At 62.9% G+C, this 56,163-nt stretch carries 55 protein-coding genes and 2 pseudogenes (1 of these 57 only partly in view); 26 read left to right on the top strand and 31 right to left on the bottom strand.

Annotated elements, in window-relative coordinates; genetic code table 11:
* From ACU0DV_RS15530 to ACU0DV_RS15520, 3 genes are all read right to left on the bottom strand, one after another.
* Window positions 1-352, bottom strand: the 5' end (the start) of a protein-coding gene (locus tag ACU0DV_RS15530) for an MSMEG_0568 family radical SAM protein (RefSeq protein ID WP_446269961.1). 752 nt of this gene lie to the left of the window's left edge; only the first 352 of its 1,104 coding nucleotides appear in the window; it begins with the start codon at window positions 350-352; its stop codon lies off the left edge, out of view.
* Window positions 345-1,340, bottom strand: coding sequence for a Nit6803 family nitrilase (locus ACU0DV_RS15525; RefSeq protein ID WP_446269960.1), 996 nt, complete (start codon window positions 1,338-1,340; stop codon window positions 345-347). Before ACU0DV_RS15525 ends, ACU0DV_RS15530 begins: the two co-directional genes overlap by 8 nt.
* A gap of 72 nt (window positions 1,341-1,412) precedes the next feature.
* On the bottom strand, window positions 1,413-1,895 hold the full coding sequence (locus ACU0DV_RS15520; protein WP_100931097.1) for an MSMEG_0572/Sll0783 family nitrogen starvation response protein: 483 nt from the start codon (window positions 1,893-1,895) through the stop codon (window positions 1,413-1,415).
* Between the two features lie 275 nt (window positions 1,896-2,170).
* Between ACU0DV_RS15520 and ACU0DV_RS15515 the strand changes: the two genes are divergently transcribed.
* Window positions 2,171-3,541, top strand: a complete 1,371-nt coding sequence (locus tag ACU0DV_RS15515; RefSeq protein ID WP_446269959.1) for an aminotransferase-like domain-containing protein — start codon at window positions 2,171-2,173, stop codon at window positions 3,539-3,541.
* Here ACU0DV_RS15515 and ACU0DV_RS15510 read toward each other — a convergent pair.
* The 8 genes and pseudogenes from ACU0DV_RS15510 to ACU0DV_RS15475 all read right to left on the bottom strand — a co-directional run bounded on the left by ACU0DV_RS15510 (window position 3,507) and on the right by ACU0DV_RS15475 (window position 10,509).
* Window positions 3,507-3,944, bottom strand: coding sequence for a DUF983 domain-containing protein (locus ACU0DV_RS15510; RefSeq protein ID WP_446269958.1), 438 nt, complete (start codon window positions 3,942-3,944; stop codon window positions 3,507-3,509). The two genes, ACU0DV_RS15515 and ACU0DV_RS15510, sit on opposite strands and share 35 nt — an antisense overlap.
* A gap of 453 nt (window positions 3,945-4,397) precedes the next feature.
* A complete protein-coding gene (locus ACU0DV_RS15505; protein ID WP_446269982.1) occupies window positions 4,398-5,507 on the bottom strand; it encodes a helix-turn-helix domain-containing protein in 1,110 nt (369 codons plus the stop codon).
* A 181-nt stretch (window positions 5,508-5,688) separates the two neighbouring features.
* The gene (repB, locus tag ACU0DV_RS15500; protein ID WP_446269957.1) at window positions 5,689-6,654 is read right to left on the bottom strand and encodes a plasmid partitioning protein RepB; all 966 of its coding nucleotides are present in this window, start codon (window positions 6,652-6,654) and stop codon (window positions 5,689-5,691) included.
* Window positions 6,654-7,838 carry a plasmid partitioning protein RepA gene (gene repA, locus ACU0DV_RS15495; protein WP_446269956.1) on the bottom strand — a complete coding sequence of 395 codons (1,185 nt, stop codon included), beginning with the start codon at window positions 7,836-7,838 and terminating at the stop codon, window positions 6,654-6,656. Before repA ends, repB begins: the two co-directional genes overlap by 1 nt.
* A gap of 510 nt (window positions 7,839-8,348) precedes the next feature.
* Window positions 8,349-8,555, bottom strand: coding sequence for a MarR family transcriptional regulator (locus ACU0DV_RS15490; protein ID WP_446269955.1), 207 nt, complete (start codon window positions 8,553-8,555; stop codon window positions 8,349-8,351).
* The gene (locus ACU0DV_RS15485; RefSeq protein ID WP_446269981.1) at window positions 8,539-9,354 is read right to left on the bottom strand and encodes an AraC family transcriptional regulator ligand-binding domain-containing protein; all 816 of its coding nucleotides are present in this window, start codon (window positions 9,352-9,354) and stop codon (window positions 8,539-8,541) included. The genes ACU0DV_RS15490 and ACU0DV_RS15485 overlap by 17 nt, the downstream gene beginning before the upstream one ends.
* A pseudogene (locus ACU0DV_RS15480) lies at window positions 9,337-9,579 on the bottom strand (transposase); the annotation flags it as partial. The gene ACU0DV_RS15485 and the pseudogene ACU0DV_RS15480, both read right to left, overlap by 18 nt.
* Window positions 9,580-9,669: 90 nt before the next feature.
* A complete protein-coding gene (locus ACU0DV_RS15475; protein WP_446269954.1) occupies window positions 9,670-10,509 on the bottom strand; it encodes a DUF305 domain-containing protein in 840 nt (279 codons plus the stop codon).
* 198 nt (window positions 10,510-10,707) lie between these two features.
* Here ACU0DV_RS15475 and ACU0DV_RS15470 point away from each other — a divergent pair, with 198 nt between their 5' ends.
* The 9 genes from ACU0DV_RS15470 (at window position 10,708) to ACU0DV_RS15430 (ending at window position 21,745) form a co-directional block, all read left to right on the top strand.
* Window positions 10,708-11,289, top strand: coding sequence for a L,D-transpeptidase (locus ACU0DV_RS15470; protein ID WP_446269953.1), 582 nt, complete (start codon window positions 10,708-10,710; stop codon window positions 11,287-11,289).
* Between the two features lie 506 nt (window positions 11,290-11,795).
* Complete coding sequence (locus tag ACU0DV_RS15465) at window positions 11,796-12,839, top strand: substrate-binding domain-containing protein (RefSeq protein WP_446269952.1); 1,044 nt, start codon at window positions 11,796-11,798, stop codon at window positions 12,837-12,839.
* Between the two features lie 111 nt (window positions 12,840-12,950).
* Window positions 12,951-14,447 (top strand): sugar ABC transporter ATP-binding protein, encoded by a 1,497-nt coding sequence (locus ACU0DV_RS15460; RefSeq protein WP_446269951.1) that lies wholly within the window; start codon window positions 12,951-12,953, stop codon window positions 14,445-14,447.
* Window positions 14,444-15,445: an ABC transporter permease gene (locus tag ACU0DV_RS15455; RefSeq protein WP_446269950.1), complete on the top strand. Its 1,002-nt coding sequence runs from the start codon at window positions 14,444-14,446 to the stop codon at window positions 15,443-15,445. The genes ACU0DV_RS15460 and ACU0DV_RS15455 overlap by 4 nt, the downstream gene beginning before the upstream one ends.
* Window positions 15,446-15,447: 2 nt before the next feature.
* Window positions 15,448-16,419: a sugar-binding transcriptional regulator gene (locus tag ACU0DV_RS15450; RefSeq protein ID WP_370312728.1), complete on the top strand. Its 972-nt coding sequence runs from the start codon at window positions 15,448-15,450 to the stop codon at window positions 16,417-16,419.
* Complete coding sequence (locus ACU0DV_RS15445) at window positions 16,416-18,134, top strand: glycerol-3-phosphate dehydrogenase/oxidase (RefSeq protein WP_446269949.1); 1,719 nt, start codon at window positions 16,416-16,418, stop codon at window positions 18,132-18,134. Before ACU0DV_RS15450 ends, ACU0DV_RS15445 begins: the two co-directional genes overlap by 4 nt.
* Window positions 18,131-19,672, top strand: a complete 1,542-nt coding sequence (locus ACU0DV_RS15440) for an FGGY-family carbohydrate kinase (protein WP_446269948.1) — start codon at window positions 18,131-18,133, stop codon at window positions 19,670-19,672. The genes ACU0DV_RS15445 and ACU0DV_RS15440 overlap by 4 nt, the downstream gene beginning before the upstream one ends.
* The gene (gene lsrF, locus ACU0DV_RS15435) at window positions 19,665-20,555 is read left to right on the top strand and encodes a 3-hydroxy-5-phosphonooxypentane-2,4-dione thiolase (protein WP_370312725.1); all 891 of its coding nucleotides are present in this window, start codon (window positions 19,665-19,667) and stop codon (window positions 20,553-20,555) included. The genes ACU0DV_RS15440 and lsrF overlap by 8 nt, the downstream gene beginning before the upstream one ends.
* Window positions 20,552-21,745 (top strand): class II aldolase/adducin family protein, encoded by a 1,194-nt coding sequence (locus tag ACU0DV_RS15430; protein WP_446269947.1) that lies wholly within the window; start codon window positions 20,552-20,554, stop codon window positions 21,743-21,745. The genes lsrF and ACU0DV_RS15430 overlap by 4 nt, the downstream gene beginning before the upstream one ends.
* A 208-nt stretch (window positions 21,746-21,953) precedes the next feature.
* Here ACU0DV_RS15430 and hisN read toward each other — a convergent pair whose 3' ends face one another.
* Window positions 21,954-22,760 (bottom strand): histidinol-phosphatase, encoded by an 807-nt coding sequence (gene hisN / locus ACU0DV_RS15425; protein ID WP_446269946.1) that lies wholly within the window; start codon window positions 22,758-22,760, stop codon window positions 21,954-21,956.
* A 204-nt stretch (window positions 22,761-22,964) separates the two neighbouring features.
* On the opposite strand from hisN, the gene ACU0DV_RS15420 reads away from it, so the two are divergent.
* From ACU0DV_RS15420 to ACU0DV_RS15395, 6 genes are all read left to right on the top strand, one after another.
* The gene (locus ACU0DV_RS15420; protein ID WP_446269945.1) at window positions 22,965-23,972 is read left to right on the top strand and encodes an ABC transporter substrate-binding protein; all 1,008 of its coding nucleotides are present in this window, start codon (window positions 22,965-22,967) and stop codon (window positions 23,970-23,972) included.
* Window positions 23,973-24,057: 85 nt separating this feature from the next.
* Complete coding sequence (locus ACU0DV_RS15415; protein ID WP_446269944.1) at window positions 24,058-25,092, top strand: ABC transporter ATP-binding protein; 1,035 nt, start codon at window positions 24,058-24,060, stop codon at window positions 25,090-25,092.
* Window positions 25,089-26,759 (top strand): ABC transporter permease subunit, encoded by a 1,671-nt coding sequence (locus tag ACU0DV_RS15410; RefSeq protein WP_446269943.1) that lies wholly within the window; start codon window positions 25,089-25,091, stop codon window positions 26,757-26,759. The genes ACU0DV_RS15415 and ACU0DV_RS15410 overlap by 4 nt, the downstream gene beginning before the upstream one ends.
* A 3-nt stretch (window positions 26,760-26,762) precedes the next feature.
* Window positions 26,763-27,512: a DeoR/GlpR family DNA-binding transcription regulator gene (locus ACU0DV_RS15405; RefSeq protein ID WP_446269942.1), complete on the top strand. Its 750-nt coding sequence runs from the start codon at window positions 26,763-26,765 to the stop codon at window positions 27,510-27,512.
* A 798-nt stretch (window positions 27,513-28,310) separates the two neighbouring features.
* Window positions 28,311-29,357, top strand: coding sequence for a TRAP transporter substrate-binding protein (locus ACU0DV_RS15400; protein WP_446269941.1), 1,047 nt, complete (start codon window positions 28,311-28,313; stop codon window positions 29,355-29,357).
* Window positions 29,358-29,399: 42 nt separating this feature from the next.
* The gene (locus ACU0DV_RS15395; RefSeq protein ID WP_446269940.1) at window positions 29,400-30,005 is read left to right on the top strand and encodes a MarR family winged helix-turn-helix transcriptional regulator; all 606 of its coding nucleotides are present in this window, start codon (window positions 29,400-29,402) and stop codon (window positions 30,003-30,005) included.
* A 14-nt stretch (window positions 30,006-30,019) separates the two neighbouring features.
* On the opposite strand, the gene rraA is transcribed toward ACU0DV_RS15395, so the two are convergent.
* The 4 genes from rraA to ACU0DV_RS15375 form a co-directional block, all read right to left on the bottom strand.
* Window positions 30,020-30,547 (bottom strand): ribonuclease E activity regulator RraA, encoded by a 528-nt coding sequence (rraA, locus tag ACU0DV_RS15390; protein ID WP_446269939.1) that lies wholly within the window; start codon window positions 30,545-30,547, stop codon window positions 30,020-30,022.
* Window positions 30,544-32,196: an FAD-dependent monooxygenase gene (locus tag ACU0DV_RS15385; protein ID WP_446269938.1), complete on the bottom strand. Its 1,653-nt coding sequence runs from the start codon at window positions 32,194-32,196 to the stop codon at window positions 30,544-30,546. Before ACU0DV_RS15385 ends, rraA begins: the two co-directional genes overlap by 4 nt.
* An 11-nt stretch (window positions 32,197-32,207) precedes the next feature.
* The gene (locus tag ACU0DV_RS15380; RefSeq protein ID WP_446269937.1) at window positions 32,208-33,284 is read right to left on the bottom strand and encodes a cupin domain-containing protein; all 1,077 of its coding nucleotides are present in this window, start codon (window positions 33,282-33,284) and stop codon (window positions 32,208-32,210) included.
* Window positions 33,285-33,463: 179 nt separating this feature from the next.
* Window positions 33,464-33,937: an Lrp/AsnC family transcriptional regulator gene (locus ACU0DV_RS15375; RefSeq protein ID WP_446269936.1), complete on the bottom strand. Its 474-nt coding sequence runs from the start codon at window positions 33,935-33,937 to the stop codon at window positions 33,464-33,466.
* Window positions 33,938-34,062: 125 nt separating this feature from the next.
* Here ACU0DV_RS15375 and mdeB point away from each other — a divergent pair, with 125 nt between their 5' ends.
* From mdeB to ACU0DV_RS15350, 5 genes are all read left to right on the top strand, one after another.
* Window positions 34,063-36,735 (top strand): alpha-ketoglutarate dehydrogenase, encoded by a 2,673-nt coding sequence (mdeB, locus tag ACU0DV_RS15370; RefSeq protein ID WP_446269935.1) that lies wholly within the window; start codon window positions 34,063-34,065, stop codon window positions 36,733-36,735.
* Window positions 36,736-36,743: 8 nt separating this feature from the next.
* On the top strand, window positions 36,744-38,015 hold the full coding sequence (locus ACU0DV_RS15365) for a 2-oxo acid dehydrogenase subunit E2 (protein ID WP_446269934.1): 1,272 nt from the start codon (window positions 36,744-36,746) through the stop codon (window positions 38,013-38,015).
* Complete coding sequence (locus tag ACU0DV_RS15360) at window positions 37,942-38,226, top strand: biotin/lipoyl-containing protein (protein WP_370312713.1); 285 nt, start codon at window positions 37,942-37,944, stop codon at window positions 38,224-38,226. Before ACU0DV_RS15365 ends, ACU0DV_RS15360 begins: the two co-directional genes overlap by 74 nt.
* Before the next feature lie 63 nt (window positions 38,227-38,289).
* Entirely contained in the window at window positions 38,290-38,718 is a 429-nt protein-coding gene (locus ACU0DV_RS15355; RefSeq protein ID WP_446269933.1) for an FAD-dependent oxidoreductase, read from the top strand.
* Window positions 38,719-38,853: 135 nt separating this feature from the next.
* Window positions 38,854-39,090: a hypothetical protein gene (locus ACU0DV_RS15350; protein ID WP_446269980.1), complete on the top strand. Its 237-nt coding sequence runs from the start codon at window positions 38,854-38,856 to the stop codon at window positions 39,088-39,090.
* An 18-nt stretch (window positions 39,091-39,108) separates the two neighbouring features.
* Here the strand turns inward: ACU0DV_RS15350 and ACU0DV_RS15345 are convergent, their stop codons facing one another.
* The 6 genes from ACU0DV_RS15345 to ACU0DV_RS15320 form a co-directional block, all read right to left on the bottom strand.
* On the bottom strand, window positions 39,109-39,600 hold the full coding sequence (locus ACU0DV_RS15345; RefSeq protein ID WP_446269979.1) for a TRAP transporter large permease subunit: 492 nt from the start codon (window positions 39,598-39,600) through the stop codon (window positions 39,109-39,111).
* Window positions 39,601-40,106: 506 nt separating this feature from the next.
* Window positions 40,107-40,313: a hypothetical protein gene (locus tag ACU0DV_RS15340; RefSeq protein WP_446269932.1), complete on the bottom strand. Its 207-nt coding sequence runs from the start codon at window positions 40,311-40,313 to the stop codon at window positions 40,107-40,109.
* A gap of 110 nt (window positions 40,314-40,423) precedes the next feature.
* Window positions 40,424-40,891, bottom strand: coding sequence for a hypothetical protein (locus ACU0DV_RS15335; RefSeq protein WP_446269931.1), 468 nt, complete (start codon window positions 40,889-40,891; stop codon window positions 40,424-40,426).
* 31 nt (window positions 40,892-40,922) lie between these two features.
* Entirely contained in the window at window positions 40,923-41,165 is a 243-nt protein-coding gene (locus ACU0DV_RS15330) for a hypothetical protein (RefSeq protein WP_446269930.1), read from the bottom strand.
* Window positions 41,166-41,183: 18 nt separating this feature from the next.
* On the bottom strand, window positions 41,184-41,330 hold the full coding sequence (locus ACU0DV_RS15325; protein WP_446269929.1) for a hypothetical protein: 147 nt from the start codon (window positions 41,328-41,330) through the stop codon (window positions 41,184-41,186).
* A gap of 144 nt (window positions 41,331-41,474) precedes the next feature.
* Window positions 41,475-42,122, bottom strand: coding sequence for a sulfatase-like hydrolase/transferase (locus ACU0DV_RS15320; RefSeq protein ID WP_446269978.1), 648 nt, complete (start codon window positions 42,120-42,122; stop codon window positions 41,475-41,477).
* Here ACU0DV_RS15320 and ACU0DV_RS15315 point away from each other — a divergent pair.
* Window positions 42,059-42,514: a hypothetical protein gene (locus tag ACU0DV_RS15315; RefSeq protein ID WP_446269928.1), complete on the top strand. Its 456-nt coding sequence runs from the start codon at window positions 42,059-42,061 to the stop codon at window positions 42,512-42,514. The genes ACU0DV_RS15320 and ACU0DV_RS15315 overlap by 64 nt on opposite strands.
* Before the next feature lie 454 nt (window positions 42,515-42,968).
* Here ACU0DV_RS15315 and ACU0DV_RS15310 read toward each other — a convergent pair whose 3' ends face one another.
* The 6 genes from ACU0DV_RS15310 to ACU0DV_RS15285 all read right to left on the bottom strand — a co-directional run bounded on the left by ACU0DV_RS15310 (window position 42,969) and on the right by ACU0DV_RS15285 (window position 48,454).
* The gene (locus ACU0DV_RS15310; RefSeq protein WP_446269926.1) at window positions 42,969-43,130 is read right to left on the bottom strand and encodes a helix-turn-helix domain-containing protein; all 162 of its coding nucleotides are present in this window, start codon (window positions 43,128-43,130) and stop codon (window positions 42,969-42,971) included.
* Between the two features lie 71 nt (window positions 43,131-43,201).
* Window positions 43,202-43,822 (bottom strand): glutathione S-transferase family protein, encoded by a 621-nt coding sequence (locus tag ACU0DV_RS15305; protein WP_446269925.1) that lies wholly within the window; start codon window positions 43,820-43,822, stop codon window positions 43,202-43,204.
* Window positions 43,823-43,843: 21 nt separating this feature from the next.
* The gene (locus tag ACU0DV_RS15300; protein ID WP_446269924.1) at window positions 43,844-44,839 is read right to left on the bottom strand and encodes an NAD(P)H-quinone oxidoreductase; all 996 of its coding nucleotides are present in this window, start codon (window positions 44,837-44,839) and stop codon (window positions 43,844-43,846) included.
* A 23-nt stretch (window positions 44,840-44,862) separates the two neighbouring features.
* Window positions 44,863-46,557 carry an FAD-dependent monooxygenase gene (locus ACU0DV_RS15295; protein ID WP_446269923.1) on the bottom strand — a complete coding sequence of 565 codons (1,695 nt, stop codon included), beginning with the start codon at window positions 46,555-46,557 and terminating at the stop codon, window positions 44,863-44,865.
* 25 nt (window positions 46,558-46,582) lie between these two features.
* Entirely contained in the window at window positions 46,583-47,428 is an 846-nt protein-coding gene (locus tag ACU0DV_RS15290) for a fumarylacetoacetate hydrolase family protein (protein ID WP_446269922.1), read from the bottom strand.
* Window positions 47,429-47,476: 48 nt separating this feature from the next.
* Window positions 47,477-48,454, bottom strand: coding sequence for a VOC family protein (locus tag ACU0DV_RS15285; RefSeq protein WP_446273555.1), 978 nt, complete (start codon window positions 48,452-48,454; stop codon window positions 47,477-47,479).
* 313 nt (window positions 48,455-48,767) lie between these two features.
* Between ACU0DV_RS15285 and ACU0DV_RS15280 the strand changes: the two genes are divergently transcribed.
* The 4 genes and pseudogenes from ACU0DV_RS15280 to ACU0DV_RS15265 all read left to right on the top strand — a co-directional run bounded on the left by ACU0DV_RS15280 (window position 48,768) and on the right by ACU0DV_RS15265 (window position 52,492).
* On the top strand, window positions 48,768-49,628 hold the full coding sequence (locus ACU0DV_RS15280) for a helix-turn-helix domain-containing protein (protein WP_446269920.1): 861 nt from the start codon (window positions 48,768-48,770) through the stop codon (window positions 49,626-49,628).
* Between the two features lie 60 nt (window positions 49,629-49,688).
* Window positions 49,689-50,276, top strand: coding sequence for a TRAP transporter small permease (locus ACU0DV_RS15275; RefSeq protein WP_446269919.1), 588 nt, complete (start codon window positions 49,689-49,691; stop codon window positions 50,274-50,276).
* Complete coding sequence (locus tag ACU0DV_RS15270) at window positions 50,276-51,574, top strand: TRAP transporter large permease (protein WP_446269918.1); 1,299 nt, start codon at window positions 50,276-50,278, stop codon at window positions 51,572-51,574. Before ACU0DV_RS15275 ends, ACU0DV_RS15270 begins: the two co-directional genes overlap by 1 nt.
* A 36-nt stretch (window positions 51,575-51,610) precedes the next feature.
* Window positions 51,611-52,492: pseudogene (locus ACU0DV_RS15265) on the top strand (3-keto-5-aminohexanoate cleavage protein).
* 193 nt (window positions 52,493-52,685) lie between these two features.
* Here ACU0DV_RS15265 and ACU0DV_RS15260 read toward each other — a convergent pair.
* The 3 genes from ACU0DV_RS15260 to ACU0DV_RS15250 all read right to left on the bottom strand — a co-directional run bounded on the left by ACU0DV_RS15260 (window position 52,686) and on the right by ACU0DV_RS15250 (window position 55,726).
* Complete coding sequence (locus ACU0DV_RS15260; protein WP_446273554.1) at window positions 52,686-53,822, bottom strand: sugar-binding domain-containing protein; 1,137 nt, start codon at window positions 53,820-53,822, stop codon at window positions 52,686-52,688.
* A gap of 531 nt (window positions 53,823-54,353) precedes the next feature.
* The gene (locus ACU0DV_RS15255; protein WP_100931347.1) at window positions 54,354-54,866 is read right to left on the bottom strand and encodes an Lrp/AsnC family transcriptional regulator; all 513 of its coding nucleotides are present in this window, start codon (window positions 54,864-54,866) and stop codon (window positions 54,354-54,356) included.
* Window positions 54,863-55,726, bottom strand: a complete 864-nt coding sequence (locus tag ACU0DV_RS15250) for a VOC family protein (protein WP_446269916.1) — start codon at window positions 55,724-55,726, stop codon at window positions 54,863-54,865. The genes ACU0DV_RS15255 and ACU0DV_RS15250 overlap by 4 nt, the downstream gene beginning before the upstream one ends.
* Window positions 55,727-56,163 lie beyond the last annotated feature (437 nt).

The raw sequence follows: 56,163 nt of genomic DNA, 5'->3' as shown, positions 1-56,163 counted from the left end.
CGGTCGTCGCCAGAACGTCACGCGAATGCAGGACGGCGATCTGGCTGTAGGGAATGCCGTCTGCGGTCTTCAGGTCGTAGAACCTCGGCCGCGTGGGAAAGCGCACCTTTGCAATCTCGACTCCGTCGCGGGTGACGCGGGCCTGTCCGCCCGCATCCGGCGGCTCGACCAGAAACGGAGACTCGAAGGCGGGCGCGGTGTGCACCGGGACCATCACCGTCGTCTCGCCGATGGTGATGGCCTTGTGGTCCGAGGGCCCTGCCCCGCCCCGCCGCGCCTCGTGGCCGGCGCGCGGGTCAACCAGCCGCATGCCGTGGGATTGCAGGTCGTTGATCAGGTCGGCATCAGACATGGCTCGGTTCCTTTTCCTCGAGATCGGCTTGGGCCGGAGGGTGCGGCACGGCGGCGGCCTCAAAGGCCACGCGTGTCTCGGCGGGGCGCGTGTCATGCACGAGGTGCAGCAACTCGGGCCGGGCATAGTGGCCGACGCTGTCCATCATGCGCTTGCGCTTGGTGATGAGCTTCATGTCCAGATCGGCGATCAGGATGCCCTCGCCCTCGGTCATCGGCTCAGCCAGGTGGCGGCCCTCGGGCGAGATGATGCAGGTCATGCAGCCGTCGCGCATGGCCTTCTGCAGTTTCGGATCGGGATGCAGCGACTGGATCTGCTCTTCGGTCAGCCAGCCGGTGGCGTTGACCACAAAGCATCCCGCCTCGAGCGCGTGGTGGCGCATCGTGACCTCGATCTGTTCGCCAAAGATCGGACCGACCAGAGAGCCAGGGAAATGGGCCGCGTGAATTTCCTCGTGCTGGGTCATCAGCGCGTATCGGGCGAGCGGGTTGTAATGCTCCCAACAGGCCAGCGCGCCGACGCGGCCGACTTTGGTCTCAACGACCTTCAGCCCGGCCCCGTCGCCCTGCCCCCAGACCATGCGCTCATGGTAAGTCGGCGTGATCTTGCGGCGCTTCAGCGCGAGGGTACCATCGGCGTCGAAGATGAGTTGCGTGTTGTAGAGCGAGCCATGGTCGCGCTCGTTCACGCCCAGCACGACGACAACGCCGCGCTTGCGCGCCGCCTCGGCCACGGCCTGGGTTTCCGGCGAGGGCACGACCACCGCCTGATCATAGAGCTCCAGATGTGCCGCGCCCTGTTGCACGGGGGGCAGCACGAACGAGAAATAGGGGTAATACGGCACGAAGGTTTCCGGGAAGACTATGAACTCCGCACCCTTCTCGGCGGCTTCGGCAATGGCATTCAGCACCCGCTCGATGGTGCCCGCACGGCCCGTCAGGTCCGGCGCGATCTGCACCGCGGCAGCGCGAATTATGTCGGTTCTCATGGTACCTGGTCCTTCCTTGTCGTGGAGCAAAGGAACGGAGCCGCGCCACTGACCGGCACGGCTCCGCATGTCTCACACCGTCCAGGTGTCGAGGATGAAAGCGTTGTCCTTGCGGTGCAGAAGGATGCAATCGAGCACGTCCTGAGGCGCGATCGGTGTGATCCCGGGAAGCAGCGACGGTTCGCCGTGACCGTAGAGCGCCTGCAGGGCAAAGCGGCAGGCATAGATCTTGCCGCCCTCGGCCATGAACTTCTTGAGATTGGCGGCAAAGTTCTGGTGGCCGGGGAAGGCTTCGTCGCCAAGTGTCGGGAAACCGCGCTGGATGCCGAGGGTGACGCCGGGGCCGTATAGCAGGATCGAGGTCTCGAATCCTTTGCGTTGCAGACGAATTGCCTGCAGAATGTTGACCAGACCGATGGACCCTTCGAAGGCCACCGTATGGAAGGTCACAAGCGCCTTCTCCCCTTCGTCGGCCTTGACGTCTTCGAAGACCTTTTCTTCGTAGTTTACGAAAAAATCGCCGTCCTTATGAGCTTCTTTGGTAACTTCGGGCATCCCGTATCTCCTGTTCACTGGATGCCTTCACACTGATCTCGCTACCAAAATTCTATCAATACAACATTCATTTATGCAACATTTTTACATACAATAAAGCGGGCAAGGGTCGCGTTATTAAGCAGAGCCCGCAATTTCCGATGAAATTATCCGCGGAAAATCAATCCGCTCCTCGCTGCAGCTGCTGCCGCACCTTCCGCAATCCGTCGAATCCATACAATGCGCTTCAATTCTCCCGAATCATTGGCTATCAATGCCTCAGAACGGAGAACGACATGACAGACTGGACGCCACGGGCCGAAACGAGCGGCAAGCCACGCTACATCGCAATCGCCGACGCGATAGAGAAAGACGTCCGCGACGGGCGACTGTCCCCGGGCACCAGGCTGCCGCCACAGCGGATGCTTGCGAAACAGTTGGGCATCGACTTCACCACCGTGTCGCGCGGCTACAGCGAGGCGCAGTCCCGCGGTCTCGTCACCAGCCACGTGGGACGCGGCACATTCATCTCCAAGCCGACCGAGGCCCCCAACGGTCCCGACCCGCTGCGCCTCGCCGATGAAGACCTGTCGATGAACCTACCGCCGGAGCCCACCGACCCCGGCCTGATCGCCATCATGCGAGCCGGACTGGATTATGTCTCTGCCAATCTTCTGCAGCTGCTGCGCTACCAATCCTCGACCGGCTCCGACAAGGACAAGGCGGCAGCGTCGACGTGGCTTAGCCTGCGGGGCATGATCCCCAGCAGCGCACGTCTGGTCATCTCACCCGGCGCGCACAGCACGATCTGCGCCATCCTGACGATCCTGACAGAGCCCGGCGACACCATCCTGTGTGAACAGATCACCTATCCGGGCTTTCGCAACATCGCGTCGCGGCAGGGCCTGAACCTGGTCGGGATCGAGATGGACAAGGATGGTATCTTGCCCGACGCTCTGGCGGAAGCGATCCGGGCGCACGGGCCCAAGGCGCTGTATCTCAATCCGACGCTTCAGAACCCGACGACACTCACGATCCCCACGGACCGGAGGCTTGCCATCTCGGAGGTGCTGAACAAGCACGGGCTGCAGCTGATCGAGGACGATGCCTACGGCTTCATCCCGGCAAAGGCCCCTGCCCCGATTGCCGTGTCGGCGCCGGACCTGACCTGGCATATCGGAGGGCTGGCGAAATGCATCGGCGCCGGGCTGCGCCTGGCCTACACGGTGGCGCCCAACGGCAGGCAGGCCTATTCGCTCGGTCAGACGCTCAAAGTGCAGGCCGTGATGCCGTCACCCATCACCACCGCGCTTGCAACGCAATGGATCGAAGATGGGACCGCCGATCAGATCCGGCGCTTCATCCGGTCCGAAACCTCGGCCCGGCAGGCCATAGCGCGCGAAGTCCTCGAAGGATTCGATTTTCGGGGGGCAGAGAATGCGTTCAACGTCTGGCTGTCCCTGCCGGAGGGCGTCGGAAGGGCCGACGTCGTCGCCCGGATGGCCGGGCGCCCGATCGGCATCATGCCGTCAGACGCGTTCAGCGTGGGAATAACCCCGGGAGATGAAGTGCGCCTGTGCCTTGGCGGATCACTGTCGCGAGAAGCCTTGCGGGCGAACCTCTATTTCCTGGTCAACAGTCTCCAGCACAGCGCGTTTCTTGGCTGATGGCTGGACCGGAAGCGGTCCTGCCAAATCCGTGCATCCCCTTGGCCCACTGAAACGCCACGAACATGCCCTTGACCGGCGGCAACATCAGAAGCGCGAGAGCGATGGAAGCCGCTGACAACAGACATGCCACGAGAAGGGGATTGTCCCGAAAGCTCTCGAAGAAGACCGGCAATGCAAAACCCATGAGGTGGCCAACCACCAGGATGGTGACATAGGCTGGGCCATCGTCTGCGCGCTGGGGCGTGAGGTCGAGGCCGCAAACCTCGCATTCGGACCGCACCTTGAGATAGCCGTTGAAGACGGATCCCTCGCCGCACTTCGGACACTTGCAGCGAACTCCCCGCTTCAGGGCTTCCCTGACGTCGTGGGGTGCATCTTGCGTGGTTTCAACGTTGGACATCATGATGCCTCCTTGTCTTTGACAGCGGCTTGGAGTGGCCACCTCTGCTTTGCTGAGCGTCTCAATGAGACATACAATTTAATGAGACATACAATTCAAACATTGAATCCATAATGTGTCATTTCGTCCCGCGAGCAAGGAGGCATAGAGGTTAAGCAATTTACGTTTATCATTTTAGATACAATATCTTATTGTCCGGTATATGGCTGTTGGGCCCAGTATTGATTGCATTCAATCAAAAGGGTGTACGGAGTTGCTCGTGAGGTGGCCGAAGCGCAGGTCGACGGTCGAGCCGCGCCAAGCAGCAGCATCGGGAGCTCGAACTTTGAAGATCAGCCCCTGCCCCACCGCATCGGAGGAAATCTTTGTCACGTTACGTCAGTCAGACAAGGCTCGCCCACTAGCTGCTGGCTCACGCCAATAGCGCGGACGTTCTTCCACGAGCCATGACCGCTACGCCAGAGCCATTGACGACCGAGAACGCGGTTCCTTCGGCGCTGTGGTTGGCAACAGGTCACGTGGAAGCATTGCGCCTGATTGGAGGTCACGAACAAGTCTCATGGCATACCGTCTGGGGCTCTGTATCCTGTCCTGGCGTTCCAGAACGTAACCAAGGATCATGAAGGCAAGACTTGGGCCCATGGAGTTGACGGTTTGCCAGACCTGTCCAAGACCGAGGTAGCTCGCGATCAGGTCCATCCTTTCTTTGCAGTCTGCATTGTTCTTGGCACTCCGCAGCTCCAGGCAAAGCGTAGGGAATGCAGCGGTAACCTCTCTTTCGGAAAGCTGTTTGTCTTCAAGGGTTGGAGCTTCTTCACTAGGGTTAATATTTGTTTCTTTGTGCCCCTCATCCGAGGTGTCACTGCCCCGCGATTTGCCTGTTCCGATTTCGCCAATACATGACTTTTCCACCTTCAAAGCGTCGAGGAGGCCGGTCAGTTGCTCTTCGACGGGTTTGCGGCGAAGGATGCGCGCTGCGTTCTGACAGAGTTCGTGTGCGTTAGCCTTTGCCTCGCCCAGGATGGATTTTAGGTGGGACAGGGCAAGGACGCAACGGTCCCGGAGCAGGGTCAGTCGTTCTTTCTGGCGTGTGTAGGCTTCAGCGCGCTCAGCGAGCTCTGTGTGGCGCTCAAGAAGCGGGAGGAGCGACAGACCGCTGGCAAGCACCACCCTGCCCTGCCGGTCTCGGCGTGCCCACCGCTTGTTGTTTCCGGCGGCATGACGCGTCACCAGCCCCAAACCGACAAGGCGGGCAATATGGCGTTCCACGGTCTGGACGCTCACATGCGCGCGTTCCGCCAGGGCTGCGTTCGAGGCGAAGCAGATGTGCGAATCCTCTGCGTGTGGCGAAATGAAGTCGTCGCGCATGAACGACAGCATTGCGCGCAACAGGTTCAGTGGTGTGGCCTTCAAACCCAGCGGATCGCGTGCCTGTTCCACTGCGCGTAAAAGTGTCCACTTGTCGGGTCTGGGTTTGGGTCGTTCAGGCAAAGCTCCGCCCTGCCCTGCCGCAGAGTGCGACGGGTTTGCGCCCCTGGGGGCAAAATCGTTGATTGGGGTCATGTCTGGCCAGCAGGCAAAGAAATACCGTCCGCACCGGTGCGGTTTTTTCTTGTTCACTGATTCGAGTGCTGCTAACCTTTAGGTGTCAAGCTAAGGGCGCCTAGTGCGCTACAGCCCTCGAAGCCTCCGGTTTCGGGGGTTTTTCTTTACGGTGCATCCTCCTTTCTGCTCTTCCTCAGTTTCAGTCGGCGTCGTTTACAGTTGTAAACGCGCGGTATTGTTCCTTGATGATCTCGTCGATGTTGTCGTCGAGCCACTTTCCGAATGCGGCATTGGCGCCAGCTTTCGAAATCGAAACCGAAACGGCCCCACGGCCGGACTTCACGATCACCCCGTCGACGGGTGTCGATTCTCGCAGCTGCGCCGGTCGGGCGCCGCGGCGGGCGATCTCTTTCAGCAAGCGGTCGAGCCGTTCATCTGAGGTCGATTGGGGATCGAGCTTCTTCAGGATGGCCAACGCGGTGGATGCTGTGACTTTCTTTGCGATGAATGCATCGGCCAGAGCAGTCCACTTCGGACGCCCGGATTTCGGCGCAGCGCCGATGACGTCACCAACGTCGTCCGGCACGTTGTCGGTGACCTTCGTGAGGTGCGACAACCCGGAGGCGGTCAGGCCCAGTACCTGCCGGGTCGTCTTTGTGTCATGCCCCGCAACCTGGATCACGGCAGCAAAGCGCGCCTTTTCGTAGAAGGAAAGATTGCGCCTTGCCGCATTCTCAAGCCCCTTGGCCAGCAATGCCGCCGCGTCGTCGAGATCCTGCACGTTGGCACGGACCTTCAGCCCGAGGTCACGACAGGCCTGAAGGCGTCGACGACCGTATATCACCTCGTACCGGCCTTCGATTGGCGCACGGCGGACAAGGATCGGTACCTGCTGACCTCCGTCGCGTATGCTGTCTTTCAGGGCTTCGAAACCTTCGGCATCGTCGTCGGAGTTTACAGCTGTAAACGCCTCCATGCGATCCTTTGGACCCCAGTCATCGATCTGTGCGGGGTCGATTTCGCGAATGGCCGAAAGTGACCCCTGAAGCGCTCCGAGTGCGGGTGCGCTGCTGCGGGCGGGCCGATCCTTTGCGCCAGCCTGTGGGCTGGAGCGCGCGATGGTGCTCGCAATTCCGGACATGCTGCCGAGGGATTTCCGTGCCATCAGTTACGTCCCCATGCTTTCTGAATCATCATTTCCACCTCGTGCCCCACGGCATCCATGGATTGCTTGGCCCGGTCATATGTGGCGCGCGTCATGTCGGAACGGACGACCTCGTAAATCGACTGCTTGAGCATTGTCGCGTCGCTGATCGCCGTCGATTTCAACGCCGTCGACGACATCACCCGTTCTTGGAACAGTGCACGCATGAAGGAGGTCAGCTGTTGCGACGGTACGTCGGTGGGTTCGTCGCGGGTTATTAGGAACCGGAAGTTGTCGTAATGCAGCTTCGCGCCGGCGTCCTCGATCACGCCCATGTAGGCGCCGACCAGTTCCATGAACTGAGCGGTGGAGGACACGTCGAGCATCGAAGGCGTCAACGGAACAATCAGAGAGGTCGCCGCTGCCATGCCCGAAATTGTGAGAAACCCGAGCTGTGGCGGGCTGTCCATGAGGACTATGTCGTAGTCGGCTTCCACCTGTTCCAGCGCGCTCCGAATTCGTGTGAAGAATGGCTGGTCCGGTGCCGAGTGCACCGCGGACTCCGTTTCGAATTCCGAGAGCAACAGGCGGGAAGGGGCCAGGGACAGGCCGGGGAAATAGGTTTCCTTGATGACATCCGCCAAAGGGACGGGATTGTCGTAACGGATGGCATCGTAGATCGTGAGACCGTCGAACTCGATCTCGGGGCTGATCCCGCACATGGATGTCAGCGAACCCTGGGGGTCCAGGTCGATGGCCAGCACCTTGTAGCCGTGAAGCGCGAGGTAGTGGGCCAGGTGAATCGTGGTGGTGCTCTTCGAAGAGCCGCCCTTGAAGTTCATCAGCTGCCAGACCTGCAGCTTGTCGCCATCGCGGCGGCCAGGCAGGTAACGGCCCTTCTTGCGGGACGTCCCTTCGAGAATGCGGCGTGCGTCCCACAGTTCCCGGACGTTATAGTAGCGGCGGCCGCCACGGACGTCGGTGGGTTCGGGCAGGGTGCCTTCGGCGTGGGCCTTGCGCATGAACTGTCCGGACACACCCAGCAGGTCCGCGGCCTCAGGGGCGGAAAAGGAGCGCAAGGATTTGGTGTTGTCGGGTGCGAACGCCGAAAGGAGATGTTCGCGTATTGCGCTGGTCAGACGCTCTGATATGTCTGTTGCCAGCTCCGACGGGCGGTCTGCGTCGAGCGGTGTCACCGGAATCATGTAGTTGCCCCAATTTCCAGAATGTGGCCTTTTTCGCGCCACTTGGGGATAAAAGGTTCGATTCAGGGCTCTAAGTCAATAATTTTTTGACAAAACAGAGACTATTTCACCCGAACCTTCAATGACTTCCGGCGCGTCCCTGAAGTTTACAGCTGTAAACTCGCCGCGGTACAGGGTGCGTTCTGTCGTGCTAACCGGCGAAATCACGGGACATGCGGTCGCATCTGGGCAACATTCTGATAGCAGGTAGTTGGCTAAAGGTGCGGCTGCCCGAGACCGTTTCGCACTCAATCACTTGCACCTCTATTGGGGCGGATATCTCGACCCTTCCCGATCTTGCCTCGCAAGTGGAGGTGCATAAAGTTGGAACCAGAACGGGGAGAGCCGTGGTTAAACAGAGCGCTGCGCCAGTTTCGCGTATTGGCCATCGGTGGGGTAGGGGGCTTTGCTCTGGTTGGCCGCCTTTTCGGGTGCGACCCCCGAAAAGGTCTGGTCGTAGATGGTGCGGGCTTAGGCGAGCGCAAGTCTGCGCAACTGGTCGCCCTTTTCAGTCGGGCGCACCTCAGTGACCCGGCCATCACTCGGACGCACACGGGTTGCGACCAGTTCGTCCTTGATCATCCGCTGGATCACCTTGGTCGTCGTGTTCAGTTTCTGCGCCGAAAACGCGGCGATTTCGGAGACCGGGAGATACTGATCCTCATAAAGGCTCATCATGGCACGTCAGCGCGGGATATCTATGCCGATGTGCCGGATGCGGCGTTCTAGAGCATCCGAAAAAGCGGAATTGACCTAGCTGACCCGGTAAAAAGGTCAATCGGTTTTCAGGTGCTTCGGGTCGTTCATCGTCAAAATCATGCGTCCGGTTCAACGAGGGCGCAGGTAGGATAATGTCAGCGCGGCTGATCGAACGTGAATATGCCCCGTTTTGAGTGAGTTGCGGCGCATTTCGATGGGGCTTCTCCGGTCCAGCCGCGCCATGCCCGCCCGAACGCAGCCGGATCGGTGTATTCGAGGGCCTGAGCGACCAGCCCGACCCGAGCGGCGGGCTGCGCGAGGAGCCGGGTGGCACGGGCAGGCGCACCTCGTCGAGATGCAGCGCCGCGGCCACCCGGTCGAGCGTGATGGCGGAGAGGCCCAGGTGGGCGCCGATCACTGCGCGGGCTGCGGATGTCGTGTTGACGACCGGGGTCGCTTCGCCGATGAGGTCGAGGACGTGGCGCTCGCGTGTCGCAAGCAGCCCTCGGTCCTCGTGGCGGATCGCGCGCAGGGCTTCCGGACGGGCGATGATCAGGCGATTGACCGGCTGAAGATAGCGAACAGGCGCACGGAACATCCGTTCGAGCGGCTGCGGATCCTCCGGGGCAGGGTGTTCGAAGTGGACTTCAAGAGGAGTAAATCGTGAGGTGAAGTTGTCCCTGATCACCCGCGTGACCGATGCAAGGGAAAACTCCCCGTCCTTACGGCGAGGCCAGATGTTTCCGTTGGCAATCCGGTAGGCGAACTTGGCCACCATCTGTCCAAAGATGTCTTTATCGCTCCAGCGCTTCCAACTATTGTGGAGGGTCTTGTGCAAACCATACACCTTCGGTGCATACCTCCGGCGCAACCCATTGCAATTTATGAAGATAATCCCGTTCAGGATACGCCGGTCGTCGACACGCGGCTTGCCGTGGGACTTCGGGAAGTATGCTTCCAAACGCGCCGTCTGCGCATCGCTGAGCCAGAAGACATCAGACATCTCACCGCTCAGTTTTCGCGCGATGATTCATGCCCTTCCGCTGAAATCAATGGGTCCTGAGCCTAACAACCGAAGTTGCAGACCCCAGTCTCACTGACCCCCATCGCAACTGTACTGACCGCGGAAGCCAGCCGTGTAGTCCTCGCCCGCCGTCACGATCATGTCCGAGAGATCGTCACCCTTGCGAATTTCCGCGTTCAGCGGGTCCGCGGCAAAACGGGCAGTGGCTGTGTCGTCGGACTGCAGGTCGAGCTGCACAAGATCGCCGCTGATCTTCATCACGGCCGCATCGGCACCAACCGCCAGAACGGCAGGGCTGGAGGCCGTGTAGGTGAACCGGCAGCTTTCGCCTTCGGGCAGAACCTTGGCGATATCGTCTCCGGTCAGGAATTCCGGATCGACCTTGGCGACGACCTCGGTGGACAGGGCCTGCTGCGCGTCGACCACCACCGTCGCGGCGGCAGGCTCTTTCGGGGCGGCCTCGCCATTGGCGGAAATGTCGGCGATCAGGTAACGCATCTCGGCGATTTCCTTGTCCTGAGCGTAGACGATGTCCTCGGCGAGCGTCTGCACCCGCGGATCGGTCAGCTCGGCCCGTGACGAGGTCATGATGGCAATCGAGTGGTGCGGGATCATAGCCCGCATGAAGGACCGGTCCTGAACCGTGACTTGGCTGCGTACGAGCCAGAGGCTGAGCGCGAAGGCGATGATCGAACCGGTGAAGATCGCGATATTGGCCAGTCTGTTGGTGTACATGCCCAGCATGAAGGACAGCATGACAAAGGCCATGACCGCCCCCATCAGAACCGCCATGTAGGCCCGCGTTTCGGAAAAGAAGACATGCCCTATCAGGTAGGTGTTCAGATACATCAGAACGAACATCACGACAGTCGATGTGCCGATCATCAGAAAGAAACGTGTGTAGTGCATGGGTGGCGCTCCGTCTGAGAAAGGTTCATCGGGAAAACGAACATCGGGTGCGGAAAGGTTCCGACGCGCGGCCCGATTTGGCCAGAAATCGTGTTTTTCCGGGAACAAACGGCGCTTGCGCGCAGCCCTCACGCAGGTGTGACTCCCCTTCCGGCCCGGGCGGCAGGTGTTGTGGTTTGGCACAGGAAAGGAGCGCCCATGACCCAATTCACTCGCCGAACTCTGCTCGTCGCCGGAGCGGCCGCGCTGGCTGCGCCCCGACTGGCGCTGGCGCATCCGGTCAAGCTGCCGGAACGGTTCAACCCGACCGCCGTCCACACCGGGCGCATGGACTGGTTGCCAGGCGAGGTCCACGTCGTACCGGACGAGTTCTACCTGTACCTGATGGGGGAGGGCGGTGCGGCGATCCGCTACGGCGTGGGGGTCGGACGCAAGGGCCTGTACGAGGCCGGCGTCTTTACCGTCGCGCGCAAGGCGAAATGGCCGTGGTGGCGACCGACCCAGTCGATGATCCGCCGCGATCCGGGTAAATACGCGCAGTACAAGGACGGCATGCAGGGCGGGCCGAACAACCCGCTCGGCGCCCGTGCGCTCTATCTATACGACGACGCGGGGCGCGACACCTACCTGCGCATCCACGGCACCAACGCGCCCTCGACCATTGGCAGCGCCGTGTCGAACGGCTGCGCGCGGCTGACCAACGAACACGTCAAGGATTTGTACGAGCGGGTCGAGATTGGCGCCCGCGTGGTCCTGCACCCCAAGGTGACGACCGCGTGATCCAGCCCCGGACAGGGAGAACCCCGGCGCGTTCTGCCGGATAATCTGTCCGAGGCGAACTGGGGGGCGCTTCGGATCACCTGAAGACGGGCACTGTCTATGGTGAAGGACAGACCGGCAACACCGGCGCTGTTGGAGCCACTCCTTGCCCACATGCGGTCAGACCTCCGTCGCCGGGCACCGCATGTGGATGGGGACCTTCCACGCCCAGGCGTCCGGACCGTAGTCCCGCCTGCGGCAAGTAAATGCGCTTTTACAGTGCAGTACGGGGGACGAGTCAGCCGTGCTGGCGCTTGGTTCAGGACAAAAACGGGCCGCCAAACGGTCTCCACAAAGCGACGGGACCTTGCCGAACCCACGCCATGACCCGCCGCGTCGCAGCGACGTGAAATATATTTCTCACCTCAGGATTTATTGACAGGCGGGGGCCTCCTCCGCATCTTCGGGCCGGTGAAACGCCGGTGCTGACTGAGGAGTTTTCGGTCCCGGCCCAGGGAGGACATCCGATGAAGACCAGATATTTCGCGGCGGCAGCCGCCTCTTTTGTCATGGCCAGCGCGTCAGTAACGCTTGCGCAAGATGCCGATACGCCTTGGGAAACCAGCCCGTTCCGCTGCGAGCCGGGCGAGACCTACGTGATGAACGTGATGGTTTCAGGTGTGGAATACTGGTTCCCGGTCTACGAGATGTTCAAGCAGGCCGCGCATCAGTTCGGATGCGAGGCGGATTACACCGGCACGCCGGAGTATGACGTCAACAAGCAGATCGCCACCTTCGAGCAGGCATTGGCCAAGCAGCCCGCCGGCATCCTGCTGCACCCGATGAACCCCGATCCCTTTGTCGAGCCGATCAACCGCGCCATCGAGCAGGGCACTGCCGTCGTGACCTTTGCCGCCGACAGCCCGAACTCCAATCGGGTGTCCTATGTGACCTCCGACAACGCCCGTGAGGGCCGCGTGGCTGCACAGCAGATCGCCGAGGACATGGGCGGCAAGGGCCAGTACGCCGTGCTGGAGAACCCCGGCCAGGACAATCACGACCGCCGCGTCGCCGCCTTCATCGAAGAGATGGAGACGAACTGGCCCGACATGGAACTGGTCGGCCGGGCGTCGACCGGGCAGGACCCGAACAAGGCTTATCAGGCGGTGCTGAGCCTCGCGCAGGCCAACCCCGATCTTGGTGCGGTCTTCATGCCGGAGGCTTCCTCGGCGATGGGCGCGGCGCAGGCGGCCAAGGAAGCGGGTGGCAGCATCCGCGTGATGTCGGTCGACGTGAACGCGTCGGTGCTCGACATGATCAAGGCGGGCGAGATGTTCGGTGCGATCAACCCCAACCAAGGCACGCAGGGCTATTACGGCTTCCTGCTCCTGTGGCTGGCCAAACACCCGGAGTTGATCGACCCGATGAACGACCACGCCGAGGCCGGGTTCAACCCGATGGGCATTCCGGTGCTGGACAACGGTTACTCGGTCGTGACGCAGGACAACGCCGAAAGCTTCTACTGGGACAAGTACCTCAAGAAGCGCGGCACCCGCGGTATCGAGGGGTAAGCCTCCTCGGTCCAGTCCGCGTCCTCCCCCTTTGACGGCGCGGCTCCTCCCGGCGGATCGGGTTCCACCGATCCGCCGAACACACAATCCCCGCCAATCCCGGAGGCTGCCATGCCGCCCCTTCTTCAACTGAGCAACATCGCGAAGAGCTTCGGTGCGGTGAAGGCGCTGCGCGATGTCTCCTTCGAGCTGCGCGCCGGAGAGATCCACGCCCTTGCTGGCGAGAACGGCGCGGGCAAGTCCACCACGATGAAGATCGTCGACGGGATACAGCAACCGGACGCGGGCGAGATCCGTGTCGACGGCAAGCTGCGCCGCATCCGCTCACCGCTGGAGGCGCAGGCGCTCGGCATCGGCTTTGTGCATCAGGAGATCGCGCTCTGCCCCGACGTGAGCGTGGCCGAGAACATCTTCATGAGCGCCACCGCCACGCGGAGCGGTCTGATGAACTTCGCCGCGCTGGAGCGCAAGGCAAAGACCGTTCTGGAGGAACTCTGCGACGTCGATCCCGCCGCGAAAGTGGGCGATCTGAGCATCTCGAACCAGCAGTTGGTCGAGATCGCCAAGGCACTGACGCTGGATGCGCGGATCCTGATCCTCGACGAGCCGACATCCGCGCTGACCGAGACGGAGACGGAAAAGCTGTTTCGCATCGTGCACCGGCTGCGCGAGCGTGGCTTGGGCATCATCCACATCTCGCACCGCATGGCCGAGATCTTCGATCACTGCGACCGTGTCACTGTGTTCCGCGACGGCGAATACGTCACCTGCCTGAACATCCCCGAGACGACCCCGCAGGAGGTCGTGAACAACATGGTCGGGCGCGAGATTTCGCACCTTTACCCCGCCAAGGCGACGCAGCCCGCGGGCCGGCCGCTGCTCGAGGTCGAGGGCGTGACTTGCGACCTGCTGAACAATGTCTCGCTGACCCTGCGCGAGGGCGAGATCCTGGGCATTGGCGGGCTGATCGGCGCGGGCCGGTCCGAACTGGCCAAGGCGATATGCGGCCTGCGCCGCAGCTCCAAGACCGTCCGTCTGATGGGCGAGGCGGTCGATATCCCCGATTTCTCCGCCGCGCTGGAACGCGGTCTGGTCTACGTTTCCGAGGACCGCAAGGGCGAGGGGCTGTTCCTCGACCTGCCGATCTCGATGAACGTCTCGTCGCTGCGCCTGAGTCAGGTGACGAAGGCAGGCCTTGTCGACCGCGCCGCGGAAACCGCACAGGCCGAGACGCTGGGTCGCCGCTTGAGGCTCAAGGCCGGCAAGCCCGAGGACCCGCCGAGCACCCTGTCGGGCGGCAACCAGCAGAAGGTCGCGCTGGCGCGGATGCTGTCGGTGAACCCGAAAGTGGTTTTCCTGGACGAGCCGACGCGCGGCGTCGACGTAGGCGCCAAATCCGAGATCCACGCCATCCTGCGCGACCTTTGTGAACAGGGCGTCGGCGTCGTGGTGATCTCGTCCGAACTGCCCGAGCTGATCGGGCTCAGCGACCGCATTGTCGTCCTGCACGAGGGCGAGATCACAGGTGAACTGGGCCTCGACGAGATGACCGAAGAGGCGATCATCCACCTTGCCTCGGGCCTGCACATTCAAGGAGACGCAGCATGAGCGAGACCAGCCTTTCCGGCGGCATGACCCGAACCCGCGCCCCCGGCGCCCTGCGCAGGCTCGCGGGCATGCGCGAGATGGGACTGCTCTGCATCATCCTTGCGCTCTGCATCGTGATGAGCTTCGCCAGCCCCTATTTCCTGACCTGGTCGAACTTCCGGACCATCTTCCTCAGCTTCTCCATCGAGGGGATCGTGGTTATCGGCATGACGGTGCTGCTGATCGTCGGCGGGCTCGACCTGTCGGTGGGCGCGGTGGTCTGCCTTGCGATGGTGGTCGCGGGCAAGCTGTTCCTGATGGGGCTGGACCCCTGGCTTGCCTCTGCGGCGGGGGTCGCGGCGGCGGCGGGGGTCGGCGCAGCCATGGGCCTCTTCGTGGTGCGTGTCGGGCTGTCGCATTTCATCGCGTCATTGGCTGCGATGGTGATCGTGCGGGGCCTGTGCCTTCTGATCACCAAGGGCACGCCGCTGTCGCTGTTCAGCCTGCCGCCCGAGTTCAAGTTCGTGGGGCAGGGCAGTCTTGGCGGTCTGCCGGTGGTGGTTCTGATCTTCATCGTGCTGGCGGTGGTCTTCGACTTCCTGCTGCGCCGTTCCGCGAAGTTCCGGACGATCTTCTACACCGGGTCGAACGAGAAGGCCGCCGAGTATTCCGGTATCCGTACCAAGCGCGTGATCTTCTGGGTGACGGTGCTGTGTTCTACCCTTACGGGCCTCGCGGGCGTGATCTTCATGGCGCGCTTCGGTTCGGCCACCCCGCAGTTCGGCGTCGGCATGGAGCTGAACGTGATCGCCGCGGCGGTGATCGGGGGCGCCTCGCTCAAGGGGGGACAGGGGTCGATCTTCGGCGCGGTGCTGGGGGTGGCGCTCTTGTCGCTGGTGACCTCTTCTCTGATCCTGCTCGATGTCAGCGTTTACATGCAGGACATGATCAAGGGCTTCATCCTGCTTGCGGCGGTCAGCTTCGACCACCTGATGAACAAGCGCGGCAAGCGGAGCTGATCATGGACCAGCTTCAGGACATCGCGCAGGTGCGCCGGATCTACACCGCGCTGACGCTGCATTACGTGGACGGGCTGACGCAGGCCCAGGTGGCGGAACGGATGGGGCAGAGCCACTCCACCGTGAACCGGATGATCAAGGCCGGGCACGAGATGGGCATGGTGGAAATCACGATCCGCTCGCCCTTCCAGGACCATCTGGCACTCGAACGCGAACTGGCCGAGATCTCGGGCCTGCGCGAGGTGGTGATCGAACCCACCGCCTCCGACAACCCCGAGGCGGTGCTGGCCCGGGTCGGCAGCACCGCCGCCGAGCTCTTGGTGTCGAAGCTGAAGCCCGGCATGACCGTCTGCCTGACGGGCGGCAAGGGCGTGAGCGCCTGCGTCGCCGGGCTGCGGCAGGTGGTGCCGCTGCGCGGCATGACGGCGGTGCCCGCGACCGGACTCGTGCAGGGCAAACACTATACGGATGTGAACCACGCGGCCGCCACACTGGCCCGGGCCTTCGGCGGCGAGGCGGTGCAGATGCTCTCGCCTATGTTCGCCGAGACCGAGGAGCAGCACGCCATGATCACCGGCATGAAGACGGTCAGCCGCGTGATGGAGGCCGCTCGCGCCGCCGACGTGGCTCTGGTCGGGATCGGCGGGCTGCGTGAGAAGGCGACATCCTATTTCGACCTGCACCGTGACGTACCCGCCGAGGAAGAGGCGCTTTATGCCTCGGGTGCGGTGGCGGAACTGATGGCGCATGTGCTCGACGCGCGCGGCGAAGTCACCGACTACGTGCGCAACCGGCTGGTGGTGGCGATCTCTCCGGCGGACCTGGCCAAGGTGCCGCTCAGCATCGGTGTCGCCGCAGGCCAAGAGAAGGCGGAGGCCATCTGCGCCGTGGTCCGCGGCGGCTACATCAACACGCTTGTGACCGACGAGGTCACCGCCCGCTCCGTGCTGGCGCGCCTGAAGGAGGCCGGATGACCCTTTCCATCGTTCCCCCCATGACCCGCGCCGCGCGGCTGGATGCCATGGACGGCGCCGCGCCGAAGGTGCTGGTGATCGGCGGCGGTATCAACGGTGCCTCCGTCTACCGCGAGCTGGCGCTGAACGGCGTGCCGGTGATGCTGGCCGAGAAGTCGGATTTCTGCGCGGGGGCGTCCTCGGCGCTCAGCCGCATGGTCCATGGCGGGTTGCGTTACCTCGAGAACGGCGAGTTCGATCTGGTGCGAGAGGCGCTCGACGAGCGTAACCGGCTGCTCAGGAACGCGCCGCATCTCGTCGGACCGCTGCGCACCATCGTGCCGATCGACAGCTGGATCTCGGGCGCGCTGAACGCGCCGCTCAGGTTCCTCGGTCTCAGCAAGGCACCGTCGCGGCGCGGCGCGCTGCCCGTCAAGCTGGGCCTGTCGTTCTACGATCTTTACACGCGCGGCAAGGGCGGTCTGCCGAAGCATGAGTTCTGGTCCTCGGGAAAGGCGAAAGCACGATTCCCCTTCCGCCCGGAGGTGCGCTGCGCGGCCACCTACTTCGACGGCCAGGTGAGTCATCCCGAACGCGTGGTCACCGAGATCTTCGAGGACGTGGCGCGGGCCGGCTGCGACGCGGTGGCGCTGAACCATCTCGAAGTCACCTCCATCGGCACCGAGGTAGCGCTGACCGACCGTATCGGCGGACGGAAGATCACCCTGCGCCCCGAGATCGTCGTCAACGCCACCGGAGCGTGGATCGATCGGACCAACGCTCGGGCCGGGGCGAGGGAAGACATGGTGCAGGGCACCAAGGGCGCGCATCTCGTGCTCGACCATCCGGACCTGCGCGAGATGCTCGGCGACGACATGGTGTATTATGAAAACATTGACGGCCGGATCTGCATCATGTTCTGCCTGCACGGGATGGTGCTGGTCGGGTCGACAGACATCAAGGTGCCTGACCCCGACGCCGTGCGCTGCGAGGCGGATGAGCAGGCTTATATCCTCGATGGCTTGTCCTGGGTCTTTCCGGGCGTGACCGTGAAGCCGGAACAGGTGCTGCACGTCTTTGCCGGGGTGCGTCCGCTGCCGGTCAGCGGGGCAGGGACCACCGGACAGATCCCGCGCGGACATTTCAACCGCTGGACCGAAAGCGACGTGCCGGTGCTCAGCATGATCGGCGGCAAGTGGACCACCTTCCGTGCGTTCGGCGAACTGGCGGCGGATCAGGTGATGACCCGCCTGGGCATTGCGCGCCGCACCGGAACCGAGGCGCTGCCCATCGGCGGCGGCGCAGACTACCCCGCCGACCGCGCCCTCTGGTGCGCGCAGGTGGCCGAACAATCCGGGCTTTCGCCTGACCGTGTCGCGACGCTGCTGGAACGGTACGGCACGCTGGCGAGGGCGCTGGCACATGCCTTTGCCTCCGAACGGATGTTGTCGGGCCTGCCGGGCTACAGCGATGCCGAGATCGACTACGTCATCGCCCACGAGCAGGTCGAACGGCTTGCCGATCTGGCACTGCGCCGCACCACGCTGGCCTTGGCGGGTGCTCTGGACGCCGCTGCGCTCGACGTTCTGGCCGACCGCCTCGCACGGGCAAAGGGCTGGAGCCCGGCACAGCGCGCGCAGGAACTCCACAACTTCCGCGTCACGCTCGCAGAGACACACGGGGCCGACCCGAACCGGATCGGCCTGCATCGCAAAGGGGAGGTTGCGGCGCAATGACGGGGTATCTGATCGGCGTGGACGCCGGAAACACCATGGTGAAGGCGGCGCTCTTCGACCGCACCGGGACAACGCTGGCCGTCGCCTCGCGCAGCTCGGAAACGTTGCAGCCTGCGCCCGGCTTTGTCGAACGCGCTCCCGAAGGGCTGTGGCAGGCGGCCAGCGGCGCGATCCGAGACTGTCTGCAGAAGGCAGGCGTCAGCGGGGCCGAGGTGCTTGCGGTGGGTGCGGCCGGTCATGGTAACGGGCTCTATCTGCTGGACGAAGAGGGCAGGGGGCTGATCGGAATCCAGTCGATGGACAACCGCGCCGAAGCTCTCGCCACGCAGATCGCCGCAGCCCACGGCGACGCGATCATGGCCCGCGCCCAATCGCGGCCCTGGCCTGCGATGACCCCTGTGCTGCTGCGCTGGATGGCCGAGGACAAGCCCGATCTGATGGCGCGGGCGCATCGCGCGCTGCTGTGCAAGGACGTGATCGTGCATGGTCTGACCGGCCGCATGGGCTCTGACGTGTCGGACCTTGCGGGTGCGGGCCTTCTGGCGCTGCCCGCGCTGCAATACGACGACGCGCTGCTGCGCCTCTACGGTATCGAAGCGCTGCGCCCGATCCTGCCGGAGCCTGCGCAAAGCGATGAGGTCGTCGGCCACGTCACCGCCGAGGCAGCGATGGCCACAGGACTTTCAGAAGGCACCCCTGTGGTGGGCGGGCTGTTCGACGTGCTGGCCTCGACACTCGGGGCGGGGACATCGCGCGCAGGCGAGGCGTCGATCGTGGCGGGAAGCTGGTCGATCAACCAGATCTTTGCGACCGCGCTGCCGGAGGAGCCACGCGCGCTGCTGGCCAGTGTCCTGGGGCGCGACACCTGGGTCAGTTGCGAATGCTCGCCAACGTCGGCGGCTAACCTCGAATGGTTCGTGCAGACCTTCCTTTCGGCCGAGGCGAAGGCCCTCGGGGAGGATCCGTTCGACCTGTGCAATCGTCTCGCCGCAGAGTCGGACCCGGCCAGGGATCTGCCGGTCTTCCACCCTTTTCTTTACGCAGGGCCCGTACCCGGCGCGCGTGGCGGCTTCAACGCGGTGGGCGCCTGGCACAGCCGCGCGGACATGGTGCGCGCGCTTTACGAAGGCGTGGCCTTTGGCCACCGCGCCCATTTCGAGATCCTCGATCCCGAGCGGCGCTTCCGCACGGCGACCCTTTCGGGCGGCGCGGCGAAATCGCCGTTCTGGGCGCAGATCTTTGCCGATGCGCTGGGGATGACCCTGCACCTGTCCGACTGCGTCGAAACCGGCGCGCGCGGAGCCGCCATCGCGGCGGCCATCGGCGCGGGGCTGTTCGACAGTTTCGACGAGGCGACGCGGACCATGGCCCGCCATGTCACCGACGTCACTCCAGACCCCGCCGCGCAGGCGCAACTGGACACGAGATACCGGCGCTGGTGCGCCTATCGCGATGCACTGGGGGCGGCTTGGGCGGCACCTCAGGTGGACGCCTGCGAGCCACACAAGACACAAGCTGAAAGGACATCACATGGCTGACCTCGACGACATCATCGACGGCAAGGATTTCGGGCTGAACACACCCGCCAGGAACGAGCCGTTCTTCCTCAAGGGCGCGGGCGCCTATGACTGGGGCATGCAGAACCGGCTGGCGCGGATCTTCCGCCCCGACACCGGGCGCACGGTCATGCTGGCCTTCGACCACGGCTATTTCCAGGGGCCGACCACCGGGCTGGAACGGGTCGACATCAACATTGCACCGCTGTTCGACCACGCCGACGTGCTGATGTGCACGCGCGGGATGCTGCGCACATCGGTGCCCGCATCCACCCGCAAGCCCATCGTCATGCGCGCGTCGGGTGGCAACTCGATCATGTCCGAACTGTCGAACGAAACCATCGCCGTCGACATGGAAGACGCGCTGCGGATGAACGTGGCGGCGATGGCGGCGCAGGTCTACATCGGCTCGGAGTTCGAGCACAAATCCATCACCAACATCATCAACCTGATCGACCGCGGCAACCGGGTTGGAATGCCGACCCTCGCCGTCACAGGCGTGGGCAAGGACATGGCCCGCGATGCTCGCTATTTTGGCCTGGCCACCCGCATTGCCGCCGAGATCGGCGCGCAATACGTCAAAAGCTACTACGTCGAGGAAGGCTTCGAGAAGGTCTGCGCCGGTTGCCCGGTGCCGATCGTCATCGCGGGCGGCAAGAAGATCCCCGAGGACGAGGCGCTCGAAGTCGCCTGGCAGGCCATCGACCAGGGCGCGGCGGGGGTCGACATGGGACGCAACATCTTCCGCGCGGGCGATCCGGTGGCGATGATCCAGGCGGTGAGCGCCGTGGTGCACGATCTGCTGCCGTCGAAGCAGGCGTTCGAGATGTACAAGGACATCAGCACCCGCAAGGCGGCGGCATGACGATGGGCGAGGCCGATACGCTGCTGGCCAGCCGTGTCGAAAGCTCCAGACAGCTCGGGGGCAACCCCGAGCTGGCGATGCATGGCGGTGGCAACACTTCGGTGAAGGCGGTGCGCGACGGGCGGCGGGTGCTGCACGTCAAGGGTTCTGGCTGGGATCTCGCCACGATGGAGCCGCAGGGGATGCCCGCGCTCTGGCTCGATCCGCTGTTCGAGGTGCGGGACGGTCCCCGCCTCAGCGACACCGAGATGGTGCGCTTTCTGCGCGCCAACCTGCTGGACCAGACTGCGCCCAACCCCTCGGTCGAGACGCTGCTGCACGCCTATCTGCCTGCGCGTTTCATCGACCACGGCCATGCCTCTGCCGTGCTGGCGCTGGCCAACCGTCCCGAAGCGGAGCAGCGCGAGACGGTGCGCACGCTTTTCGGCGACGACATCGTCTTCCTGCCTTACGTTTTCCCTGGCTTCGATCTGTCGATTGCAGGGGCCAGAGCTGCCGAAGCGGAGCCGCAAGCGACCGGCATGTGGCTGGCGCAGCACGGCCTTTTCACCTGGGGCGACAGCGCCGAGGAAAGCCTGTCACAGTTCCACGAGGTGGTCGCCGTCTGCGAACGCCACCTCGCAGCGCGCGGTGCTGCGCTGATGGCGCCGACCGGCCACGAGGGCAATACGGCCCTGAACGCGCTCCTGCCGCATCTGGCAGAGGCGCTGACGGGCGATGTCTTTGCCAGCCTTCACTGTGATGCGCGGGGGGATGACCGGCTGGTCGCGCTCTCCGGACAGGACGGGATGGCCGATGCTGTGAGTCGTGGCACGGTGACCCCTGACCACGTCATTCGCATTAAGCCTTGGCCGCTTGTTCTGGATGCCGGTGCCGGCCTTGGCGCGGTCCGCGATGCCGTCGCGAACTTCGGTTCAGCGTATGAACAGTACTTCCGCGATCATGAAACAGGCTCCGAAACCATGCTGGACGTTCTGCCGCGCGTCGTCTTCGTGCCGGGTGCGGGAGTGATTGGGCTGGGACGCACTGCCGCCGAAGCGCGGATCAACGCGGACCTCGCCGAGCAGAACCTGCGCGTCGCGGCCTCTGCCGAGGCGATGGGAGGCTATGAGCCACTGCCGCGCGCAGAGCAGTTCCGCATCGAATACTGGGAGCTGGAGCAGGCGAAACTCCGCAGAAAGAAGGCCTGAGGGACCCGGCCGCGATGATCGAATGCTCGCCGTGAACGCCCGCACCGTCTCAGGAGGGTCGTTCACGGTTGGGCCGTCACCTAGCTTTCTGGTCGGACGTCGAAGCGCAAAGCACGCACGCCCGAGCCGATTGGCGATTTCTGTCAGCCTTCGTGATCTGCGGACTTGCCAGAGTCCGAGATGAACGTCGTCCTGCTGAAACGTCAGATCACGGCCGGTTTGCGGTCCCGGCCAGTGCGGACAGTGCTTCGGCATGCAGTTGGGCGCTGGCTGCCGCGATGACTTTTCCCTCGGAGGTCAAAGTCAAAGGACGCCCCTCCCAATCCGTGATGACCCCGCCAGCTCCTTCGATGACAGGCACAAGCGCCATGTAATCGTAAGGATGCAGGTTCATCTCGACCAGCAGATCGACATGGCCGGAGGCGAGCAGACCGTAGGCATAGCAATCGCCGCCGAACCGCCGCATCGCCACCTTCTTTGACAACGCTTCGAATCGCTCAAGCCCCGACGGATCGAAGCTGTCGGGACTGGTTGTGTAGAGGATCGCCTCGGACAGGTGCTGCCGCCTGCTGGTGTGGCACGGGCTGCCGTTGAACAAGGTTGGCCTGCCGCTTTGGCCGGTCCAGCGCTCGCCCGTTGGCGGGATGGAGATCACCCCGATGTCGGGTACACCGGCGGACAGGCAGGCGATGAGCGTGCCGAAGCTGGGCATACCCGAAAGAAAACTCTTGGTGCCGTCGATCGGGTCGATGACCCAGACCCGGTCGGCGTCCAGCCTGGCGTCTTCGTGCTCTTCTCCCAGGATGCCATGGGCGGGGAAGGCTTCGGCAATGTGACGCCGCATCGCAGTTTCGATGGCGCGGTCAGCCTGCGTGACGGGGGAAGCGTCCGCCTTTGCCTCGATATCCAGAGGCTTGCGGAAATAGCGCATCGCCATGGCGTCGGTCGTGTCCGCCAGGGTCCCCGCGAACTCTGCCAGCCGTTCCGTCTCGGAGAGGTGGGGATGGGTCTGCATGAAAATTCCTCAGTTCCGGGGGCCGGCAGGCTGCAGGCGTCCGCTTTGAAATTTAAACGTAGACAAATGCCACAAAAACGCAAGACTACACATATTACCCCACGCCCGGCATCGGGCGAGATAATCAGAACGGGTCTCTGAAAAGGCCCGCGGACGACCCGGGCGCAGGTCCGGACCTGGATGTGGACCAACAAGGAGATGATCATGAAGACCTGGATTCCGACCGCCGCACTGTCGCTGGCAGCCCTCGGCCTCGCCGCCCCGGTGCTGGCTGACGAGCTGACTGTCTACACCGCGCTCGAAGAAGAAGAGATCGCGGCCTATGTGGAGGCCGCTCAGGCTGCCATGCCCGACACCGAAATCAACGTGCTGCGCCTGTCCACCGGCAAGCTGGGCGCACGGCTGCTGGCCGAAGCGGGCAATCCGCAGGCGGACGTGATCTGGGGCTGGGCGGTCAGTGCCATGATGGATCCCCAGATCCTCGAGATGCTGGAAACCTACGCGGCCAAGGGGGCCGACGTGCTGCCCGAAACCTTCCGCGATGCGGACGGCAAGTGGTTTGCTCCCATTGGTTACATGGGTGCATTCTGCGTGAACACCGCCCGGCTCGAGGAAAAGGGCCTGCCGATGCCGTCCAGCTGGGCGGACCTCGAGGATCCCGCGTTCAAGGGCGAGGTGCTGATGCCCGACCCGAACTCCTCCGGGACCGGCTACCTGCATGTGAACGCCGTGCTGCAGAGCATGGGCGAAGAGGCCGGCTGGGCACAGCTGGAAGCCATCGACCCGAACATGGCGCAGTACACTTCCTCCGGCTCCAAGCCCTGCAAGTCGGCCCGCGTTGGTGAATACACTGTCGGTATCTCGCTGGCCTTCACCGCGATGCAGTCGATCGAGGAAGGTTACCCGCTGGCAATGGTCTTTCCCGAAGGCGGCGTCGGATACGAACTGGAGGCTTCCGGCCTGATGGCAAGCACCGACAATCCGGAAGGGGCGAAAGCCTTCCTTGACTGGACCATGTCGGACGAGGCCATCGGTCTCTACCAGCAGTACAAGGCGCTGATCACCGTACCGGGTGTCGATGCCTCTGCCGCAGCCGAGGCCGCCGGGCTGCCCGCGGATATCTCGACGATCCTCGCGGATATCGACTTTGTGAAGGCCGCGACCGACCAGACGGCCGTGAAGGAAGAATGGAAAGAGAAGTTCGGCCGCTAAGGCCTGGCATCGGGGCGGCATTGGTCGCCCCGACCCCTTGCAGGCGGTCGCGGGCCGACTGCACGCCCAAGGAAAGCAAGACCCAATGTACCTGACCGTCCGCGACGCCACCAAGACCTATGGCACGTTCACCGCGCTCGACCGCGTATCCATCGGGATCGACAAGGGTGAATTTGTCTGCCTGCTCGGGCCATCGGGGTGTGGAAAGACCACGCTGCTGCGGCTGATCGCCGGTCTGACGGATCTGGACGGCGGAGAGATCACCCTCGAAGACGCGAACCTGTCACAGCTGCCCGCCCGCAAGCGCGGCTTCGGCATCGTGTTCCAGTCCTATTCCCTGTTCCCCAACATGACCGTGGCCGAGAACATCGGCTACGGGCTAAAGATCCGGGGCGCTGCGCCCGGCGACATCGCTGCGCGCGTTTCCGAACTGCTGGACCTCGTGAAGCTTCCGCAGGTCGCAGGCAAGATGCCCGGTCAGCTATCGGGCGGGCAGCAGCAGCGCATCGCACTGGCCCGGGCGATTGCCGTCGATCCGCGCGTTCTGCTGCTGGACGAGCCGCTATCCGCACTCGACGCCAAGGTTCGCGCCGAGTTGCGCGACGAGATCCGGCAGGTGCAGCGCACCCTCGGCATTCCGACCCTGATGGTGACTCACGATCAGGAAGAGGCTCTGGCCCTGGCGGACAAGATCATCTGCATGAACCACGGCATCGTCGTGCAGGCTGGCACGCCGGAGGATCTGTACCACCGGCCTGCCACGCGGTTCGTCGCGGAGTTCATGGGCATCAGCAATCTGCTCCCGCCCGACCATGTTGCGCAGCTGTTCCCGGACCTTATGCCAACCCGGCCAGCGACGGACGTGGCGCAGCTTGCCTGCATCCGTCCGGAACAGATTGACCTCGTGCCACTGGCGGACGGCGCGGCCACGGTGCGCAGCATCAGCTTTCTCGGCAACCTGCGGCGGCTTCAGGTTGACACCGCGGTTGGACCGTTGACCGTGGAAACCCATGGCGCGAACCCCTGCCGCGCGGGCGACCGCGTCGCGCTGACCGTTGCGCCGGACGCCTGCACATGGGTGATCGACGATGCGACCCCGCGCAAGGCGGTCCCGGCATGAATGCGTCCGACACGATACGGGCGCAGGCCAGACGCAAGCCCCTCGATGCCGACCGGCTGCTGACCGCCGTTTGCGTCGGTCTGCCGCTTCTGGGGCTGATCCTGTTCTTTGCCTACCCGATGCTGATCGTCTTCCTGCGTTCGATCACGGTCGGCGACAGCTACGGCCTCGGCAACTATGTCGAGGTGCTCGGGTCTTCCGGGTTCTGGCGTGCGACGCAACATTCGCTGGTCATGGGGGCGGCGACCACGCTGGTCAGTGTGCTTCTGGGCTTTGTCATCGCGCATGGCCTTTATCGCTGTGCCTTTCCGGGCAAATGGCTGATCCGGGCGGTCATTGTCCTGCCGCTGCTGGCACCGTCCCTGGTTCAGGCGCTCGGGCTGATCTTCCTGCTCGGCCGCAACGGTGTTGTCAGCCGCGCGCTTGGCATCGAGATCGAGATCTACGGCTTCTGGGGTCTGCTGATCGCCAACACGCTTTATGCTCTGCCGCAGGCGGTGATGATCATCGGCGCGGCGCTGGTGCTGCTGGATGCGCGCACCTACGAGGCCGCCGATGTGATGGGCGCCTCGCCCTGGCGGCAGTTCCGCGACCTGACGATCCCCTCGGCGCGCTTTGGTATCCTGAACGCAGGCTTCGTCTGCTTCACCATCACGATCACGGATTTCGGCAATGCGGCGGTGATCGGGGGGGACTATTCGGTCTTGGCGACCGAGATCTACAGCCAGGTCATCGGCCAGCGCAATTTCAACATGGGGGCCGTGGTGGGGATCATGCTTCTGCTGCCCACGGTGATTTCCTACACCATCGAACGTCAGGCGATGAAGCGGCAGCAGGCCGGGCAGACCACCGGGCAGGTGCCCTATCGCCCCGTCTTTGCGCCGTTGCGGGACCTGTCCATGGCGGCGCTGTCGCTGCTTATCTGCGCCTGTATCGTCGCGGTGATCGGCATCGTGGTCTATGCCAGCTTCGTCACGCTCTGGCCCTACAACATGGCGCTGTCGTTCAAGCATTACGACATCACGCTGGCGGGCGGGTATTCGTCGCTCTGGATGACCATCGTCATTTCGCTTGGAGCGGCGGCGGGCGGGACCGTGGCGGTGTTCCTGCTCGGGTTCGGGTTGCGGCGACTGCCGCAGGCGCTGGCCCAGCCGGTCCAGATCCTGGCCGCCATGCCGGCCGCCGTGCCGGGAATGGTGCTGGGACTGGCCTATATCCTGACCTTCAACTCCACGGCGACACCGCTTTACCTGCTGTACGGCACCGCAGCGCTGATCGGCATCGTCAATTTCTACCATTACCACACACAGGGCTTCCTGACGGTGATGACCGGCTTTCGGCAGCTCCCCCCGGCGCTGGAGGAGGCCGCGGGCAGCCTTGGCGCCGGGCTGGGACGCACCGCCCGCGATGTCGTCGCACCCTTCATCGCGCCGATGCTGATCTCCGTGTTCTTCTTCCTCTTCATGCGGTCCATGGTCACCCTGTCTGCCGTAGTGTTCCTGACGACACCACAACTGAGCGTCGCCGCCGTGACGATCATGCGGCTGGACGATGCCGGGCTGACCTCGCAGGCTGCAGCCTTCTCGACCTGCGTGATGGCGGTTGTCTGCGGCGCGGTCCTGTCTATGAAAATAGTCCTGGCGCTGATGCGGCGTCGCGGAGGCTGAGGCATGTGGGCAAAAGAGCGTCACCAGAGGATCTTGCTGATGCTGGGGGCCAACCAGCAGGTCAGCGCGAACGACTTGGCCGAAATGCTCGGCGTCTCGCGCGAAACCGTGCGCCGCGATCTGCTCGACCTGGAAGAGATCGGCAAGGTGGCGCGGGTTCACGGCGGGGCCGTCCTGCCCGAGCCCCGGAGCGAAGACCCGTTTCGGCAACGCATGGCAACCCAGATCCGGGCAAAGACCGAGATCGCGAAGAAAGCGGTCGGCCTTGTTCAGCCCGGCCAGACGATCATGGTGGACGCAGGCTCGACCACCGCCGTCTTCGCCCGGGAGCTTGCCAAAGTTTCCGGCGTCTCGGTGATCACCAATTCGCTGGATGTGGCCACCACGCTTCAGGCCGGGGGTCTCGATGCCGTCTTGCTGGGCGGGCGAATTGCTGCGGATGTGCCCGCGACGGTGGGCGAACTCACCCTGTCCGAGATAAGACGCTTCGAAGTCGACATCTGTTTCTCGGCCCCGGTGGCCCTGCACCCCGCCAAAGGATCGTTCTTCTACGACCTGCAAGAAGCAGAGATATCGATCGCGATGGCTGCTCAGGCGACACAAACGGTGGTTCTCGCCCATCATACCAAGCTGGGAGCCACCAGCCGCGTCCGAGCGTGGGATGCGGACGGGATCGGAACTCTGGTCACCAATCGCGCCGCTCCCGACGAGATGCTGGGCCAGTTTAGAGACGCCGGTATCGAAGTCATCTGACGTGCTTTGTCGGTCCGTCTCTGCTGTCCGCTGCGGCGGCCGGGCCAGTCCCTGAACGCGCAAGATGACGAGAGTCTGAAGCTGACGGCGGCTGGAGAGGCGTTGCGCTATCCGGGGCTTTCGCGGCGCGTTCCGGACCACTCCCTGCAGGATTTCCGGACACAGGATGCCCCGGACGTCCGCACTTTGAGTGTTGCCTGTCCGGGCCGCTTCTCCATGGCCTGATATCCGCGCGCAGTTGCTGCCGAAGAAGGGCGGAAGTGCTCTCCTCGCCGCGCCGGCCGTTCAGCACGATCTTGATCTTCGTCTTGGCCGGGCCATGCTTGCGCGTTTTCCGCTGGATGCCCCCGTCCAAATTGTCGGCGGCAGTCTTCGATGTTCCGGATGTCTTGTTTCCCTTTGCTCCAGAATGGTTTCGACAAACCGGAAATCCTCCGTTTCTCAAACTCCTAAATCTGTTTGCTTGGCACTGACGTCAGACAATGATCGTACCGCTTCCGACCCAGGTGCCCGGCGCTCCCTTGTTGGCGGTTCATGCGGTCGGTCGGGTCAGCGACCTGCGACCTCTCCTGAACTCCGGCATAGAGCTGAGGCCCGGACAGTTGGATCCGTACTGACCCGGGTCTGCCATCAACGGTTTTGCCCGGAGGGCGAACACTTTCCTGATTCAGATTGAGAGACGGAGGTCCGTGTCTACCCTGATTCCAAGTTCGGAGCGAGATGGGACTGGCGTCTGGACGTCATCGCCCCACGGCTTCCGGGCAACGCCGGTGATTTCCGGAGAAAAGGGAGGAAAGAATGTTCAATAATCGCAAAAGCGTGCGGAGTGCTGTCGGTCGTGGTCTGTTGGGCTGTGCGGCCGCGCTGGCGTTGTCATTCGTGACAGGACAGGCAGCTCAGGCGAAGGACTCGCTTCGTTTCACCACCAGCCTTCCGGCGCCATCTTTCATCTATGCCGATATCCTGTCGGTCTGGGCGCAGCGTGTCATCGACGATTCCAATGGTTCGCTGGACATCCAGATGTTCCCCGCGGGAACATTGGGCCGAGATCCTGCCGCGCATCTGGATATGGCGCGCGACGGCATCGCCGACATATCGTACATCGTACTCGGCTACACGCCCGGCGCGGTGAACGAGGCCACGATCATCGAGCTGCCCGGGTCCACGCCCAGTGCGACGGCCGGATCGCTTGCTGCGACGAAGATGGTCGAAGAGGGGCTTTGGCCGGGGCAGGGCATGGAAAACGTCAAGGTTCTCGGCGCATTCTCCACCGCTCCGGCGATCCTGACGACCGTCGACAAGGTCGACACGCTCGCGGGGGTCTCCGGCAAGAAACTGCGGGGCGCAGGTCCGACGCTGCTGGCAACCATCAACGCCATCGGCGCGACGCCTGTCGGTGGCATCACCTCGCCCCAGATCGCAGAAAGCCTGTCGCGCGGACTGATCGATGGCACGATCAACGAGTGGGTTGCGTTGACGATCTTCGGTGTGGCCGAAACGGCAAAGAACCATCTGGACATCAACCTCGGCGCGTCGCCGATCATGGTGGTCATGAACAAGGACAAGTACGACAGTCTGCCCGAAGACGCCCGTGCGGCGATCGACAAGAATTCGGGTGAACCGTTCGCGCGCCTATGGGGCGAACAATTCGACGCTTCCATCGAAAAGTTCAGATCGGCTGCGATGAAAGATGACACGCGCAGCTTCTCGACTCTCTCGGACGAAGAACAGGCCCTTTGGGACGCAAAGCTCCAGACGGTCATCGACGCGTGGATCGCTGAAACGCCGAACGGCCAGGTCGTTTACGACGCGTTTACCGCGGCTGTGAGCGAGGCCGCCGAATAGCCGGGTCCTCCCGTCGGTGGCATGGTCCGTAAGCGGCACGCCATGACCACCGGACCCCGGGGCGGCAGAGCACATCTGCCGCCCCTTTTTCATGAAGTTCTGCCCGGCGACCGTACCAGATTGAACAGCGTGCTGCCGGATGTCAGAATGGACCGCGACCAATCATCAACCCAGAGCAGAGCCTTGAAAGCCAGCGAGATTTACGACCAACCCGGTTACCTGCTGCGCAGAACCCATCAGGTGGCGACGGCAGCGTTCAGTCAGGCGAATGCCGACGTCGATCTGACCGCCGTGCAGTTTGCAGCGCTTCTTCACATCCGGGATACACCCGGCATAGATGCCACGCGCCTTGCCGAGGCGATATGCTTCGACCGAACCACGATCGGCCACGTGATCGGCCGGTTGGAGGCCAAGGGCCTGATCATCCGAAGAGAAGGCTCTCTGGACAAGCGCACCAAACAGTTGCGTATCACGGCCAGGGGTTCGGACCTTCTGACCAAGGTAGAGCAGCGGGTGCCGGCGATTTCGGACACGATCCTGGCGCCCCTCAACGCCGCGGAACGGCAAGAGCTGCTCAGACTGCTCACGGTTCTCGAACGGCATTTTCCGGGGCAGGGGGGCGGAGGCACCACCAAGGGCGACTCATAGGAGTCTACTGGCGCTCAGACCGGGGCCGGCGGCGTTTGGGTTTCGACATCGAGAAAGTCGCGCGAGATCATAACCGCATCCTCGTCGCAATACGCCCAGTCACCCGGCGCAATCCGCAACGCCCCGAATGCGATCTCTGTGCCGCGTTGTCCGTCTGTCGCAACCCATCCGCGCCGCGCCGTGGTGCCGAGAGCCTTCACACCGATGTCCACGGCATTGATCCCGACGCTGTCGCGGATCAGGCCATTTATGACGACGCCGACCCAGCCATTGTCAACCGCAATCCCCGCAAGCCTGTCGCCCATGACTCCGACCCGCATCGAACCTCCGGCATCCACCACAAGGACCCGGCCGTTGCCGGGGGTCGAGACCGCTTTCAGGACCGGCGTGTGATCTTCGAAGGTCGTCAGGGTCTCGACCTGTCCCCAGAAGCTCGGGCGTTGCCCGAACGACCGAAATTGCAGCGTCGAAACCTGAAGGCTTTCGGGATGTGCGTCGTAGAGGTCGGCCGTGCAGATGGGTTGTGAGCGGGGCTGGGTCATGAAAGCTCTTTCGTCTTGATCGTGGACTTTGCGGAAGGGGCCAGACGGCGGCCGCTGACGGTGGTCCAGACGTCCTCTGGGCGGTCCGGCAGGAGGTCGCCGCGCCAGCAGACGTGGCCGTCGGGTCGCACCAGCACGAAAGCGCATTCATACAGGCTACGCAGGTCTTTGTCGCGGTACTGGACCACCCGGACCGGGATTCCCAGTGCGTTGCCCGCTTGGGCGAATGCGTCGGCGCCCGTGCTGTCTTCGGTGACGACCAGTGTGAAGCCATGGCCGTAGTCGTCGAGGATCGAACGGCCATCTGCGAACTCGAAATGCGGGGCGCGCGATCCGGGCCGCGTGGTCGGGATATAGACCATATGGTCGTCCGGCCCTTCGAGGCTGCCGTCCTCGACGACGATTGGCGATGCGCGATAGCGGTGACCAAGCTGGATGCCCGGAGTGACGAACTCACGCAGGCGCAGCGCGAACAGACGCTCGCGCATGGCGCTGCGGGCGGCGTCGCCGGCCTCGCTCTCCTCGTCGAGGATCGGATCAGGCTGCACCATATGGTCGAGCACGCGGTTGTTCGCCGCTTCGTTGGTGTTGCGGATGGCGATAGGGCGCCGTTCGGCCTCGTATGTATCGAGAAGAGCCTCGGGTGCCCAGCCCTCGCTGACGGCTGCGACCTTCCACCCGAAATCGACCGCATCGCCAAAGCCGGTGTTGGCGCCGAAACCGCCCTTGGGCCAGCGCAGGTGTGCCGCGTCGCCCAGGATAAAGGCGCGGCCTTCGCGATAGCGTTCCGCCACGACGCGGTGCCCGGACCAGGGCTGCGCCTGGATCACCTCGAAGTCGAGGTCCTCGCCGATCACCGAGCGCACCAACTCTGCCGGGTCGAGCTGTTCGACCTCTTTGGCATAGACCGACAGCCGCCATTCCCCGGCACCGTCGACCGAGGTCAGGTAAGCCCGCCTTTCATCCTTGAGCGTATGAACCTGCGCCATGCGGTGACCGAACATGGCGTCGATCCGGTCCGCCAGACCCGTGCAGCGGAAATAGGTGGCGAAGTTGTAGCCTTCGCCGAAGGTCCCGACAAAGCGGATGTCGAGCGCCTTGCGCACCGCGCTGCGGCCGCCGTCACAGACCGCCAGCCACTTGCCGCGAACGACGTAGCACTGACCGTCCGGCCCGGTGACCGTGCAATCGACGTGGCCGTCCGCCTGTGTGAAGGAGTCCAGTTTCGTTTGATAGCGCAGGTCGCCGCCCCGGCGTTCCGCCGCCGCGCGCAGGGCCGGATCGAAGGCCTTCTTGGGATAGAAAAAGCCGCCCTCGGGCGAGTAGGGGTCTGCCTTCGGCGCACCAGAGTTGGATGTCCCGGTGAAAAGTGCCAACGGTTTGCCCCCGAGACTGGTGCAAAAGCCCATGTTTCGCGGCATGTCCTGGGGAAAGCCGTCGCCATAGCGCAGTTCATCCGCGATACCCCATCTGCGCAGATGCTCCATCGTGCGCGAAAAGAAGTTCTCGCCCGCCGGGAACCAGACCTTCCCTTCACCCTGCTCGACAAGGATGTAGTCCACCCCGCGATAGCCAAGTTCGTTGGCGAGGAAGAGGCCGACCGGCCCCGCTCCGATGATGACAACGGTTGTTTCGTCGATCCTGGTCATTCCGGCTCTCCTCAACCGCGCCGCTCGCCAACGGCTTCGCGGTAGAAGCCGAAGGCCTGAAGGATGGGGCGGTCGCTGTAGGAAAAGAGAACCGCCTCTCCGTCGATGCTCCAGTGTTCGTGCTCCATCCACGACGGTATCACGAAGGTGTCGCCCTCTTGCCAGAGGATCTCCGTATCCCCGACAAGCGACCCGCCGCCGCCTTCGGCCACGTGGTAGATCGTGCTGGCGGTGTGGCGGTGCGACTTCGTGTGCTCGCCCTTGCGCAGCAGCTGGAGGTAGGCCGAGATGGTCGGGAGGGTGGGGCCACCGTTATGCGGGTTCACATACTGCATGATGATGCCGTCATAGGGGCTGCCCTCGTCCTCGCGCAGAGCGTGCAGGTTGGCGCGGCTGTCGGTCCAGCGATAGTTCAGGATCGGCGACTGGCGCGGTTCCTTCGGCTGTTCCCAGGCGGGTTTCATGCCACGGCCCCATCTGTACAGGCTGTCCTCGGCGTTGCGGAAAATCGGCTGGGTCTGCTTGTTGCCGTCCTCGTAATCCTCAAAGAAATTCGCATCGAGCAGGTTCACGAAGGGCAGATCCAGACCGTCGAGCCAGGCCATCGCACGGTCGGACTCGTTGCCGTGATCGTGCCATTTCCACGCGGGCGTGGTGACGAAATCGCCCTTCTTCATGACTGTACGTTCGCCGTCCACCGCCGTGTAGGCGCCTTCGCCCTCTATGATGAAGCGGTGCGCATTCGGCGAATGCTGGTGACTGTCCGCGATCTCTCCGGGCATCAGGAACTGGATGCCGCCAAAGATCATCCCGACGGTGCGGGCGCTCTTCTTGTCATAGCTCGGGTTGATCAACATCAGCACCCGGCGCTCGGCCTCTTGCGGGGTGATCAGATCGCCGCCACGCAGCATCATTGGCTTGATTTCGTTCCAACGCCAGATATGCGGCACGGCGGCGACGTTCGGCTCTGTCTGGGCGGCGGCACCGAGGTTGAGCCACAGCGGGATGATGCTCATCTTGTCCAGTTCGTCGTGGAAGGTGTCGCGCTGCGCCTGAAGATCGTTCGGGCGGTCGGTCATGGTCGGCATGCTGTGGCTCCGTTGGTTGTTCGACTGGGTCGGAGAACACCCGTAATCCCCATGCCCCGGCCAAGGCGCTTTGGCGCCAACGGTCGACAGCCGACTACGCTCTCTCCACTTTCTGACAGTGTGCTGTCAAATAATCGAACGTCAATTTCTTCGGCCGGTCTGTTCGGAGCGCGAACAGGCTACGAGGCCATGCTGATCTCTGTCTTGTACTTGACCTGTTTGAGCGCGAAGCTGGACTTGATGTTGGCCACGCCTTCGATGGTCGAAATCTTCTGCACAATGAAGCGTTCGACCTCGGCATTGTCCCGCACGAGGATCCGCACGAGGTAATCGCTGTCTCCCGTCATGAGGTAGCACTCCATCACCTCGGGGAAGGCGTGCATCCTGGACTCGAACGCTTCGAGTGCGCGTTCCACCTGCCGTTCGAGAGTGACCTGAATGAAGACGCTGACACCCAGCCCGACCCTGTCGGGATTGACCAGCGCGACATAGCGGTCGATCACGCCGGATTTCTCCAGGGCGCGCACACGCGCAAGACAGGGGGAAGGCGAGAGGCCGACCCGCTTCGCCAGATCCACATTGCTTTGCCGGGCATCGTTCTGAAGCTCGGCCAGGATTTTTCCGTCGATCCTATCCAGCTCTTCTCGCGGCATAAATTGCTCCTCTGGTCGAATATTGCAGCACGCTATGCCGAATGATGCAGCAAGCTCAAACGTTTTCAGCACCACCTGCGGTACGTTGATCAGTACGCTGCCAAAATGCAGGAGCAGGAGGAAGCATGTCCGAGTCGATCACCCATCAGGATGCAGATCCGGAAGAAACGCAGGAATGGCTCGACGCCTATCGGGCCGTATCCCAGGTGGGTGGCGGCGCACGGGCAAGTTTCCTGCTGGGCAAACTGGAGGAAGCTGCGCGGCGGGACGGCGTCTTTGCGGGGGGCGGGCTGCCCTATTCCTCGTATCGCAACACGATCCCGCTGGCCAAACAGGGCGCCTATCCCGGCGATCTCGAGATCGAGGAGAAGCTGACTGCCATCATGCGCTGGAACGCGCTTGCGATGGTCGTGCGCGCGAACAAGGCTTACGGCGAACTGGGCGGGCACATCGCGTCCTATGCTTCGGCCGCCGAGATCTTCGAGACCGGGTTCAACCACTTCTTCCGCGCGCCGTCCGACGGGTTCGGCGGCGATCTGGTCTATTACCAACCGCATTCAGCGCCAGGGGTCTATTCCCGGGCCTTCCTCGAAGGTCGGTTGAGCGAGGGGCAACTGGCGAACTACCGGCAGGAAACAAAGGGCGGCGGGCTGTGCTCTTACCCGCATCCTTGGCTGATGCCGGATTTCTGGCAGTTTCCGACCGGCTCCATGGGGATTGGACCGATCAACGCGATCTACCAGGCCCGGTTCATGCGATACCTCGAAGGGCGCGGACTGGCCGAGACGGCCGGGCGTCACGTCTGGGGCGTCTTCGGCGACGGCGAGATGGACGAGCCCGAGTCGATCGCCGGCCTGACGCTGGCCGCGCGCGAAAAGCTCGACAACCTGACCTTCATCATCAACTGCAACCTCCAGCGGCTCGACGGGCCGGTGCGCGGCAATGGTCAGATCATCCAGGAGCTGGAGAGCCTGTTCGTCGGCGCCGGCTGGAACGTCATCAAGGTGCTCTGGGGGTCCGAGTGGGACAATCTTTTCGGGCGGGACAGCGAACTGGCCCTGCTGCGCCGTTTTGCAGACACGGTGGACGGAGAGTATCAGGACCTCGGGTCCAAGGACGGGGATTACAATCGCAACAAGTTCTTTGACCGGGATCCGGCGACCCGCGCCCTTGTCGCCCACATGACGGACGCCGAGATCCACGCGCTCAAGCGCGGCGGGCACGACTTCCGGAAGCTCTACGCCGCTTTTGCCGCCGCTAAGGCACACAAGGGCCGTCCGACCGTGATCCTTGCCAAGACCAAGAAGGGCTATGGCATGGGCAATGCGGGCGAAAGCCGGATGACCGCGCACCAGTCCAAGAAGCTGGACATGGAGGCGCTTGTCGCTTTCCGCGACCGTTTCGACCTGCCGCTGACCGAACGCGACCTTGAGGAGTTGCGGTTCCTCAAACCCTCCGCCGACAGCGCCGAGATGAAGTATCTCCACGCACGGCGCGAGGCGCTTGGCGGGTACATGCCGCAACGCCGTCGGATGACGGACGATGCGCGCCGCCTGAAGGTGCCGGCGGCCGAAACTTACTCAAAGTTCGCCCGCGCCGCGGATGGCAAGGAAATGTCCACGACCATGGCCTTCGTACGGATGCTGGGGGCGCTCCTGAAGGACAAAAGCTTCGGCCCCTCCATCGTGCCCATCGTCGCGGACGAGGCCCGGACCTTCGGCATGGACAACCTCTTCCGCCAGATCGGGATCTACGCGCCCGACGGCCAGCTTTATGAGCCCGAAGATGCCGGTTCGATGATGTACTACAAGGAGGCCAAGGACGGTCAGCTTCTCGAGGAAGGCATCACCGAGGCGGGGGCGCTGTCCTCATGGGCAGCGGCGGGCACGGCCTATTCGATCCACGATACGCCGATGGTGCCCTTCTACATCTATTATTCGATGTTCGGTTTTCAGCGGGTCGGGGACCTGATCTGGGCCGCGGCCGACCAGCGCGCGCGGGGCTTCCTGATCGGGGCGACGGCGGGCAGGACCACCTTGTCGGGCGAGGGGTTGCAGCATCAGGACGGGACGTCCCATCTGTCGGCCAGCGCCATCCCCAACTGCCGCGCCTACGATCCGGCCTTTGCCGGTGAGCTTGCGGTCATCCTCGACCACGGCATGCGCCGGATGATGGAGGAGCAGCAGGACGAGTTCCACTACATCACCGTGATGAACGAGAACTACGCCCAGCCCGACCTCAAGCCGGGGGCGGAGGAGGACATCATCAAGGGGATGTACCTTTTCGACCGGCGTGGCGACGCAAAAGCTGAAAACCGCATCCGTCTGATCGGCTCGGGCACGATCCTGAACCAGGTCGTCGCCGCGGCGGATGTTCTGGCGGAGGATTACGGCATCGCCTCTGATATCTTCAGCGCAACCAGCTGGAGCGAGCTCGAAAGGGACGCCCGCGCGGCGGACCGCGACCGCCGGTTCGGTACGGACGCGCGGGAAAGCCACGTGGCTAAGATGCTCAAGGGCGGCATGCCGGTGATCGCGGCCAGCGATTATGTCCGCGCGGTGCCGGGCCTGATCGCGCCCTACATTGATGCGCCGATGACCATCCTCGGCACCGACGGCTTCGGCCGGTCCTCGAACCGGGTGAACCTGCGCGACTTCTTTGAGGTCGACGCCAAGAATATCGCGCTCGCGGCCATCGCAGCCATGGTGAAGGCCGGTCACCTCGACGCCGGGGTCCAAGCTGAGGCGATCCGGAAACTCAACGTGGACACGGGCGCTGCCGCCCCGTGGACCCTGTGAGGTCCGCCATGAGCAAAGTGATCGAACTGCGCGTCCCCGATATCGGCGATTCCAAGGATGTCGAGATCATCGAAATCCCGGTCGGTCTGGGCGACACCATCCAGACCGACGACACGGTGATCGTTCTTGAGAGTGACAAGGCGACACTGGATGTCCCCGCCGAGCGGGGAGGCAAGATCACCGAACTGAAAGTTTCGGTCGGGGATACGGTCAGCCAGGGTAGCGTGATCGCCCTGATCGAGGTCACGGATGATGCGGCACCGGCCACCCGCGCGCCCGAGCCGGAGAAACCGGCGACTCCCCCGGAGGCAGCCAAAGCCGACCCGGCCCCTGCCGCGGCCCAGCCCGCTGCGCCCGCCGCGGCGGCTACGGATCGTCCGGCCCATGCCTCTCCGTCGATCCGCAAGATGGCACGAGAGCTGGGCGTCACCATCGGCGATGTTCCCGGCACGGGTCCGAAAGGGCGGATCACGCGCGAGGATCTGAACAGGTTCGTCAAACGCGCCATGTCCGGTGCGGGCCCTGCGCCCGCTGCCGGTCCGGGTGTCGGGGGCGACCTGCCGCCTTGGCCCGAAGTCGATTTCGAGGCCTTCGGCCCGGTGGAGCGCGTGCCGCTCAGCCGCATCCGCAAGATCTCGGGCCCCAACCTGGCGCGGAACGCCATGGTCATCCCGCATGTCACCAATTTCGATGAGGCCGATGTCACCGAAACCGAAGCCTTTCGCAAGGCGGCCAATGACGAGGACCCCGAGGCTGCCAAACTGACGATGCTGGCATTTGTGGTCAAAGCCTGCGTGTCGGCGCTCAAGGCCTACCCCGAGTTCAATTCATCGCTCGATGGCGATCATGTGGTGGTCAAGAAATACCACCATATCGGCGTCGCGGCGGACACGCCGGGCGGGCTGGTTGTGCCGGTCATCCGGAATGCCGACACCAAGTCCCTGCGCGAGATCGCGGGCGAGATGAAGGATCTGGCCGGCAAGGCGCGGGCCGGAAAACTCGGCCCGAAGGACATGCAGGGCGCGACCTTCACGATCTCGTCTCTGGGCGGCATCGGCGGGACCAATTTCACGCCGATCATCAACGCGCCCGAGGTGGCGATCCTGGGCCTGACGCGCGCCGCGATCCAGCCGAAATGGGATGGCGCGGCGTTTAAACCCCGGCTGATCGAGCCGTTGAGCCTCAGCTGGGACCACCGCGTCGTCGATGGCGTGGCGGCAGCCAAGTTCCTTGTCCACGTGCGCGACGTCCTGTCGGACTTCCGCCGCATCAGCCTGTGAGGGGAGGACCAGGACGGTTCAGGTCAAGGTCCCGGATACAGGCAACGCAAGCGATGTCACCGTGGCCGAAATCCCGGCTTCGGTCGGCGACCTGGTGGCGGCTGCGGATGACGTCGCACTTCTGGAAAGCGACAAGGCGGTTATGGATATCCCGGCGGGCAAATCGGGACGCATCCTCTCCATCGATGTGGCGGTTGGCGATATGGTTTAGACGGGGCAGAGCCTGATGACATTGGAGCTTTCAGGAGAAAAACCGGCACCGGAATCTACGCCGGTGACCAAACCTGACGTCGTGTCGGAAATCGCAACAGTCTCTGCCGATGGTGTGGCGCAGCTCGTGGTCCTCGGCGGCGGTCTCGGCGGCTACACGGCGGCGTTCCGCGCCGCCGACCTCGGGCTGGACGTGACGCTGATCGACTCGCGTGCCACGCTAGGCGGGGTTTGTCTGAACGTCGGATGCATCCCCTCCAAGGCGCTCTTGCATCTGGCCAAGGTGATTGACGAGGTGAGACACGTAGGCGAGGCCGGTCTGACCTTCGGCGCCCCGCAGGTCGACTTCGACGGTATCCGCGCCTTTCGCGACCGCACGACGGGGCGGCTGATCTCTGGGCTTGCCGGGCTCGCTAAGCGCCGCAAAGTGCGGGTTGTGACAGGGGAAGGGGCCTTCACCGGGCCGAACGAGATAGAGGTGCGTGGCCCCTAGGGCGCCGAGACGATCCGCGTTCAGAACGCCATCATCGCCTGCGCGTCGGAACCAGTGCGCCTGCCGTTCCTGCCCGAAGCTCCCTGGATTCTTGACAGCACCGGCGTGCTCGCGCTGGAGGACATCCCCTAGCGGCTGCTCATCATCGGCGGCGGAATCATCGGCCTGGAGATGGCCGAGGTCGTCCTGGCGAACAAAATGGGTGCATCGGCCGAAGACCTCGCCCTGTCGATCCACCCGCATCCGACGCTGTCCGAAATGGTGGCGTTTTCGGCGGACGCTTATCTGGGGACTATGACGGACGGGCAAGGCGAAAAGCCTCTGGTCGGGAAAGTAAACGGTGCTTTCGGCGTCGCTTCCTTTTTCGCATGAGTTTATCTGTTGTCCGGATCACCCCATAACGCTCGGCCGGCAGAGCGCTACCGGTGGATAGAGAACGATCACCAACAGCCGCGCGATATCCGCGATCCAGAACGGCGCGATGCGGCGAAAGATCTCGGAAAGCGACAGGGTGGGCCGGACACTTTTGAGAACGAACGCATTGATGCCGATTGGGGGTATGACCATCGAAATCTCGGTGACGACGACCACGACAATCCCGAACCAGATCGGGGCGAAACCCAAAAGTTCGACCAGGGGCGCTAATGGCGGCACGGTCAGAAGAATCAAGGCCGGACCGACGAAGACGCAGCCGAGAACAAGATTGATGCCGCGGATGGTCCACATCGCGCTCGTCGGCGCCAGGTTCATGGTCTCGACCCAGTCAAGCAGATTGGCAGGCATCCGCGAGATCTCGATGAAGTTGGAGAATAACTTAGCCGCCAGTGCGACCGCGCTTGCCTCTGTCGGGACGAACACGCCGTAATAGATGTCCCAGATCACGAACAAGAACAACACAATGACGGGCCAGACGTCGCGCAGAGAGCCGAGGCGTTCCTACAAGGGAAATGCCTTGCCCGTGGGTTCGAGCCCCGGACGATGGCAAAGCCGCCGAAGCCAACGATTATCCTGGTCGGGCCCAATGCCACGCCGATAAAGGCCGCAGCGAGACGCAGCGCCAAGCCGAGGAGACCCAGGGTCATAACATGCTGTCCTTCGTGTCGTCTCGCGCAGGGCCGGTGTCCCCGCCAGGGGTCTACGCCGTGATAAGACAGATTTCCGCAGACAGGACAGTCCTGCCGACCATCAGCCAGATCACGGGGTGGAAGGGCAATCGCAGTAAAACCGAGGCGCTGCCCCATTTCTGCACGTACATGGCCTGCCGTGATAGGCAGCAGGCCACGAAGAAAAGAATGCCGGCGCTTGTTAGATGGGCCAGACCGGATTTCAGCGCGTCGACCGTCCCGTTCAAACAGGCTGTCGAACAGCGATACGGCTTCGATCCCGTGTCACCAGCGGAAGTTCCGAGAAAACGAGGATACCCATGCCGAATTGCTGGACTTCGACGGCGCCGGGAACCGCGCATTGAAAAAGTACCGCCCGATCACATCAACGAAGGTGATCACTGATATGCAAAGCAGCGGCGCGGTTACCATCACCTTGAGAACAAGATCCAAGGATGGGGACAGTCGGTAGCCGGTCGTCTCGTGCGCCATGTCACTCTCCGGCGCCGGCAAGTTGTTCGCGGAAGCAGGCAAGCACCTCTTCCAGATCGAGACGCAAATCCGCGACGTGCTTGGCCCAGACGCCTTTCTCGTCAGTGACTTCAGCCGCCAGCGTCGCGGTCTCCTCGGGGGGGCATCTCGAACACCTCGATGCCGCTCGGTTCAAGCGTCGCCCGCACTTCGGTTTCTGCCGCGTCGAGGTTTTCGCCGGCCAGGCGGACGAGGTGCTCGTCGCTGACCTTCTCGATTGTCAGGCGGTCTGCGGTGGGCATGGCGTTCCAGACGCCTTCGTTGATGAAGATGGACACGGTAGAACGAAAGAGACCGACACCGAAAAGGCTGCCGTCTTGCAGCTCCTCGAGCAAACGCAGACTTTGAACGGAAGAGGTCGGCAGAACCGTTGAGTCCACCACCCCGCGTGTGATGACCTCGAAACTATCGACGGCGGGTCGCGACCCGATGACAGCGGCCATGGCATCGGTGACCGCCACGCCGTTCGTGTTCACCCGCATCTTCACCCCTCTTGGCATCGGAGGTCCTTTCCACGGGTTCTTTGTTGTTCCAGACATGGTTTCCAGCCAGAACCCAGAGGGCGATGACCTAGACGCCGTCCATGTTCTCGGCTTCGCGGAAGTACTTCTCCTGGGTCCGCCAGAGCGCGACAGAGAAGGCCGCGGACGTGGTCGGCTCGAATTGCAGCGGAAGCTCTCCGATCAGGGGCGCCAACCATTGCTTCCCGGTGAAGGACGACAGGTTGATCGCCGCGTCGGCGATGCCGGGCCGGATCATGTCAAGCTGCGCGGTTTGAGGCGCCAGCGACGATGCCGTAAAGTCGATGGTCACGCTGCCGTTCGACGCCTCTTAGACCGCCCTGGCCCAAGGCGGTATGCCTGTCCGCATCATCCCGTTCTGGTCGGGCATGTTTCGGTTGAACACCAGCGTGGTCTCGGCCGAAACGGCGAGACTGCTTGCCAGCATCGGCGCCATGGCGGTTGCGGTTTTCTTCATGAACATAGGTTCTCCGCCCGTTTGTCATTTCTAACTCGTTGGCCGGTCCGGGCGTCTGGCGCGCTCAGGCCCGGGATGTCGGCAGCGGCGTTCGATCTGCCAACTCGATCATCCGCAGTGCCAGTTGCTCGGTAAGCGCGTGCCTCACCCCGGCCCGCTGTGGGCCGTCCCACAGATTTCCCGTCTCGCCCGGGTCGTGGGCCGGATGCACCGGCTCGTGGTTGTCGTTGCAAACGACAGGGTCAGGCGCCAGTCGGGCATCACGAGCGACCGCATGACCAGAGCGTTCTTCATACCCAGGATCGGGCTTTGCGACTCTTCCTCGATCAGTCCGTCCGGTTCGGATATTGCCGCGTCGAAAAGGTCCCACCTCTGTGCGCCCGAGAAACGGTCAATACCGTGGGCCGCCAGAATGGTGTGTCCGATATCCAGCGAACTGGCCAGATCCTTGCGAAGCTTGCCCGCCTGATCACGGCAGCGCCGATCCGACCAGATGAACGGCACCCGCGTAACCCCGGCATCGTGGATCCTGAACTTGAGCATCAGCCCGCAGTCGCCAAGGAATTCCCCATGGTCGGAGGTGAAGACAACGATTATGTTGTCGTATTCGCCCGTCGCCTTGAGGTTGTCGATCAAACGGCCGATCTGGTCGTCGAAGAAGGTTATCAAGCCAAGCGTCAAGGCGATGACGGCCCGGGCCCCTGTTCGCTTACGGCGAAGGCAAGCTGATGCGCTCGGTTGGCGGTGCGTTGTGCCAGCTGCACATGCAGCTTTTGTGCTGGCAGCGGCAATCGGTTGGCGAAGTTGTCCGGCAGGGTGATCTTTTCGGGCCGGTACATTCTGAAATAGCGGACGGGAACGACAAACGGATGGAGCGGATCGGGAAAGAAGACCGAGGCGAAGAATGGCTTGCCACCCGGTTCACGCTCGGTGAGCCAAGCACAGGCCCGGTCAGCGATTTAATGCGTCGACCATTGTTTGGACTTGAGGCGAACACAAGCTCTGGGGACGTCATATTCCGGCTTGGGAATTCCGTTCTCGTGCCCACGCACCGCTTCGATGCCGTTGAGTTGCGTGCGCAACCAGGCTTCGCAATCGCCGCCGACGGCGTCGCCGTGGTTGGTGGCCAGATCGACAGGCTCGAACCCATAGTACGGCATCTCGACATGGTGGTCGGGGTCTGACCAGCATGTCGGCATCTCCTGCCGGTAGGCCAATCCTTCGCGGCGGGGCAGGGCGCTTTGAAGGACAGGTCGCAGGGGGACCCGGCCTTGCGGCTGGTGGGCTCTGCAGGTCGGCGGGGTTCCCTGCTGCACGGGCAAGGGCCAGCATGGCGGCCTGTTCAACCGGGGCGCTGAAGGCCAGAAAGGCACGCCCCGGTGCCGTTCGCAGCAGAGGAATCGGGATACCAACCATGCTGCGCGCCAGAGACATCGGGTTCAGCGTGTTCGTCGTCTTCTGGGTCCCCGCGTCGCAAGAGCATACGTCGATCAGCCATGCGATCTCGCCGGCCAGCTGCCAGATGATCGGACCCGCCACATAGCCAAGCCGCGTTCCGGTGACGCCGCGCGCCAAGAGCCAGACGCTGTCGGTCACGCGAAACCGCGAGTCCGTTGCGCTGCCCTCCACGTATTGCAGCTATCCCAGCGTTTCGAGAATTCGAAAGACGAAGCTTCTTGGCAGGCCGAGCGATATCGCCAATGCAGTTGGACGCGCCCCGTCTCTCTTGTTGAGTCCTTCCAGCAACGCAAGGCCGCGTTCAAGAGCACGAATTCCGCTTTCGGTTTTCGGCGCTTTCACGGTCCTGCGTTGCGACCCGCCGGGAGCGTAGAGCGCCAGGGGATGTCCCGTTCCCGAGCACTACTGTCTCTTCAGATGAGCTCTTCCAATCGCATCGCCCTTTGTGCCGCGGGCCGCGCCGACATGCGGTCGAAGTATGCGATCAGGTTCTCGGGCAGGTCGAGCTTCAACCGCGCAACGCCCCAGAACATGGTATAGAACAATGCGGCGTCCGCGATGGCCAAACGGTCGCCCATGATGAAGGGATTGTCGCCCAGTTGGGTGGACAAGAAGCCGGCGGCTTTCGTCACGATGTCCTTGCCGTTGTTTTGCACCCACTCAAGGTCGGCCTCGTTGGGGGTGAATTTCTGTGGCCGCAGAATTCGGGAAAAGCCCTGCATGTGCATCGTGGCGACGATGTAGTCGAGGGTCTCCATGATGCGCAGTTCCTGTTCGAAACTGTCCGGCGCAAAGCGATCCTTGGCATAGGTCTGGCTCAACCAGTGGGCGATCACGCCGAACTCGGTCAACAAGGACCCGTCGGGGCGCAGGATGGCCGGAACCTTGGACTTTGGGTTCACCTTGACATAGGCGTCCTTGAGCTGGTCGCCGTTCTTGATGTGAATGGGAATGCCTTCGTATTCGACGCCGATTTCCTCGATCAGGAAGTGGATCCCGAGCGAACAGGCGCCGGGGGAATAATAGAACTTCACAGGTGACCTCCCTTGTTTGCGTCAGTCGTGGTCGACCTTAAGCATGATTTTTCCGATATGGGCATTCTCTTCCATCATCGCGTGCGCTTTGGCGGCCTCTCGGAGATCGAACGTGGCGGCGATGGTCGGGCGGACCTTGTCGCCCAGCAGCGGCAGCACGTCGCGGCGGATCTGTTCGGCCACGCGGGCTTTGCGATCCAGCGGCAGCGGGCGCAGCAGCGACCCGGTTATGCGCAGCCGCTTGGCCATGATGTCCCGCAGCGGCAGCGCAAGCTTTGCGCCGCCACCGCCGGAAAGATGCGCGATCTGACCGTCAGGGGCCATCATCTGAAGATCCTGTTCCAGATGTGCACCGGCCGAAACGTCGAGCAAGGCTGCAATGCCCTGACTCTCAGTTGCCTCCATCACCTTGCTGGCTAGGTCTTCATCGCGGTATGAAAACGCGTCATGGGCCCCAAAGCCTTTGGCGGCGGCGACCTTCGCTTCTGTTCCGGCGGTTGCGATGACTCGATACCCAAGGGCCGACATCGCCTGAAGTGCGATATGCCCGACGCCGCTGGTGCCGCCATGGATCAGCGCAAACGCGTCTTTGTCTAGCGTCATGAGATGGAAGAAATTCCACCATGTTGTGAAAGCCGCTTCCGGGAAGCCCGCCGCCTCGATCTCGGAAAGCGTATCGGGCGCAGTCAGGACGAGTTGCTGGTTGGCCACCACGTACTGGCCATAGCCGCCCCCTTGGACCAGAGCCATGACGCGCTCTCCGATACGGGCGTTGTCAACACCATCTCCGACGACGGCAATTGTCCCGCAGACCTCGAGGCCAGGAATGGCCGTACCGTCGCTGTGGCGTCCGCTCGACCTTTGATGAACGTCATGCCGGTTGATGCCGGCGGCGCTGACCCGGATCAGCACCTGGCCCGCACCCGGAGCGGTCAACTCGACCGTCCTTGGTTCCAGAACCTCGGGGCCCCCCGCGGCGGTGATGACAATTGCGGTCTGGGACTCAGGTACGTCCATAGTCTTCGGGATCCTCGGTTTGGTCATGCGGAGGCGGTCACGTCGGACCGTGAAACTGCGTGCGCGAGAGCATCGCGCAGGTCGCGCGCATTGCCGGCACATGGCGACCTCCAGGCGACGTGCCCATCCGGCCGGATCAGGACAGCGCCATCCGTCGAGATACCGTAAAGCTGGCACCAGGTCTCGACGTCCGCCTCTACCTCTTTGCCGATCTGGAATGCCTTTAACGGGAGGCCCAAAGCCTCGGCGGCAGTGCTTGCCGTGTCTGACCAGCCCTCTGCATCGGGCCCGGCCAATAGCGTGAATTGGCCGATGTCGAAGAGGTCCAGAAGGGACGTGTCCGGGTTGTCGCCTAGCGTCAGATGCGGCGCACGGTGACCGGGCCGGGCCGTCGGCCGGTATTCGGTGACGGAAAACTCTGGCACCGGCGTGCCGTCCGGAGTGATGAGGTCGGATTCGTATTGGTATCCGAACGTCTGTCCCGGATAGTCGAAATGCGCCCGCTGTTCGGGGATGCCTTCGGCCAGCTTGGCGCGGTTCGCTGCGCCTTCGGGGCCCTCGAGGTTCGCCAAGAGCGCGCTTTCGTTTGCCAGCATCCCCGAGAGGCCCTTCTTGACCATCGCCACGGCATTTCGTGCACTTTGCTCGACGTTGAACCTCGCAACGGGCCGTCGTTCGATATTGTAGGAGTCTAGCAGGCTTGCCGGCGCGACCCCGCGCAGGATGAGGTTGAGTTTCCATGTCAGGTTCTGCACGTCAGCGACCCCGGTGTTCATGCCCTGGCCCCCGGTCGGGGGAAGCGGATGCGCCGCGTCTCCTGCCAGGAACACCCGGCCAGAGGTCATTGTGTCGGCAATACGCGCCTGCATCCGCCAGGGCATCACGTTCTTGATCTCGATCGGAATGGCCGGGTCGCCGATGACTGCGCGCAGAATCTTCAGGCAGCGGTCCGCCGTGAAGTCGTCGCGGGACTCGTTCTCGGAGTATCCGAAGTTATACGTCCAGCGCGTCCGGCCATCGAGCGATATCAGAACGCCAGAGGTGGTCGCATTGTAGATCCAATACAGCAGATACGGGCGCGTCTCGACGAAGTCCCATAGGTCGGCGTGGAAATAGATGCCGATCTGCTGACCGATGGAACGGCCCTCCATCCCGATGCCGACGCGCTCGCGTGAAAAGCTGCGCGGCCCATCGGCAGCGATCACATACTTCGCGTGCGTCCGTCCGGTGTCGCCCGAGGTCGTCTCCCAGCTGAGGGTCACCCCTTTCTCGTCTTGTTCAAGCTCTGTGATCCGATGGCCGAAATTGGTCCGGACGCTGTCGTAGGCTTCCGCGTGTTCGCGCAGAACAGGCTCAAGCACGTCCTGAGGGCAGGATCTCTTGAAGACCGGGCTTTGCGACCGTTCGATGCGCGCCCACTCGGGATTGCCGCGCGTTTCGATGACGCCGATCTGATCGCCGGCCAGACTGGTGACGAACCCGATACCGGCATGCCGCTCCAAAGGCAGAGAGACAGCATCCACGTCGGCGGCCACGCCGATCGAGCGCAGGATCTCCATTGTCCGCGTGTTGACGACATGGCCGCGCGGGTGGAACGACGTCGTGTCGTTCCGTTCGTACAGCGCGCAAGAGATCCCAAGGTGGCCCAGCATGTTTGCCGCGCTCAGCCCGACTGGGCCGCCGCCGATGATGGCGACGTCGGTGTGTACCTCAAGCATGGGTCCGCTCCTGACTTTTTTGGTTCTAGGTTTCGTCGGTGATCGGGTTCGACAGCGTGCCGATCCCGTCGATCTCCACTTCGATCACGTCGCCCGGCTTCATGAAGACTTTGGGATCGCGGAAGTTTCCGACGCCGCTTGGGGTGCCTGTTGCGATGATATCGCCCGGCGCAAGGTCGATGATCGTCGAGACGTAAGAGATCAGGTCGGGAATACCGAAAGCGAGATCGCCGACCGATGTATCCTGCATGACCTCACCGTTCAGCCGGGTGACCATCCGGGGCTTCGTGGGGTCGCCCAATTCGTCCGGCGTCACGAGACACGGGCCCATGGACCCGGAGCGCCAGAAGTTCTTGCCGCCCCAGAACTGGGTCGTGTGCCGCTGAAAGTCCCGGATCGACCCGTCATTGAAGCAGGTGTAGCCCGCGACGTGGTCAAGGGCGTTGTCCTTGGCGATATGGCGTCCGGCCGTGCCGATGACGACAGCCAATTCGCCTTCGAAGTCGAAATGATGCGACGCCTTCGGCCGTACCAGCGCCTCGCCATGGCCGACGACGGAGGATGGGTAGCGCGTGAAGATCGACGGGTATTCGGGACGGTCGCGACCGGTTTCCTTGATGTGCCCGAGGTAGTTGAGGCCGATGCAGATGATCTTGTCGGGATTGGGAACCGTCGGCAGCATCGTCACGTCGGAAACCGCCGAAGTCTGGCCCTCCGCCGCTGCCAGGTCCTTGATCGCGTCGCCTGCGATCAGCGCCCGCAGGTCCGGGTATTGCGCGCGAAGTGCTGTGCCTGCATCGACGATGGTATCGCCCTCAAGGCGTCCGTATGACTTGGTGCCGTCCGGAAGGACGTAGGAAGCTATCTTCAAGAGTTGGTCTCCTCGATCAATGAAGGGTGCCTTGCGTGTGGAAAGCCATCATTCGCTGTGAACGACACGATCCAGCCAGGCGCAGTTCGGTTGTGGGTCAGGTGCACGGAAGCCCGTACGGGCCGTCTGGTGACGCATCTCGCGCATCTTGAGCCGAAGCGCGTCGTCTAGGGGAAGATAAACGCGTTCGTGGCCCCAGGTGGACGGCCCCTCTGTCGTTTCAAACGGCTGCCACGTGGCCGGATCGACGATCTGCGCGCCCCATCCGTATTCGACAAAGAACCTGGACGGCGTCTGGCTGTAGAAGCTCATCATGTGGTCGTTGGAGTGCCGGCCGAGCGTGTACGCCACGCCTTCGCGGACCTGCGCGATATCGTAGCCTTGTCCGACATCGTCCAGCGACAGCAGTTCGACCATGAAGTGATGGACGCCCTTGCGGCCCGATCCGACCATGGCAAAGCTGTGATGCCGTCCGTTCACGTGGAAGAAGTAGAGAGGGTAGGGCGTCAGGCCGTAATCGGTGACCTTGAAGCCCAGAATGTCACGATAGAAATGCAGGATGCCCTCTACGTCTGCGACGTGAAGGACAGCGTGGCCCATACCGAGTGAACCGGTCTTGAAACCGGATATCGGACGCCCGGAAAGAAACGGCTCGCTGGCGATTTCAGGGCCGCAGAACGCTTCCAGGCGGTTGCCATCGGGATCGTAGAAAGAGATCAGCCTGGCGACGTGACGCTGGTCTGCCAGAGACGTGCCGTGCCAGGTGACCTGCACCCCGTTGTCCTCAAGCCGTGAGGCCAGGACGTCGAGATCTTCGGGCGTGTCCACCTCCCACCCCATGAAGGCCAGGTCTTCTTCGCCTTCGCCGGTGACGATCAGCCGTTGCTTTCTGTCGTCCATACGGAACAGCCCGGCGTTACCGCCCGCGTCGACCTTTTGCATTCCCAGCAGATTGGTCGCGAAGTCGTCCCAGTCGTTCAGTTTCTTCGAGTTGATCCCGATATAGCCGAGTGATGTGATCGACATGAGCATGGTCCTCTCAGGCTAGTGTCTGGGCCGCGGCCGGATGGTCCATCGCTGTGCGCGTGACCGATAAGGCCCGGTCAGGCGACCGATCTACCTTTCCCCAGAGCATTAGCGGCGTGCGGTTCCGCCTGCTTGCGGAAACTCAATTCTGTTCGTCTGTCGAACATTTCGCAGAATCTTGTCTCGGATTTCTTTCAGTCCGGTATGTCAGAAGATGGGACGGTGCGGCTGGGAATCCGGGATTTTCTCTTTCTGTCCGGCTTCTTGGGTACGGCCCCTTCATTCAGCCCGACAGTTTCCTTTGACTCTTATTTTGACAGCATACACACTAATTGGATCAACTTCGAAAATGCCGCGGGGAGGGAAGGCCATTTCCGATTCATCGATCAGAGCTCTGGAGCGGGGTGTCGCGGTCCTTCAGGCTGTTAACCGGCTTCATGGAGCAAAGCCGGGCGACATCGCCGAATACACGGGCATACCTCGCCCATCCGTCTATCGGCTGCTGAAGACGCTGGCAGAGATGGGAATGGTGTCAAAAGACCATTTCTCCAATCGCTGGCGTCCGACGAGGCATGTCAAATCGCTGAGCTCAGGCTTCCGGGAAGAGGACTGGGTTTGTCAGGTTGCGGTTCCCCACATGATCCAACTGGGCCGCGATGTCCTTTGGCCGCTCGATCTGATGACGCTGCGCGGCTACCACATGGAAGTTCGTGAATCGACGCATCAGATCAGCCCTTATTCCGTTCAACACGGTATGGTCGGAAAGCAGGTTCCCCTTATCGAGACGGCAAGCGGCCGCGTTCTTTTGGCAAACATGGCGGACCCAGACCGGCAGGCCTTGTTGAACTTGTTCTCGGAAGCGACCGGGCAGAAGCCGCCTTTCATAACCAGGGATGGCGTTCTCGAAACGCTTCTCGCGAAAGTGCGGAAACTGGGTGTCGGCATACGTTCCGCCGATTTCACTCCTGAGACAGGCAGCATCTCGGCGCCGATCTGGTACGAAGACCGGGTTTTCGCCTGCCTGACGCTCATCTGGTCCACCAGCTCGCTGTCGCTGGAAAAGAGCCTGCTTCTGTATCGCGAAAAGCTGCTGCAGACGGCTGACGCCATCTCGCGCGATCTAGTCGGAAACCTGACCTCGGCAGAAATCGCCCAGTTCCGCGAGGCCAGCTGATCGCCTGCGCGGTGTTCGGGCCGCGAACAGTTTTGAGATGTTGGCTGAGGCAAAGCTCTGTTGGAGATAGAGCTTTCCGAACTGAGCCTCAGGGGAGGAATGGCTTTGGCACGTTTGGACCGCATCCTGCGGAGAGGCGCCCGTTGGCTGGCCCTTTTGGGCTTTGTCGGCTTGCTGGCGCTGGCCGTGATGATGACTGTGGACGCGATCTTGCGGACGTTCTTCTCTGCCCCACTTCATGGGGTCAACGATGTCAGCGCCGTCGTCATGGCCGTTGTCATCGCAAGCTGTATCCCTGCCAACCTTTCGAACCGAAAGAACATTTCCGTGGAGGTTCTGGGAGCCGTTCTGGGGGTTCGGGTGAACGACCTGTTGAGGCTGTTTTCCAGCCTGGTGATCTTCGGCGTTGTCTTCCTGATGGCCTGGCAGTTCGTTCCGTTCGTCAAGGGTATGTATTCCAGCGGACGGCGGACATGGGTTCTGGCCTGGCCACTCTGGCCCTGGTGGAGCGTCGCCACCGTTTTTCTCTACTACGCCGCCATCATCCAGGCCTCGAACGTCATCAAAGACATCATTGCCGTATTCAGGAACTTCGGCCGCCGTGCCGTCGGTACTGACCCGGTGACTTCCGACAAAGGTGCTCGTTAATGGATCCGGCAACGATTGCCCTGCTGGGCCTCATTTGCATGTTCGCCCTGATCGCGCTTCACGTGCCGATCGGGATTGCAATGGCCGTGGTCGGTGTCGGCGGCTTTGCCTCGATGACCGGCTGGGGACCCGCGGTCAAGCTGCTGGCCTCCGAACCGGCGGCCACGATGGCAAACCTCGACCTGGCTGTGATCCCGCTGTTCATGTTGATGGGAAGTCTCGCGGCGGCCGGCGGCCTCGCCAAGGACATTTTCGAGACGGCCGAGGCCCTGGTGGGTCATCGCCCCGGCGGGCTGGCCGCAACGACCATCGTCGCAAGCGCAGGTTTCGGGGCCGTGTGCGGGTCTTCGGTTGCGACCACGGCGACCTTCGGAAAGGTCGCACTGCCCGAAATGATCGCACGTGGCTATGCCAAGGGCAGCTCAGCCGGGGCCGTCGCTGCGGGCGGCACGCTCGGGATCATCGTTCCGCCGTCGAGCATCATGGTTCTCTACGGTGTTCTGACCGAGGAATCCGTTCTGAAGCTGTTTACCGCCGCAATCCTGCCGGCGTTGTTGTCGGTGGTGCTGTATCTGGCGGCGATCTGGGTGGTCGCCTGGCGGAACCCCGAGGCGATGCCGGGCTCTGCGGAACTGCCGTTCCGGGTCCGTATCTTTGCGATAGGTCGTTCCTGGGGGGCCATCACCCTGGCGGTCATCGTTTTGGGCGGCATCTATTCCGGGGTCTTCACGGTGAATGAGGCCGCCGCCGTCGGTGTCGTCTTTTCCTTCCTCTTTGCCCTGGGCCGCGGCAAGCTGAACAAGGACACCTTCCTGTCGGTTCTGTCCGACGCCAGCGTCGCCACTGTCATGATCTACGTGATCGTCTTTGGCGCGATGATCTTCTCATATTTCATCAGCCTCAGCGGTGTCAGCAGCGAGATGATGGGCGCCATCGAAAGCCTCGGCCTTCCGCCGCTTGGGGTCATCTTCGTCTTGGTCGTCATCTACCTGATCCTGGGCGCCTTTTTCGACGAAGTGGCCGCCGTCGTCGTGACTTTGCCCTTCGTGCTGCCGATCATCCTGTCGCTGGGCTATGATCCGGTGTGGTGGGGCATCCTGAACGTGGCGCTGATCGGCGTGGGCATGCTGACTCCGCCTATCGGGATCAACGTCATGCTTCTGAACGCGATGCGCGCGGACATTCCGTTGACTGCGATCTACCGGGGCATAATGGCGTTCTTTCTCGCCGATTGCATACGGATACTCATCCTCGTCCTGTTCCCGCAGGTCACGCTGTGGCTGCCGTCGGTCATGTAGACAAATGGTCTGCGCGGAACCTGGTTTGAAACAAGGATGCCCTCGGAAGGAAACGTCATGACCCCGGTCTTCCTGACCTGCGCCCTTGTCGGAAACTTCTCGACCAGGCAGCAGAACGAGAACCCGCCGATCACTCCGGAGGAACTGGCGACCCAGGCGCTGGAGGCTGCAAAGGCCGGGGCGGCAATTGTCCATGTTCACGTGCGCGACCGAGCTGCCGTCGATGGACGTCGCCCTTTATCGGGAAGTGGTCGACAGGATCCGGCAGGACAACGACGATCTCATCATCAATCTGACCACGGGCAACGGCGGTCGCTTCGATCCGTCTCCGGACAATCCGGTCGTGCCGGGGCCGAAGACCAACCTGCTTACTCCGGATGCGCGGGTCGAACATATCCTTGAACTGAAACCGGACATTGCGACGTTGGACCTGAATACCATGGTTTTCGGTGGTGAGGTGGTCATCAATACACTGCCGTCGATCCGCAGGATGGCGGACCTGATCCAAAGCGTGGGCGTGCGGCCGGAGATCGAATTGTTCGACAGCGGGATATTTCCATACTCAACCAGCTCATGACGGAGGACACGTTCGACCATCCGCCGCTCTGCTCGATTGTCACCGGGGTCAAGCACGGGTTTGTTCCGCTGCCCGAAACCTTGATCTACGCCCGAAATCTCTTGCCCAGGTCGGCGATCTGGACAGGCTTCGGAACCGGCGCACAGGCATTTCCGATGGTCGCCCAATCGGCGATGCTGGGTGGACATGTACGGATAGGCATGGAGGATGCCGTCTGGCTCAGGAAGGGGGAAAAGGCATCGTCAAATGCTGCCATGGTCCGGAAAGCAGCACGCATACTCGAAGACCTGGGCTATCCCTTGATGTCGCCCGCCGAATCCCGAGTGGCGATCGGACTGTAAGCGCTGACCTGTGTCTCTTTGGGTCGCCCCGAGCAGATCATGTGCGAAAGGCTTTGCGGCTGCCTGCAGCTGCACGTTCCGCGCCAGATCCGTCAGCCGAGAGTGGTCACATCGTATCAAGTCCATTTCCGGCAAAATGCGCCGGACTTTGAGCCCGGACGGGCAGGGGCCCATTTGCGGTCCGCATGAGAAATCACCCGGCGCGCTCGCGCGTCAGCTCCTCTGCACGTGCGGTGTCAATAACAACGTGGTCGACGTAGCCCCCATGCAGCGCCGCGCGTGTCGCCTCGAGTTTGGGCCGGCCGGGCACCACGAGCAGACCCTCCATCACGCGCAGGATTGTCTGATCGGCGCCAATCATGCGCCGGTCGAGATCGCCGAGAACCGGGGCGTCCTCCGTGTCGATGAAGCGTCCGGCGATGATGCCCACAGCGCCTTTCGCGCGATAGTCCGATATGTCCGCCTCTGTCGCGAGGTTGAACTGAACCACATGAGTGTCGAAGGTGCAGGGGCTGAGCGAGTGGATCGCCTTGTTGCAATCCAGAAGACGGTCGAGCTGTTGCGCTATGATCGGCTCGGCCCGAAGCTGTGCGGCCAGCCCGACATCGCTGCACACTGCCGGTGCGTTGAGGTGGATGCACTGGGCCGAAAGCCGCCGCGCGATCTGGGTGGTGCAGCTCTCGCAGGTCGGCAGCAGCGGGTTCGCCAGATAGCCGATCAGCTGACGCACGACCAGCCACTGCACCGGCCACCATGGCACCTGTTCCGAGACGAAGGAAACGGTCTGCCCCCAGTTGACCGCCAGCGTATCGCCGGGAGCCGCAAAATCCAGAAGGAACTGCGCCGCTGCCTCGCAGACCTGGTAGGTTGTCTCAAGCGCGCTTTGCAGGCCGTAGGTTTCGCACAGCGCATCCGCCAGATCGTTCACACGGAAATGCACACCTGCGATCTTCACGCCCACGATCTGACGCTCCCGCGCCAGCCGCAGGTAGGTAATGACCGTTGGACGCGACAGGTTCAATCGCTTGGCGATCTCGGCTTGGTTGATCTTGCGCCCAAACAGTGCCAGCCGCGCGCCTTGCCGCTCTGATTGCCGGATTAGTTCGAACGTGTCGCGGTGCATGGACCCCGCGCCGCCCAGAACATCAACCACCATCGTCGGTTCGTGCGCGGCAAGGGCCGCCATGTGATCGGGGCCGTTGTAGGCGACCTTCAGGAACTCGGGCCGCTCGCTCGGGGTGAGGCTGGCCAGCAGGCGGATGATGCAATCGCAGACGAAGGCGCCGGTCTGTTCCGGCGCGACGGCGCCGGGCAGGTTGGGGTTGAACACTTGTAGAAAGTGCCTCACCGCGGCCGTGCGCGCCTCGCGCCGGAACGCCGCGTAGCTTTCCAGCGCGCGGGCGTCGGCCTCGGCTTCATCGTTGAAGGTGATAAGGTCTTAGAGATCGCCCCCACTTCTCGCAGGCCGCGGGAATCCCACGAAGGACCCACTAAGAGTGATAAGTGCGCGGCGCCACCGGGCAAAGTGCCGAGAGCGCCCATATAGCCTCGCTCCGGCAGCAATCTTTGACAAAAGGACAATTCTAACGGCTGCCGCAGAGTTTTATGCGGCAGCCGTCGGTCTTGGGCCTCTCATGTGGCCTGGAGGAAGGATAGCGGTGGCCCGTTCAGGGCATGTCTGGCAGCGCTGCGGTCTACAGTGAAGCCGCGCAACTGCGCTGCAGTGCGTTCTCCGGCCGCCAGCGTCATCTGCGGCCTGCCAGATGTGAGACACGCGTCTTTGCCTGAGGCCGATAGCACCGTGGATAAGCAGGGCAAGGTCGACCGGGCAGCACAAAAGGTTCCTGACCACAAGAACCGTTCACAGGTACTTGGTCGGGACGGCCGTCGTGAACTTCATTTCTTCCATGGAGATCATGCCATTGACCATGGTGAAATCCAGCTTGTCGACCATTCGTTTGTAGACCGCGTCATAGGCGGTCACGTCGGGGACCACGACCTTCAGAATATAGTCGACTGTGCCGGTCAGGCGGTAGGCCTCGATGATTTCGGGGATCTCGTCGATCAGGGTCCGGAAGCGGTCTATCCAGTCCTTTTCGTGGCGCGGCGTGCTGATGCCGATGAAGACCGTCATCGGCACCTTGGCCATGGCGTGATCGACAATGGCCACGCGCTTGGAGATCAGACCCGCTTCCTCCATGCGCTTGATCCGCCGCCAGCACGGGGTCGGCGTCAAACCGACGGCTTCGGCAATGACACTGATCGGCACGTCGCTGTTGACCTGTATCATGTCGAGGATCTTGCGGTCGAGTGCGTCGAACGTGATCTGGTCAGACGGCTTCGCGGGGGTGCGTGTCGTCTTCGGCTGGGTCATCGCGCGATGAACTCGACAATTGTGCCTGCGGCATGGGCCGGGCCCACTGCCGTGCCTTGATCAGTCTTGATCCACGGGATTCCGGCAGCATCCAGCACTTCACGCGCCGTGTCCCCGTCGTGCACTTTCACCTGCAGGACGTCGAACGCTCCGTCGGGGAGGGCATCGACATCCAGTCCGCGGTATTTTTCCGCCAGTACATCCGGTGTTAGGAGTGTCAGGTGGGCAGAGTTCTCGCCGGTGAGCACGACGACGCCATCGCCAGCGGTCGTCACCTGACCATTCGCCCAAAGCCGGGCAAAGCGTTCGGCATCCTCTTGCGGTGTGTCGCTCTTTGCGACGACGCCGGCGAGCCCGCAGGCGGTGTTGGCGTGGTCGAGCAGCTCCGGTAGCCAAACGGCGTCCGGGGTCCGGTGCTGGCACATGAAGACGGTGCCGCGGGGCACCTCTTCGGGGGCGAAATGGAGGATTGAGAACGCCGCAACCCCCGTGCTGCCGCCGGGCAAATCGACCGGCCGTTCGAAGTCGTTGAGGCCGACCGTAGCGATGCCCATTGCGTCAAGGGCGGCCTTGGCATCCCGTGCGTCCTTGATGCGACAGGCGATGGCGTGCAGACCCTCGCCGCTTTCGCGGAGCTTTTCCTGCAGCCGCACATTGCCGGGTGTTTCACGCAGCAAGCCAAGGAGCTCATAGTAATCGTCCGGAAACATGATGGTGTAGTTGGCCGATCCCTTTTCCTCGGAATGCAGGCCGCGCGGGGACAGCGTGAAGCCAAGCGCCCGGAACGTGTCGGCGGCGGCGTCCAGATTCGAGACCAGGCTGAAGCAATGGTCGATACCGAGACTGGGATGGGACATCATGTGCACTCCTTACACCAATAGGACGTTCAACGGCCGACCCGGGCAACAGTTCTGGGTTTCCAAACCCTTGAGCCGACCAACGATTCGTTGCGTTCACGATAGCCAATAGAGGCATCCGAGCAAATGAAATCTATGAATGTTGGATTTTGAGGCATGGCTATCTAATTATGCCGGTATGTGTGGTTAAATCTTGACAGTAATGGCGCAGATTGCGCAAGCTGGATGCGGTATCGGCCGTTTGGCCGCAAGACAACTTGATCCTCGGGGAGTGGACGCATGAAGAAATTCTCAGGACTGAAGTGCACAGTGGCCTTTGGCTGCGCCTGGCTCGGCCTTGGCGCCGGCGTTGCGCTGGCGCAGGATGAGGAGCCGAAGCGCGGCGGCACGCTGGTCGTACACATGGCCAGCGAACAGCGCACGCTGAACCCGGCGCTGCG

The organism is Sagittula sp. (assembly GCF_052825245.1).
This window is presented reverse-complemented; position numbering and strand designations above follow the sequence as displayed.

Bases quoted from the DNA above. Each gene is read 5' to 3' on its own strand.
- ACU0DV_RS15525 (WP_446269960.1), bottom strand. From the start codon at position 1,340: ATGAGAACCGACATAATTCGCGCTGCCGCGGTGCAGATCGCGCCGGAC.
- ACU0DV_RS15520 (WP_100931097.1), bottom strand. From the start codon at position 1,895: ATGCCCGAAGTTACCAAAGAAGCTCATAAGGACGGCGATTTTTTCGTA.
- ACU0DV_RS15515 (WP_446269959.1), top strand. From the start codon at position 2,171: ATGACAGACTGGACGCCACGGGCCGAAACGAGCGGCAAGCCACGCTAC.
- ACU0DV_RS15510 (WP_446269958.1), bottom strand. From the start codon at position 3,944: ATGTCCAACGTTGAAACCACGCAAGATGCACCCCACGACGTCAGGGAA.
- ACU0DV_RS15505 (WP_446269982.1), bottom strand. From the start codon at position 5,507: ATGACCCCAATCAACGATTTTGCCCCCAGGGGCGCAAACCCGTCGCAC.
- repB (WP_446269957.1), bottom strand. From the start codon at position 6,654: ATGGCACGGAAATCCCTCGGCAGCATGTCCGGAATTGCGAGCACCATC.
- repA (WP_446269956.1), bottom strand. From the start codon at position 7,838: ATGATTCCGGTGACACCGCTCGACGCAGACCGCCCGTCGGAGCTGGCA.
- ACU0DV_RS15490 (WP_446269955.1), bottom strand. From the start codon at position 8,555: ATGATGAGCCTTTATGAGGATCAGTATCTCCCGGTCTCCGAAATCGCC.
- ACU0DV_RS15485 (WP_446269981.1), bottom strand. From the start codon at position 9,354: ATGGTGGCCAAGTTCGCCTACCGGATTGCCAACGGAAACATCTGGCCT.
- ACU0DV_RS15475 (WP_446269954.1), bottom strand. From the start codon at position 10,509: ATGCACTACACACGTTTCTTTCTGATGATCGGCACATCGACTGTCGTG.
- ACU0DV_RS15470 (WP_446269953.1), top strand. From the start codon at position 10,708: ATGACCCAATTCACTCGCCGAACTCTGCTCGTCGCCGGAGCGGCCGCG.
- ACU0DV_RS15465 (WP_446269952.1), top strand. From the start codon at position 11,796: ATGAAGACCAGATATTTCGCGGCGGCAGCCGCCTCTTTTGTCATGGCC.
- ACU0DV_RS15460 (WP_446269951.1), top strand. From the start codon at position 12,951: ATGCCGCCCCTTCTTCAACTGAGCAACATCGCGAAGAGCTTCGGTGCG.
- ACU0DV_RS15455 (WP_446269950.1), top strand. From the start codon at position 14,444: ATGAGCGAGACCAGCCTTTCCGGCGGCATGACCCGAACCCGCGCCCCC.
- ACU0DV_RS15450 (WP_370312728.1), top strand. From the start codon at position 15,448: ATGGACCAGCTTCAGGACATCGCGCAGGTGCGCCGGATCTACACCGCG.
- ACU0DV_RS15445 (WP_446269949.1), top strand. From the start codon at position 16,416: ATGACCCTTTCCATCGTTCCCCCCATGACCCGCGCCGCGCGGCTGGAT.
- ACU0DV_RS15440 (WP_446269948.1), top strand. From the start codon at position 18,131: ATGACGGGGTATCTGATCGGCGTGGACGCCGGAAACACCATGGTGAAG.
- lsrF (WP_370312725.1), top strand. From the start codon at position 19,665: ATGGCTGACCTCGACGACATCATCGACGGCAAGGATTTCGGGCTGAAC.
- ACU0DV_RS15430 (WP_446269947.1), top strand. From the start codon at position 20,552: ATGACGATGGGCGAGGCCGATACGCTGCTGGCCAGCCGTGTCGAAAGC.
- hisN (WP_446269946.1), bottom strand. From the start codon at position 22,760: ATGCAGACCCATCCCCACCTCTCCGAGACGGAACGGCTGGCAGAGTTC.
- ACU0DV_RS15420 (WP_446269945.1), top strand. From the start codon at position 22,965: ATGAAGACCTGGATTCCGACCGCCGCACTGTCGCTGGCAGCCCTCGGC.
- ACU0DV_RS15415 (WP_446269944.1), top strand. From the start codon at position 24,058: ATGTACCTGACCGTCCGCGACGCCACCAAGACCTATGGCACGTTCACC.
- ACU0DV_RS15410 (WP_446269943.1), top strand. From the start codon at position 25,089: ATGAATGCGTCCGACACGATACGGGCGCAGGCCAGACGCAAGCCCCTC.
- ACU0DV_RS15405 (WP_446269942.1), top strand. From the start codon at position 26,763: ATGTGGGCAAAAGAGCGTCACCAGAGGATCTTGCTGATGCTGGGGGCC.
- ACU0DV_RS15400 (WP_446269941.1), top strand. From the start codon at position 28,311: ATGTTCAATAATCGCAAAAGCGTGCGGAGTGCTGTCGGTCGTGGTCTG.
- ACU0DV_RS15395 (WP_446269940.1), top strand. From the start codon at position 29,400: ATGACCACCGGACCCCGGGGCGGCAGAGCACATCTGCCGCCCCTTTTT.
- rraA (WP_446269939.1), bottom strand. From the start codon at position 30,547: ATGACCCAGCCCCGCTCACAACCCATCTGCACGGCCGACCTCTACGAC.
- ACU0DV_RS15385 (WP_446269938.1), bottom strand. From the start codon at position 32,196: ATGACCAGGATCGACGAAACAACCGTTGTCATCATCGGAGCGGGGCCG.
- ACU0DV_RS15380 (WP_446269937.1), bottom strand. From the start codon at position 33,284: ATGCCGACCATGACCGACCGCCCGAACGATCTTCAGGCGCAGCGCGAC.
- ACU0DV_RS15375 (WP_446269936.1), bottom strand. From the start codon at position 33,937: ATGCCGCGAGAAGAGCTGGATAGGATCGACGGAAAAATCCTGGCCGAG.
- mdeB (WP_446269935.1), top strand. From the start codon at position 34,063: ATGTCCGAGTCGATCACCCATCAGGATGCAGATCCGGAAGAAACGCAG.
- ACU0DV_RS15365 (WP_446269934.1), top strand. From the start codon at position 36,744: ATGAGCAAAGTGATCGAACTGCGCGTCCCCGATATCGGCGATTCCAAG.
- ACU0DV_RS15360 (WP_370312713.1), top strand. From the start codon at position 37,942: ATGGCGTGGCGGCAGCCAAGTTCCTTGTCCACGTGCGCGACGTCCTGT.
- ACU0DV_RS15340 (WP_446269932.1), bottom strand. From the start codon at position 40,313: ATGGCGCACGAGACGACCGGCTACCGACTGTCCCCATCCTTGGATCTT.
- ACU0DV_RS15335 (WP_446269931.1), bottom strand. From the start codon at position 40,891: ATGTCTGGAACAACAAAGAACCCGTGGAAAGGACCTCCGATGCCAAGA.
- ACU0DV_RS15325 (WP_446269929.1), bottom strand. From the start codon at position 41,330: ATGAAGAAAACCGCAACCGCCATGGCGCCGATGCTGGCAAGCAGTCTC.
- ACU0DV_RS15315 (WP_446269928.1), top strand. From the start codon at position 42,059: ATGCGCTCGGTTGGCGGTGCGTTGTGCCAGCTGCACATGCAGCTTTTG.
- ACU0DV_RS15300 (WP_446269924.1), bottom strand. From the start codon at position 44,839: ATGGACGTACCTGAGTCCCAGACCGCAATTGTCATCACCGCCGCGGGG.
- ACU0DV_RS15295 (WP_446269923.1), bottom strand. From the start codon at position 46,557: ATGCTTGAGGTACACACCGACGTCGCCATCATCGGCGGCGGCCCAGTC.
- ACU0DV_RS15285 (WP_446273555.1), bottom strand. From the start codon at position 48,454: ATGTCGATCACATCACTCGGCTATATCGGGATCAACTCGAAGAAACTG.
- ACU0DV_RS15270 (WP_446269918.1), top strand. From the start codon at position 50,276: ATGGATCCGGCAACGATTGCCCTGCTGGGCCTCATTTGCATGTTCGCC.
- ACU0DV_RS15255 (WP_100931347.1), bottom strand. From the start codon at position 54,866: ATGACCCAGCCGAAGACGACACGCACCCCCGCGAAGCCGTCTGACCAG.
- ACU0DV_RS15250 (WP_446269916.1), bottom strand. From the start codon at position 55,726: ATGATGTCCCATCCCAGTCTCGGTATCGACCATTGCTTCAGCCTGGTC.